Origin of the sequence: Algibacter ulvanivorans, assembly GCF_048381495.1 — a bacterium.
GTDB classification, from domain to species: Bacteria; Bacteroidota; Bacteroidia; order Flavobacteriales; family Flavobacteriaceae; genus Algibacter_B; species Algibacter_B ulvanivorans.
Window position 1 is genome coordinate 576,716 of the sequence record NZ_JBLWGD010000001.1, and the last position, 57,671, is coordinate 634,386.

Here is a 57,671-nt window from a genome sequence, read left to right on the forward strand (position 1 = left end):
TCATTACGAAAAAACTCATAACATAAAAATATGGGCGTAAATGTGCATATTCGTTTTTTATATACAGCATGGGTATGCTTAATATACCTACTATTAACACGTTTAAAAACATGGTGCTATTAAGTAGGTGAAGTAAACCGTGTATTTTAGTTTTTACAGATATATTTTTATTTTTTATTACACGCTTAAGCATTTTACGAAAGTTTTCTGCACCGCCTTTGTTCCACCTAAATTGTTGAGAACGGGCTGCACTTATTACTATTGGTAACTCTGCTGGTGTTTCTACATGTTCTAAATATTTAAATTTCCAGTTTTTAAGCTGTGCACGGTAGCTTAGGTCTAAATCTTCGGTAAGGGTGTCGCCTTCCCAATTGCCAGCATCTATAATACATGCTTTGCGCCATAAACCTGCTGTGCCGTTAAAATTTATAAAATGCCCTTTACTGTTTCGGCCAACTTGCTCTAAAGTAAAATGTGCATCGAGTGCAAAGGCTTGAATTCTGGTAAGTATAGAGTAGTTTCTGTTTATATGCCCCCAACGGGTTTGCACAACTCCAACGGTTTGATCTTTAAAATAAGGAACGGTGCGTTTTAACCAATCTTTTGTAGGAAGAAAATCTGAATCGAAAATAGCAATAATATCGCCTTTTGCTATTTCTAGACCTTCTTTTAGTGCGCCGGCTTTAAAGCCTTTGCGATCTGTTCTGGTTATGTGTTTTATATCTAGACCTGTAGCTTGTAGTTTTTGTATGTGTTTAAGTGTGCTTTCTACAGTTTCGTCTGTAGAATCATCTAAAACTTGAATTTCTAGTTTATTTTTAGGATAGTCTATTTGGGCAATATTATCGAGTAAACGCTCCATAACATACATTTCGTTAAATACTGGAAGTTGTATGGTAATGTATGGAATTTCGTTTGGGTTAGATAAATCGAATTTAGGGCAGTTATCTTTATTTTTTTTTGAGGAAAGATAATTAAATAATAAGTTAAGTTGTGCTAATGCATACATAAATATTAGCAAAAGCGATATGGTGTAAATTAATATAATTGTAGTTTCTAAAATCATTATTTAAAACTGTATTTAAAAATCCAACCTAAGATTTTTATGCCTGCAAATATAGCACCTTTTACTGTACCTGAAACTTTTGATGTTCCTATTCTATTTCGGTAATTTACAGGTACTTCGGTATATGTGAGTTTTTGTTTAATGGCTTTAAGTTGCATTTCTACGGTCCAGCCATAAGTTTTGTCTTCCATATTAAGCTCAAGTAGCTTATTGTATTTTATTGCACGAAAGGGACCAAGGTCTGTAAATTTGGCATTAAAAAATAATTTCATTAAGTTGGTGGCTAGCCAATTTCCAAAAATTTGTGGCATCGTCATAGAGCCTTTTTCGCGTAGTTTTTTTGTGCGAGCACCAATTACAAAATCTATATTTTTATTAATTATTGGGTCTGTAATTTTGGTTAATTCTTGAGGGTAATCGCTATAATCGCCGTCAAGAAATACAATTATATCTGGTTTTTGATTTTGGTTGGCTACATACTGCATGCCTTTTAAACAAGCGTAACCATAACCTTTATTAGGCTCTGTTAAAACAGTTGCTCCTGCATTTTTTGCGTTAACTTCTGTATGGTCTGTAGAGTTGTTACTAACTACAATAACCTCGTTAACAATTTTTGGAATATCGTTAATAACATGAGCAATAGATTCTGCTTCGTTATATGCTGGAATGATGACTTTTATTTTTGTCATTTAAGGTCGCTAAGTTTATTTTCCTTTTTAAAAGATGTAAAGGTAGTCCATTCTTTTATTTTTTTACCTGCTTTGTATTTTGATGCCGAAACTAATTTTTCATTTTTATATAAAAGACAATATCCATTTTTTTTATTGTCTTTTAACTGGCATTTATGCTGTACTTTTTGCATTGAGTCGTAAAATAACCACCAATTGTTTTTTTCCCCTTTTTTATAGTGCCCTTCTTTTTCAAGGTTTCCATTTTTTGTGTAAAATGTCCAGTATTTAGTTTCTTTGTCTTCTAAAAAATGGCCTTGCTTTTTTTAATTTGCCATTTTTGTAATAGAATTTCCAGAATTTAATTTTTTTATTGTTTTCTATCCAGCCTTCAGATTGAATAATACCATTTTCATAATAGTTTCTTGTATATTTTTTTTCCGCGAAAGCGTTAATTGTTAAAAATATTATAATGATGTTTAAGATGCGTATCATGACTTTTTATTTACAAAGTCCATTAAATTAACATCGTTGCCTAATAGTATTTCGGTAGGGTTGATGCGTCCTTTCATGCTATCGTTTTCTAATTTTAAAACCCCTCTAGGGCAAACGGCCGAACAGATACCACAGCCTACGCAACTTGAGCGTACAATATTTTCTCCTTTTTGGGCATAGTGGCGCACATCAATACCCATTTCGCAACTGTTAGAGCAGTTACCACAGGAAATGCATTGGCCGCCGTTGGTTGTAATTCTGAATTTTGAAAATAATCGCTGCTGAAACCCTAGTATAGCAGCCATAGGGCAGCCAAAACGACACCATGAACGATTGCCTAGTATAGGATAAAAACCTGTGCCAATTACACCAGAAAATATAGAACCAATATATAGGCCGTAGGCAGAACGTAAAGTGCTAGATTTTATATAAAAAACATAATCTGTAGTTCCTGTAAAATGCATGATAAGTAGTAAGGCTATAGTAACAAAAAAGCCAATGGCACCAAACTTTGCATCTTTGCCAAGTTCTGTGCTTTTAAATAGCATTACAGTTGTGAAAACAACGGATAAGAAACCTATAACTAACCATATGAACAAATCTCTTGTAAGCCAAAAATTGTTTTTACTGTATCCTAAATATGTGTAAACCATTGCAGTTGTCATAACTACAGAGAATACTAAAACAATATGTATTAACCAGCGTTCTAGTTTCCAAGCCGACATTTTTTTAGATGATAATTGTCTAAAAGAATCGCCAGCAGTTTCAGCTAAACCTCCACAGCCACAAACCCATGAGCAGTACCAGCGTTTACCATATTTATAGGTTAATATAGGAGAGATTACAAAAATGCTAATAATACCAAAGAGTAATAAAATTAAACCAATATTACCGTTAGAGAGGAAGCCTTTTACAGACCATTCGTCGAAAATATAATAGTTTAGTGGCCAGATAGATTTTAAGTCGTAGTACGGCAAATCGTTATTCATTACATACATAAACTCTGGAATTAAAAATGCAAAACCTAATTGAAAAAACATTACAGAAATTGTGCGTATTTGTTGGTAACGGTTGTGCCTGTATTTTAGCATGAATTTATAACCAAAAGCTAAAATGGCAACCGTGTAAAGCGTGCCGTATACAAACCATTGGCTTGCTGGCCTGCCGCTTAATAATTGACTTAAAGGATTGAAAAGGCTTATTAGGCCTGTGTTTTCTGCGCCATTTGTTCCTAAGCCTAAATATTTTGGAAAAAAGTAAAGAACAATGTAAAAAGTTGTTAGTATTACTCCTACTATCCAGCCCCAAACACCTCTTGATGAAATAGATTTAAACCATACACCATCGTTTTTTATACCTTCTAATTTGGTTAAATATGCTTCTCTGGAATATATTATGATTCCTAGAGTTATAAAGCCTAAAGCTAGTGTTAAAAATAGCCCTTGGTTAGGGAAATTAGTGTTAAATAGAGCGAGAGTTAAAATAAATAGCCCAATAATACCTATGGCTAGAGCTATTTTTTGTTTGTTTGAAATATCTGTAGCGTCGGGTTTTGCTAAAGACATACTGTGGTTTATTTTATTACTCATGGTTATGCTATTTGTAATTGTTTGTTGTAAGCTGTTAATATTTCAGCTTCGTAATGCTTATAAAATTCTGGGTCGAAATTTGCCTCGGCAAGGTGATTTAAAACATAATCTACATTGCGTTTTTCGGTAAGCCATTTGTTAAATGTTTCATGGCGCATTCTAATTCCAAAAGTGTTTATTCCTAAAAAAGCTTTAGTGGTTTTGTGGTAAGCTACTGTAATACATTTAGTATCGTCTTGATGTTTCCAATGGAAATGTTTTTCGTATTCTGGGCGCCCACGTTCACTAAAAACCCAACCGTATGTTTGGTATTCTATGTCTAAAAATTTAGCCGAGTTAAACCAATGGCCTGGGTTATATTTTATTCTGTTACCGCAAATGGTTTGGGCTAATGTTTCGCCCATCATACGGCCAGTATACCAAACAGCCTCAATAGGTCTGCGCCCGTTTATACCTTCATGTTGTTCTGCACAATCACCAATGGCATATACATCGGGTATATTGGTTTCTAAGTAACGGTTTACTTTTACACCTTTTTCGGTTTCAATTTCAGAGTTTTTTATAAAATCTATATTGGGCGTTACACCTGCTGTTAATCCTACTACATTACAAGCTATTTCTTCGCCTGTTTCTGCAATAATTACGGATTTTACATTTCCGTTTTCATCTGCTTTAATTTCTTTTAAATTGGAGCTTAAGCGTAAATCTATATGATGGTTTTTTATATGCCTATTTATCATTTCGCTTTCACCATTTGGTAAAACGCCATTCCAAAAACTATCTTCTCTAACTAAAAAAGTAACCGGAATGTTTCTTGAGTTTAGCATTTCTGCAAGTTCTATTCCTATTAATCCGCCGCCAACAATAACTGCTCGTTTGCACACTTTATTGTTAGGAGCGTATTTTTCAAGGTTATCTAAATCTTGCTTATGATACATGCCCATTACGCCTTTTAAATCTTGACCAGGCCAACCAAATTTATTGGGTTTGCTACCTGTGGCAATAATAAGTTTGTCGTATTTTAAAGTGTCGTCTTCAGAAAAATAAAGCGTTTTTGTATTTGTATCTATGTTTTTAACAAATGCTTTTTTTAGTTCTATTCTATTTTTTTTCCAAAACCAATTTTCGTAGGGTTGTGTATGTTCAAATTTCATGTGCCCCATATAGATGTACATAAGGGCAGTACGAGAAAAAAAGTATTCGGTTTCAGCAGATATAATAGTTATTCTTTTGTCAGATAATTTTCTAATATGCCTTGCTGCGGTTACTCCAGAAATTCCATTTCCTATAATAACAATGTGCTCCATTTTTTTGGTGATTATTTGGTTTTAGGTCGTAGCTAAAGATAAGAACTTAAAAACGAGCGTTAATTTAGAATAAGTTTAAATTGCTTGATTGCTGTAAGGTTTACTGGGCTAAATAGACGTTAATTTTTTTTTAAATTCTTGTAATTACCTAAACTTTTGTTCGACCTAATGGCAGTAGTTTTACAAGTTAAATAAAATAAAAGTTATGAAAAAACATATAATAATACTGTTTGTAGTTTTAGTTTCTGTTGAAAGTTTTTCGCAAAATTTAAACAAATTTTTTACCCAAGCTGATGCTTTTTTTAAGGCCAATGTGAACAACGGTAAAGTGGCATATTCTAGAATTCATACTAATAAAAACGAGCTTCATAGTGTTTTAAAATTAGCAGAAGGGATTACGGTTTTAAAAAGCGATACTCAAAATTATCAAGCCTTTTGGATTAACGCTTATAATCTTTCGGTAATTAAAGGAATTATTGATAATTACCCAACAAAATCTCCACTAGATGTTAATGGTTTTTTTGATAAAACAACTTATAGTTTAGCAGGAAAAAACATAACATTAAACGATATAGAACATAAGTTGTTAAGAGGTAATTTTAAAGATGCCCGTTTTCATTTTGTATTAGTTTGTGGCGCTATTGGTTGTCCGCCATTAATTAGTCAGGCTTATTTACCTAATACATTAAATACGCAACTAGACACTCAAACTAAATTAGCTTTAAATGGTTCTTTTTTAAAGGTAAATACAAAGAAAAAACGTGTGCAAGCATCGCAAATAATGGAGTGGTATAAAGACGATTTTACGATGGATGGCTCAAGTGAAATAGATTTTATAAATAAATACAGAACAGAACAATTAGATAGTAAATACAAATTAAGTTACTTTCCTTATAACTGGAATGTAAATAAACAATAACTAAAAAATAATTATCCAAACTATGAAAAAAGTAATAGCAATTTTAGCCTTTGTATCCATTGCATTTAATGGGTTTTCTCAAGAAGAAGAGAATACGCAAAAAAGTAATATTCAAACCTATACACCATCAAAACTTTTAAAGAAAGGACAATGGGATATTAAATGGTTTAATAATTTATATACCGAAACAAAAGGCATTTCAAATGGCGTGAAAAGTGATAAAGCCCGCGAAACCTATTTCACATCTAGCTTCGATATTTTTACTGGAATTTCAGATAATAGTAAGCTTAATATTGGTATTCTTTTCGATATCAGATCAAACGTTATTGGAGATAGAAATGCTTTAGATGTCTTTTCTTTTGATGGCGAAACAGGAACAGCAAGATCTGGTTTCACATCAATAGCCCCAGTAATTAAGTTTAATCCATTAAAAAATGTAAGTAATTTTACGGTGCAATCTGCATTTCATATTCCGTTAATTAGTGAAGAATCTGATGCAAGTGGTGTATTTCTAGATCAAACAGCTTACACATTTCAAAACAGATTTTTTTACGATTATACTTTACCAAGTGGTAATTGGCAACTATTTACAGAGTTAAATACAGAATACAATTTTGGCGACGACCAAAGTTTTGCAAATAATAGTTTTGTTTTATCTCCTGGCGTGTTTATGAGTTATTTTCCTAGTGATAAATCGACTATTTTAGGATTTGTACAACATTTTCAAAGAATGGGAGATTTTAAACAAGATTTCTCTGCCTTAGGGTTTGGTGGTAAATATCAATTGTCAAAAACATTAAATATAGAGGCTTTATACAGTAAATTTGTTAGAGGCGAAAACACAGGTTTAGGACAATCATTTAACTTAGGTTTAAGGGCATTATTTTAATCAATTAGTATTAAATTAGAAGTTTAAAGCTATGTTATGCAAAATATTAAACTTCTAATTCTATTAATAATTTTAATAAATACTCAGTCGTGTAAAACTCAAATCAATAAAATTAACGGGGTAAGTTTTGTGGCTTCAAGAGATGCAGTAAATAATACCCATGTTAAACCTGTAGTAAGTGTAAATGCAAATTATGCAGCCATTATGCCTTTTGGCTTTATTAAAAACTTAAAGCATCCAGAAATTATTCATAACACCAATAAACAATGGTTTGGCGAAACTAGGGCAGGGGCAAAACAATATATAAAAGCTTTACAAAGGCAGCATATAAAAGTGATGGTAAAACCACAGATTTGGGTGTGGCGAGGCGAATTTACGGGTTTAATAGAAATGAATAATGAAGTAGATTGGAAAACTTTAGAAACTTCATATTCAAATTTTATTATTGAATATGCAGAATTAGCTCAAGAAGTAAATGCCGAAATATTTTGTATTGGTACAGAATTAGAAAAATTTGTTGAAAACCGACCGCAATATTGGCAAGACTTAATAAAAAAAATAAAAACAAAATATAAAGGTAAACTAACATATGCAGCAAATTGGGACGAGTTTAAACGCACACCGTTTTGGAGTCATTTAGATTTTATAGGAATAGATGCCTATTTTCCAGTAAGCCAAAGCAAAACCCCAACAGTAAACGAATGTTTAGAAGGTTGGAAGCCGCATAAACAACAAGTGTATAAAATATATAAAAAATATAATAAGCCTATTTTATTTACCGAGTATGGCTACAGAAGTGTAGATTATTCTGGTAAAGCACCTTGGGTAAGCGATATAAGTATGAATCAAGTAAATTTAAAAGCCCAAGTAAATACAACGCAAGCTTTGTTTGAAACGTTTTGGGCAGAAAATTGGTTTGCAGGAGGTTTTATCTGGAAATGGTTTCATAACCATGAGCAGTCTGGCGGAACAAAAAACACACAATTTACACCACAAAATAAGCCTGTAGAAACATTAATACGAAACCATTATAAGTTAACTTATGAATAAAATTTATTACCTACTTTTCTTTTTAACCATTATATCTTGCTATTCTGATGATAATGTTGAAATTTTTTTTGATGAAGAAGCTAAACTGTCTGAATTATTAAAAAACGAAACCTATATAAAAGATGCTGTTATAGCATGTGCGGCAAGTAATAAGGAAAATAATAATATAGTAAATGTTTATTTTTATCCGGAAAATGGGGCAACCAATTTTAGATTGTATGAATCTAATTTGAATATAGGAAACGGAACAGATTTTTCGCATTACATTTTTAATACAGCACCAGCCAAACCTTTTTTTAATGGTGCTTTACAGGTTTTTGAAACCTTTTCTAATGCTACATTTTTTGTGGTTGTTTATAATGTAGGTAACACTATTAAAATAGCTACTCCTATAAAAAACAAAAAAAATCCGCAGCCTACACTATGGACAAACCATCTAGAAATTAACCAAACACAATCAATAATGCCTATATTTACTTGGGATATTAATTCTGAAGAAAATAATGCTATATTTTTTGAAGTGTTAGCTACCCAAAATTTAGATTTATTATCCGGAACTTATACAAACGAAAATAAGTTTCAGTATTATAATTTAGATAATGTTGTATTGAATATTACCCAAGGAACACCTCCTAATTTAGTTAAAGGAAACAACTATGTTTTTACTGTTATGGATGTTAGTTTAGATAATTGGGTAAACGAGGTAATCATGACAACTTTTGTTGCCGAATAATGAAACACATTTTAATTTTTATTTTATTAATGCATAGTTTTTGTGGTTTTTCTCAAAGCCATACAGTTGCCAATTTAAAAATTAAAGGAAATAAAAAATTAAAAACTTCATTTGTAAAAAGTATTTCTAAAATACAAAAAGGTAGCGTTCTAGATAGTCTAATTATAGAGCAAGATATACAGCGTTTAAAACGATTACCATCGGTTTCTCATGCTTATTATCAAGTTTTTCTTTCTGCTAATAACCAGTATAATGTTTTTTATAATATAGAAGAAAATTTTACCTTAATACCTTCGGCAAATTTTTATACAACTAATAACGATGAGTTTGCTTATCGTTTAGGTTTATACGAGTTTAATACCTTAGGACGAAGTATTATTTTTGGAGGTTTTTATCAAAAGGATAACTACAGTTCTTATGCTATAAATTTTAGAGCGCCTTATTTGTTTTCTAATGCATTTGGTTTAGCCATTAATCATCAAGACTTAACAACTTTAGAACCTGTTTTTTTTGATAACACAACGTCTAATTATAAATACAATAACAAATCGTTAGAAATTCTAGGATTGTATGAGTTTAATTTTGAAAATAGGATAGAGCTTGGTGTTAATTATTTTACTGAAGATTACCAGTATAAATTTGGTGCTACAAACATAAATGTGCCTCAAGAGCTAACCGTAGAGAAATGGCTATTAAAAGGGGTGTATGAATATAACAAGCTAGATTATTTTTATCAATATATTTCTGGTTTTAGAAACCAATTTGTGTTTCAATATGTGACCTCTACAAACGATATGTTACCAGACTTTTTTATAAGCTGGAACGATTTCTTTTTATTTAAACGTATAGGAAAAAAAGGAAATTGGGCCAATAGGTTGCGTTTAGGACTTTCTGCTAATGATGAAACACCGTTTGCGCCTTTTTCTGTAGATAATAATTTAAACGTGCGTGGCGTTGGAAATACCATTGATAGAGGTACAGGCGTAATAGTTTTAAATACAGAATATAGGTATACGCTTATTGAAAAAGGGTGGTTTGTTTTGCAAAGTAATGCATTTATTGATGCAGGCTCATGGAGAAACCCTGGAGGAGATTTTGGCGATTTTAGTACAGATGAAAATATAAAAATATACCCAGGTTTAGGGTTGCGCTTTATTCATAAAAAAATATATAATGCTATTTTTAGAGTTGATTATGGGTATGGTATAAGTAAAAATGCAAGTAAGGGATTTGTGTTTGGTATAGGGCAATATTTTTAAAGTCTGCTAAATACAAAAGGATATTTGCCTTTAACAGACTTTTTTTTCTAATTAAATTTTAATCATTTTTATTCTAGAACTATAACCAAATCATCAGAGTTTACCATAAACCCTGTTTTTAAAACAATTTTCTTAACAGTAGCATCGTGCGTTGCTGTTATGGTAGTTTCCATCTTCATAGCTTCAATTATAAATAAGGGTTGGTTTTTTACTACTTTTTCGCCTCGTTTTACTAAAATTGTAGATAACATACCCTGTAATGGTGCTCCAATTTGGTTGGTGTCGCTTTTATCTATTTTTACATTTTCTACCTTGTCAATTTTAATAGATGTATCTTTAATTTCAACACTTCTACCTTGTCCGTTTACTTTAAAATAAACAGTTACCATACCATTTTCGTTAGCTTTTCCTATAGAATCTAAGGTGATAAGGAGTGTTTTTCCTTTGTCTAATTCTACAATAATTTCTTCACCTATTTCCATGCCGTAAAAGAAGTTTTTTGTTGGCAAGTTCATGAGGTTGTCATATTTTAAATGCTTGTTGTAAGCATCTGTAAATACTTTTGGGTAAAGTTGGTATGATAAAAAGTCTGTAAAATCTATAGTTCTACTTAAATCGTGTTCAAATATTTTTTTAAATGCTTTGTATTCTGCTTCAATATCTAAAGGAGGAATATGAGCATTTGGCCTATCTGTGTAAGGTGTTTGGTCTTTTAAAATAAGTTTTTGTAAAGCCTTAGGGAAACCTCCTACGGGTTGCCCTAAATCGCCTTTAAAAAAGTCGACTACAGATTGTGGGAAAGATATGCTGTCTCCACGTTCTTTAACATCTTCAATAGTTAAGTTGTTGCTTACAAGATATTGTGCCATGTCGCCTACAACTTTAGAGCTTGGTGTTACCTTAACAATGTTGCCAAAAAGGTTGTTTACATCGCCATACATTTTAGTAATTTCATGAAAACGATCTTCTAAGCCCAAACCTCGTGCTTGTGGTTTAAGGTTAGAATATTGTCCGCCAGGAATTTCATGTTTAAACACTTCGCCAGAGCCAGATTTTAATCCAGACTCAAAAGGGTAGTAAAATTCTCGAACAGCCTCCCAATAGTTAGAATATTCATTTAAAGAGTTAATATTAATAGAGCTTGCTCTATCTTGAAATTTCATCATTTCAACAACCGAATTAAAGTTAGGTTGCGAGGTTAAACCAGATAATCCTCCAAGAGCAACATCAATAACATCAACTCCAGCTTCAATAGCTTTTATGTAAGTGGCCGACTGAATGGATGAGGTATCGTGCGTGTGCAAATGAATAGGAATTTTTAGCTCGGTTTTTAAAGCCGAAATAAGCTCGTAAGCGGCATAAGGTTTTAGCAACCCAGCCATATCTTTTACGCCAAGAATGTGTGCGCCAGCATTTTCTATTTCTTTTGCAAGATTTATGTAATATTTTAAGTTGTATTTGGTGTTTTCTGGATTTAAAATATCATTGGTATAGCAAATAGAACCTTCGGCTAAGCCGTTTGTTCGAGTTCTAACATGCTCTATGCATGGTCCTAGTGATTGCATCCAGTTTAGAGAATCAAAAATTCTAAAAACATCTACGCCATTTTCCCAAGATTTTTCAACAAATTCGCCTATTAAATTATCAGAATAAGCTTTGTAACCTACACCGTTAGAGCCGCGAATAAGCATTTGCAAAAGTAGGTTAGGCATGGCTTTTCGTAATAATTTTAGCCTTTCCCAAGGGTTTTCTTGAAGGAAACGCAGGCAAACATCAAATGTAGCACCGCCCCAAACTTCCATACTAAAAATGTCTGGATGGTTTTTTGCATAGCCTTCGGCAACTTTTAGCATATCGTAAGTACGCATTCTTGTAGCAAGTAAACTCTGGTGTGCATCGCGCATGGTGGTATCTGTAAAATGAACTTTTTTTTCATTTAATAACCATTGCGAGAATTTTTCGGGGCCTAGTTTTGTTAGTAAATCTTTTGTGCCTTCTGGGTAATTGGCATTTGCATCAAATTTTGGAACTTTGGGTTTTACAAATGTTTTTGTAGGGTCTATTTTTTTTACATCTGGATTGCCGTTTACTATGGTGTCTCCTAAATAGGTAATTAGCTTTGTGGCTCTGTTTCTTGGTGCTTTAAAAACAAATAAATCGGGGTTAGATTTTATAAAGTTTACGGTTACTTTACCTTGCCTAAAGGTTGGGTGTTGTAAAATATTATCTAGAAAAGGCATGTTTGTTTTTACGCCTCTAATTCTAAATTCGGCTAAAGCTCGTCGTATTTTTCTGCTGGCACCATCAAGTGTTCTGCTATTTGCAGTAACTTTTACCAACATAGAATCGAAAAAAGGCGATATTTTTGCACCTTGGTATATGCTTCCAGCATCTAAACGAATACCAAATCCAGAAGCGCTACGGTATGCCGAAACGGTGCCATAATCTGGTTTAAAATCGTTTTGAGGGTCTTCGGTAGTAATACGACATTGTAATGCATAACCATTTATTTTTACAGATTCTTGGCTAGGTATTTTTATTTGCTCGTCGGCAAGTTTGTAACCGCCAGCAATAAATATTTGTGTTTTTATTAAATCTATATTTGTAATAACTTCTGTAACGGTATGTTCTACTTGTACTCTTGGGTTAACTTCAATGAAATAAATAGAATTGTCGTCGTCTACTAAAAACTCTACGGTTCCAATGTTGTTATAGTTTACCGCTTTGCATATTTTAATGGCATAGTTATATAAATCTTGTTTGGTTTCGGCTTTTAAACCGTAGGAAGGAGCAAATTCAATTACTTTTTGGTAGCGTCGTTGTACCGAGCAATCTCTTTCAAACAGGTGTACCATATTGCCATGGCTGTCTGCAACTATTTGTATTTCTATATGTTTAGGGTTTTCTACAAATTTTTCTAAAAAAACAGTATCATCACCAAAAGCATTTAAGGCTTCACGTTTACTTTCGTTAAAGGCACTTTTTAGTTCTTCTTCTTTTCTAATAACACGCATGCCGCGTCCGCCACCACCAGAAGCAGCTTTTAGCATAATAGGATATCCAATTTTATTGGCTTCAGATATGGCAATTTTAATGTCTTTTAACGGGTTTTCATTGCTTCTAATAATTGGTATGTTATTATTAACGGCTACTTGTTTAGCTGTAATTTTGTCTCCTAAAGATTTTAAAACAGATACTTTAGGCCCTATAAAAATAATACCATTGTCCTCGCAGGCTTGAGCAAAATTAGCATTTTCAGATAAAAACCCATACCCAGGATGAATGGCATCTGCCCCGTTTTTAACGGCTACTTTTATAATTTCATCAATATTTAAGTAAGGTTTTAAAGGGTCGTTGTCTTCTCCAATTTGGTATGACTCGTCCGATTTGTATCTGTGTAAAGAGTAGCGGTCTTCATAGGTGTAAATACCTATGGTTTTTACATTAATTTCTGTGCAGGCTCTAAAAATTCTAATAGCAATTTCTCCTCTGTTGGCAACAAGTACTTTTTTAATTTTCAATGTAATAATAGTTTAGATGGCTAAATAAATTCGACTAAATATAATTAAAGTCTTTATATATAATGGTATACTATACATGAAATCTGCCAAACATTTATATTTAATCTAAAATTAATGTTGGTATAATTTACTTTTAAAGGAAACAATTAGTTTTGTTAAAAATAAATTAATATGCGTGTATTAGCAATAGGAGATATTCATGGCGGATTAAAAGCTTTAATCCAGGTTTTAAACAAGGCCGAGATAAAGGACGAAGATACTTTAATTTTTGTAGGCGATTACGTTGATGGCTGGAGTGAGTCGGCTCAAGTTATACAGTTTTTAATTGAACTTTCGCAAAAGGTAAAGTGTGTTTTTGTAAAAGGTAATCATGATGCTTGGTGCGAGACATGGCTTAAAAGTGGCGAGGTAAACCCAACTTGGTATATTCATGGAGGCAAAGAAACGATGGAGAGTTATCAAGGAGTTTCAGTAGAAGATAAAAAGCAACATTTACAATGGTTTGAAAATATGCCATTGTATTATTTAGATGAAAATAACCGATTATTTCTTCATGCTGGTTTTACATCAATGCATGGTGTAGATAAAGAAGTTTTTAAAACTACTTTTTATTTTGATAGAACGCTGTGGGAAATGGCTTTAACTCTAGATAAAAGTATTAAAAAAGAGGCCCTTATTTATCCTAATAGATTAAAGCATTATAAGGAGATTTTTATAGGGCACACGCCAACAACAAATTTTAATTGCGATGTGCCAATGCAAGCTGCTAATGTTTGGAATATTGATACTGGCGCAGCTTTTAAAGGAAAAATATCGGTTGTTAATGTAGATACAAAAGTGTTTTTTCAAAGTGATAATTTACCAGACTTATATCCTAATGAAAAAGGGAGGAATAAGTAAACTTTAGCTAAGTTTATTTTGGTAGTATTTGTAAAGTTGGTTTGCATTTGCGCCCAGCCATTTTTTTATATAAATAGACCAATACACATATTGAAGTTTCCAAACGCCATGTTTATGGTACATTCTAGCCGAAGTTTTTAAAGTTTTATTAATAACAACAAATTGTTTTCTGGCATATAATTCGTTTATTAAAATATTATCTTCATAAACGATGTAGTTTTCGTTAAAGCCGCCAATATTATCGAATAGCCATTTGGTTATAAATTGGCTTTGGTCTCCGCCACGACAGGCTCTCCAGTTAAATTGTGTAAACCATCCAGAAAGTTTTAGCCACCAATGTTTACTGTTAAATTGCATTTTAAAACAACCAGCAAGGTTATTTTTTTTAATCTCGGTTAAAATTAATTCATCAAAATTTTTAGGCGGAAAAGAATCGGCATGTAAAAAATATAAAACATTACCTTTTGCGTGTTTAGCGCCGAAATTCATTTGTTTAGCGCGTCCTTTTTTAGAATTTAAAAGCTGTATTGAAATTTTAGGTGCTTTGTTTTTTGTGCTTAAGTTTAATGAATTGCTAATGTAATTATAGGCTTTTATTTTTGTGGTATTGGTAAAATTAAAAAAATGGTTAGCTATGTTTTTGGTTTGGTCTGTGCTTCCGCCATCAACAACTAAAATTTCTAATATGTTTTTAGAAGAAGCATTGGCAAGTACATGTTCTAATAGTTTGCCTATGTAAGCTTCTTCGTTTAAAGTTGGTATAATAATGGATATTTTATTCATTTAACACCCAATTATAATCTTTAAAACTTTTTTTCGCTTTCGCTGAAATTTTAACGGGCGCATATTGGTTTAAGAAGTTAATTAAGCTGCCATTTTGTTTGAAATCTTTTGAAAACCATTGAAATATTTTTGAAAGTTTTATACGGTTGGTAGAAATTTCGTTTCTATTAGTATCGTTTAAAAAATTTTTGGTAGCATAAGTTAATTGATTATTTATAATTTCAGCTTTATATGCTTTATTTAGTAGTTTCGGACAAGAAAATGATGCGCAAACAATAGCGAAATGAATTCTAGGTTCGTCCATTTTTCTTAAAATTGTATGTTCAATTTCGTTTAAATTATGTGGTATGCCTATGGTTTTCCATAATTTTTTATCCCAAGGTTTTTCTATGTCTTTTATGCTTTGTATGGGGTAATGCTTTAAAATTAAGTCTATCGTCATAGCATTGTAGGCATTTATCCAAAAGGCTAATTTTTTTTCTTTTGAAATGGTTTTAAAATGCTTTTTTTTATAAAAAACACCTAAACTAAAAATGTAATCAAGTAATTTTTTGTGTTCTGTTTTAAATGATTTGTAGTTTACAATACCGTTTTTTGTTACGTGCTGCTTTAAAAGTTCGTCCCATAATTGGTGGAGTTCAGGTTGTTTTGTAGTTGTTTGGTTTTCTGTTAATACTTTTGTTTTAATCGTATCTTTTTTTGTTGTAACAACTCTTTGCGATTGTTTTGTTTGTTTAATATATGCTGGCTTTGCACTATAGCAAGATGAAATAAAAAGAAGAATAAATAGTAATAACGAGTATCTCATTTTGTATGGCAACGTTTTATTTGGTCTTACTTTTTTTCGAGAACATGGGGTAAAGTTCTTGTTTTATAAAATTTTCAGGGAATAACTCATCACCAGAAAAACCTAATTCAATATTTTTTCCGCTACGCGGTATGTAATTGGTTTTAAATAAGTAATCCCAAATACTTAATGTTAGTCCGTAATTAACACCAAAACGAACATGGTTAGGAAGTGTTTTAGCATGATGCCAAATATGCATTTTTGGGTTGTTGAAAATGTACTTTAAAATGCCATAATCCCAGCCTAAATTGGCATGATTTAAATGGCCAATAGCTATAGTAAAAAAGTAAACAATGGCAACATCTTTAGCGTTGTAATTGCCAATAATGGCTAGTGGTATGTATAGTAGCGATTTGTAAACAACAGGTTCCATCCAATGGTAGCGTAAATGTGCAGCAAAGCCCATTTGTTTAACCGAGTGATGTACTTTGTGAAAATTCCACAGCCAAGGAATTCTATGTAGAAGTCTATGGGTGTTCCATTGCACAAAATCTGATACTATAAAGAAAACAAACAGCCCAAACCACTTAGGTAATTCATTAACATTAAAAAGCTGAAAACTTTTGATGGATAGGCCTATGCTTGATAAAATATCATTAAAAAATTGGGTAACTGTGTTTGACAAAGCTATTAAAATAACCAGATTTAAAATAAAGAAATTAAAAAACATGTAAAAAGTATCTAGCCAAAAATCTTTCCTGAAAATAGATTGATTTTTGCGCCAAGGAAATAGAATTTCTAAACCCCAAACAACTAACGATATAGCTATTAAGCCATAAAAATAGTTGTCCCAATGGTTCTGGAAAAGTATCTCGTTTTTAAGATAATTCCAATACCCATAATAGGAATTTTTTATAATGTTTATATATTTTTCCATGAATTATTTTCACATTTTAAGTGATAATAATTAAACGGTAATTATGGTTTTAACAGCACCCGCCACCATCGTAATGATAGGTAGATTCGCTAATAAAAATATCGTCTCTGCCTAAATCTGCTAAAGCATTAGCTGTTTTATCGCAAACGGCTAACGGTTGGTTTTTTACTAGAACGTGTCCTTTTTTATCATCAAAATAATCTTCGTTGCCATAATAAATAGCTGCTTTTCCTGTAAAAATACAAGGGCCATCTTCTGGCATAGGGTCTTTAATGGCTGCCACCTCGATAGACTCTATGTAAATTAACTTGTCTGTTGGGTAATTTTTAGGGTCTAAAATACGGTATGGCTTACGGGCACGAATTTCAATAGTGCCAAAACCAGCATCGGTTAGTGCTTTAACGTATTGGGCAATAGGCAAACTACCACTTAGGCATAAGGCTCGTAAGCGTTCGTCGTTACGTAATGTATCGTTCATGGGTTGCTCGCAAGTAGGGTCGCTCATTACTAAGCGTCCATGAGGTTTTAAAACACGATACATTTCGCTTATAGCTTTTTTTAAATCGTCAGCCTTAAAAATATTAAATAGGCAATTTTGAGCAGCAACATCTATGCTATTGTCTTCTACAGGTAAATGCATAGCATCTCCTTTTTTAAGATCGACAAATTCGCTTTTAAACCATGGGTTTTCTGCTTCGGCTTCTATAAAGTTTTTACGAGACGCTTCTAGCATTTCATCAACAACATCAATACCAATAACGCCTCCCTTATTTCTGTTAAAATAAGCAAATTGTAATAACTCCATGCCGCCTCCAACACCAACATAAAGCATTTTAGGGTTGTTGGTTAAATCGCGAGCATGTACCGTAGAGCCGCATCCATAATTCATTTCTTGCATGATTTTAGGAATTTTTAAACCTGGTAATTCCCAAATTGGGTTTGTGGTACAACATAAACCAACATCTGGTGTTAATGCGGCTTCTTTATATACATTGTGTGTGGTTTCTAAATACGTACTCATGCTATTAAATGGTTATAATGTTTTAATTAATTCTTTAAATAAGGTTACCATATTAGGTTCGGCTTTGCCTGCCATAGCAATTATTTCGGCTATGTTAACAGGAGCTAGGTTATTTGGGTCGCATTCATCTGTTAAAACTGACACGGCAGCGACTTTTAATTTTAAATGATTGGCAACAATAATTTCGGGTACCGTACTCATGCCTACAGCATCGGCGCCAATAATTTTTAACATGCGGTATTCTGCTCTTGTTTCTAGTTGTGGGCCAACTACACTAGCATATACACCTTCGTGCAGTTTTATGTTGTTTGCTTTTGCAATAGTTTTAAATTTTGAATTAATATTGGCATTGTAAGGTGCGCTCATATCTGTAAAGCGTTCGCCTAATTGCTCGACACCTTTAAAGGCTAATGGCGAGCTGCCTTGAAGATTAATATGGTCTTCTATTAGCATTAATTCTCCTTTTTTAAAGTTAAGGTTTATAGCGCCTGCTGCATTAGAAACTAAAAGTGTTTTTATACCTAGTTTTTCCATAATGCGTACTGGGTAAGTAACGTCTTGTAACGTATAGCCTTCGTATAAATGAAAACGCCCTTGCATGACTATTACTTTTTTACCAGCTAATGTGCCATAAATGAGTTTTCCTTTATGAAACTCGACTGTTGCTGTTGGAAAGTTGGGAATATGATTATAACTAACCTCTTTTATAATGTCTATATCGTTAATAAGTTGCCCTAAGCCTGTGCCTAGAATAATGCCTATTTCTGGGTTTTCGAAGCCTTTGCCTATTAAGTAATCAACGGTTTCTTCTATAAATTTAATCATGTAATTGTTTAATTTTTTCTTGTAATTCTGTGTTTGATTGATAAAATTTTGAAGCTATTAAATCTTCGTAAGTATCAATATCGTTTAAAGTATCTAAGGTAGTAAAAGTAATGTTGTTTTCTTTTACTTCTTTTAATGTTTCTTTTAATAAATATGTCTGGCTCCAGGGTTTGTTGTTAAATACAAAATGGTGCATTTTAGATAAACCAATTAAGTAATAGCCACCATCTTCTGCTGGACCAAAAACAATGTCGTTTTGTTTTAAAGCTTCTAGGCCTTTGTTTATATGCGTAGTTGTAATGTCTGGTAAATCGGAGCCTATTAAAACTATACGATTGTAACCGGCTTTAAAACCGTTATGAAATGCATTTTTCATGCGTTCGCCTAAATCTTTACCATCTTGTACTGTTTTAAAGTCGTTTTTCCATTTGGTGTTTACAATAGCATCAGAGAAGTATATGTGTTTGTCTGCTGTAAGCGTTTGTGTGGCTTTCTCGGTAACCTTTACAAGTTCGCTATATACATGAAATGCACCTTGGTTGCCAATGGTTTTTGCTAGTCTGGTTTTTACTTTTCCTAGTTTTATGTTTTTAACAAAAACGATAACTAATGTTTTACTCATATACTTTTATGCCTTTTTTTAACCATTTGCTCCATGCTTTTGAAAATGTATGGACAGAGTCTGTTATTTTTTCTTGCGAGTTTATAATTTCAAAATTATTATTTTTCCATTCAAAAATACCTCCATATAAATTGTAAATATTGGTGTAGCCTGCTTTTTTTAGTTTTTCTGCAATATCTTCGGAACGAATGCCTAACGAGCAATACACTACTATTTTTGCTTTTTTATTTGGTAATTGGGATTGTACAGATTTTATATTAAACGAGTTGTAGCCTACATGAATGGCGTTTTTTAAATGGCTTGTATTAAATTCTTTTGCCTCTCTAGAGTCTAGTAAAATAACATTGTTTTTTTCGTTTTGAAGCGTTTTAACTGTAATGTAGGGAATGCTTTTATTATTGTGTTGTTCGAGTAGTTTAGAAAGCTTTTTTTGGGAGTACCCTAAAAATGAGAGTCCTACAAATATGAATAAAAATAATGTTTTCATGTTGTGTTTTTAAGCGACGCTTCCTTGACAACTGCTACCAGCACCCGCTGTACAACCGTAACAATGTTGAGAGATTACAATGTTTCTGCCTTCTAATAGGTTTTTGTTGTATTCTGAAATGTGTTTAGATTTGCTGTTTACAGGTAGTTGTAGCATTTGGTTAAAATCGCAATCGAATAAATAGCCATCCCAACTTACGGATAGGGTGTTGGTACACATAACGTTTTTTACTGCCTCTGGGTTATAGGCTTCTACTAAGGCATACATATAGTCTTCGTAATTTTCTGAGGCTATTAAATAGTCTAAAAATCTTGATATTGGTAGGTTAGTAATGGCAAATAGATTATGAAACTGGATGTTAAAATCTTCTAGTAGTGCTTTTTTAAAATCTTTTTCCATAGCAGCTTGGTTGCCTGGTAAAAAGGCGCCAGAGGGATTGTATACTAAATCTAGTTTTAAGCTGCTGTTTGGCATACCGTAACCTACTGCATTTAATTCTTGCAGGGCTTTAATTGATGCATCGAAAACACCATTGCCACGTTGTTTATCTGTTTTGCCACGTGTCCAGTGTGGCATTGAGCTTACTACATGTACATTGTGTTTTTTAAAAAATTCTGGCAAATCGTAATATTTTTTGTTGGCTCTAATAATGGTAAGGTTGGAGCGTACTATAAAATCTTTTATGCCTGCTTTTGCAGCTTCTTCAACAAACCAACGGAAGTTTGGATTCATTTCTGGGGCGCCGCCGGTTAAATCTAATGTGTGTGCTTCTGTGTTTTTTATAACATCTAAGCATTGTTGCATGGTTTGGCGTGTCATGATTTCTTGACGGTCTGGACCCGCATCGACATGGCAATGATCGCAAACTTGATTGCACATGTAACCAACATTAATTTGAAGGATTTCAAGCTTTTTTGCTTTAAGGGGGAATTGGTTGGTTTGTGCAATTTTGTTTTTAAAGGTGGGCAATTCTCCGTTTTGAAAAATACCGTTAGATAGTATTTCTAACTGTTTGTTGCTGTTTGCTAAATCGCTTTCGCGTTTGTGTAGTGATTTTGTTGCCATTAATTATTTGTTGCTGCTTAATTAATTGTAAACTTTAATTGTAGTTTTGGTGCTGCGTTAGGGATTGAACGGTGTGTTTGAGCTCCCCGACGTAGGAGGGAGCGAGTAGTGAAAGCCCGACCCTTGTGGTAACGCCCAAATTATTACCCGTCTAGTTTGTTTACTTTGTTCATCATTTGTACGCCGTGTACTAAGGTTGCGCCACTTTTTATGGCTGCGCCTACGTGTATGGCTTCCATCATTTCTTCTTTGGTTACGCCGCGTTGTAAGCCGTCTTTTGTGTAGGCATCTATACAGTATGGGCATTGTTCGGTATGTGCAACGGCTAGGGCTATTAACGATTTTTCGCGAGCGGTTAAAGCGCCTTCTTCGAAAACTTTGCCGTAATAATCGAAAAATTTATTGCCTAATTCTTCATTCCATTCTGTTATTTTACCAAATTTTCTTAGGTCTGCTGGGTCGTAGTATGTTTTGCTCATAAATTATTTTTTGTTTAAAGATAGAAATCTATTTTTTTTAAGTCGGTTGCTTTAACGTAACTTAACAAAAATCGCCAAATAATATGTAGATATTATATGGCGATTTTTTATAAGTAGATATAGTTTATGGAGAAAACTAATTTATTATTCTTTAATAAGGCTTCTAGAAATTACTATTTTTTGAATTTCTGAGGTGCCTTCGTATATCTGCGTAATTTTTGCATCGCGCATTAAACGCTCTACATGGTATTCTTTTACAAAACCATTACCACCATGTATTTGTACGGCTTCAACGGTATGTTCCATAGCTACTTTTGATGCGTATAGTTTTGCCATGGCACTAGATTTATCGTAGTTATTACCTTGGTCTTTATCCCAAGCGGCTTTCATTACTAACATTCTAGCGGCTTCTATATCTGTATACATATCTGCTAGTTTAAAGGCTATAGCTTGGTGGTTGCAAATTTCGGTGCCAAAGGCTTTACGTTCTTTCGAGTATTTAAGTGCAAGTTCGTAAGCGCCCGATGCAATACCTAAAGCTTGAGCAGCAATACCAATTCGGCCGCCAGAAAGTGTTTTCATGGCAAAACGAAACCCAGAACCGTTGGCTCCAATCCTGTTTTCTTTGGGTACTTTTACATCGTTAAATTGTAAGGTGTGTGTGTCGCTACCGCGAATTCCTAATTTGTCTTCTTTTGGACCAATATCAAAACCTGGCGTGCCTTTTTCTACTATAAAAGCGTTAATGCCATGAGAGCCTTTATCTCTGTCTGTTTGGGCAATAACCAAATAAACGTCGGCACGGCCGCCATTTGTTATCCAGTTTTTTGTGCCATTAATTATGTAATGGTCGCCTTTGTCTATAGCTGTTGTTCTTTGCGATGTGGCGTCGCTTCCTGCTTCGGGTTCGCTTAAGCAAAAGGCTCCGATAGATTCTCCTGTGGCTAGTTTGGTTAGGTATTTTTGTTTTTGCTCTTCTGTTCCGTATGCTTCTAGACCATAGCAAACTAACGAGTTGTTTACAGATACCATAACAGAAGCCGAAGCATCAATTTTAGATAACTCTTCCATGATTAGCACATAAGAAATGGCATCCATGCCGCTACCACCATATTTAGGGTCTACCATAATGCCTAAAAAACCTAAATTGCCCATTTTTTTAACAAGTTCTTGTGGGAATTCTTGTTTGTTATCGCGTTCTATAACTCCAGGTAGTAATTCTGTTCTGGCAAAATCGCGAGCAGCATCGCGAATCATAATGTGTTCTTCTGAAAGACTAAAATCCATATTTCGTAATTAAATTGTTGTTTTTAGTAAAAAATGTGTACAAATATAGCTTTTAATTGTGAATTCTTAAAAAATAAGAATGAACTTCAATTTTTAGATTCTTTTTAAATATTTATATTAAGATGATTACTTTTACTATCTATGATTAAAAATGAATATAGTGTTATTGGAGTAATGTCTGGAACATCTTTAGATGGGATAGATTTAGTATATGCCAAGTTTTATCTTGAAGAGAAGTGGCGTTTTAAAATTTTGTATACCCAAACAGTTAGTTATTCTTCTAGTTGGTATAAAACACTTAAGGGTTTGGTTGATAGCTCTATGGAGCAGTTAAAAATAATAGATGTTAATTATACTAAATATTTAAGCGAAGTTATTAAGCAATTTATAAAAACGCATAATATTACAAATATTGATGCTGTTTGCTCTCATGGCCATACGGCATTGCATGAGCCAGAAAAAAATATAACCTATCAGATAGGTAATATGCCGTTACTAGCCAAAATTTTACAGCAAACAGTTGTGTGCGATTTTAGAGTTCAGGATGTTGAATTAGGTGGGCAAGGCGCTCCGTTAGTCCCTATAGGCGATAAGTTGTTGTTTTCAGAATTCGATTTTTGTTTGAACTTAGGAGGCTTTGCTAACATATCGATGGATGTTGAAGGCGAACGTATAGCGTACGATATTTGTCCTGTTAATATTGTACTTAATAAATATGCAAAATACTTGGGGTTTAATTATGATGATGCGGGGCAAATTGCTGCATCTGGAAATAGCATACAGTATTTATTTGAAGGTTTAAATAATCTTGGCTATTATAAAGAAAGCCCTCCAAAATCGTTAGGGTTAGAATGGGTAAATAAAAATGTTTTTCCGCTTATAGATTCTTTTAAGCTGCAAGAAAAGGATGTACTTAAAACATTTTCAAACCATATAGCAAAACAAATAGCAAGTGTGATAAAAAAAGACTCAAAAGTTTTAGTTACAGGTGGTGGCGCATATAATTTGTATCTTATTTCTAAGATAAAATCTCTAATAAATGCAGAAATTATAATTCCAGAAAAAGATTTAATAGAGTTTAAAGAAGCGCTAATTTTTGGGTTTTTAGGAGTGCAAAAACTTAGAAATGAGGTAAATTGTTTAAAAAGTGTTACCGGTGCTATTAAAAATCATAGCTCGGGTAAAATATTTCTTCCTTAAAATTCACAAAAAATTAATCCTAAAGGTTTTTTAGTTTTTTATATTTGTTACTTTAATAATTAAATTTTTTTAAAATGACTCAATTATAGCTACGCTTAGACTTACCTCCAGACAGACTGCATAATGCTATATAAATGAATCAAAAAAAATATAAAATGAAAGAATTATTAAAAAAATACGAAAATAAATCACCAGAAATAATATTTAATTGGAAAGACTCTGAAACCGAAGCAGAAGGTTGGGTAGTAATAAATTCGTTACGCGGAGGTGCTGCAGGCGGCGGAACAAGAATGCGAAAAGGACTTGATATGAACGAAGTTTTATCGTTAGCAAAAACCATGGAAATTAAATTTACGGTTTCTGGCCCTGCTATTGGTGGCGCTAAATCTGGAATTAATTTTGATCCTAGCGATCCAAGAAAAAAAGGCGTTTTAGAGCGATGGTATGCTGCTGTTTCTCCATTGTTAAAAAGTTATTACGGTACAGGGGGCGATTTAAATGTTGATGAGATTCATGAAGTAATTCCAATTACCGAAGAAAGTGGTGTTTGGCATCCGCAAGAAGGCGTTTTTAATGGGCACTTTAAACCTACCGAAGCCGATAAAATAAATAGAATTGGTCAGTTACGCCAAGGCGTAATAAAGGTTATCGAAAATTCAGATTACTCACCAAGCGTAGCTAAAAAATATACCGTTGCCGATATGATTACAGGTTTTGGTGTTGCCGAAGCTGTAAAACAATATTATAACATTTACGGAGGCTCTGTTAAGGGTAAAAGAGCAGTAGTGCAAGGGTTTGGAAATGTAGGAGCTGCCGCGGCGTTTTATTTGTCTCAAATGGGAGCAAAAATAGTAGGAATTATTGATATAGCAGGCGGGCTAATTAATGAAGATGGATTTACATTTGAAGAAATTACAAATTTATTTCTAGCAAAAACAGGGAATACTTTAATCGCAGATAATTTAATTCCTTTTGAAGAGATAAATAAAAAAATATGGTCTTTAAAAACAGAAATTTTTGCGCCTTGTGCAGCATCACGTCTTATAACAATACATCAAATAGATGAAATGATTGATAGCGGACTAGAAGTTATTTCTTGCGGAGCCAATGTGCCTTTTGCAGATAAAGAAATTTTCTTTGGCCCAATAATGGAGCATACAGACCATAAAGTGAGTTTAATACCCGACTTTATTTCAAATTGCGGTATGGCAAGAGTATTTGCGTATTTTATGGAACGTAAAGTGCAAATGACAGATGAAGCCATTTTTAATGATACATCAAATAGAATAAAAGAAGCTTTAGAGAAAGTACATATTAATAATAAATCAAAAACGGAAATTAGTGCTACCGCATTCGAAATTGCACTTAAACAATTAATTTAATTAAATAATTATATGGAAGCAGCAATCATTTTAGTGTTTGTAATGGGGTATTTAGCCATTACTTTAGAGCATAGTATAAAAATAGATAAACTAATTCCGGCATTAGTCATGATGGCTATTTGTTGGGCGCTTATTGCTTTAGGGTTAGATGGGTTTACGCAATGGTTTGATTCTGCTAACCATTCGTTAATGGAAAATTTTGGAGGAATTGCCTCTGAAGAGAAGATGCATTTAATGGAAGAAACCTTATTGCATCATTTAGGTAAAACTTCAGAAATTTTAGTGTTTCTTCTAGGAGCCATGACAATTGTAGAAATTATCGATTATTTTGATGGTTTTTCAACAATTAAAGACTTTATTAAAACGAAGAAAAAAAGCAAAATATTATGGATTTTTGCCATTTTAGCCTTTATATTATCAGCAATTATAGATAACCTTACGGCAACTATAGTTTTAATTTCAATCTTACAAAAAATTGTAAAAGATAGAGAAGTACGTATCTGGTATGCTGGTTTAATAATTATAGCTGCAAATGCAGGTGGCGCATGGTCTCCAATTGGCGATGTTACTACAACCATGCTTTGGATTGGTAAAAAAGTAACCACAGGACATTTAATTGGGTATTTATTATTTCCATCATTTTTATGTATGGCTGTACCAACATTTATTGCATCATTTTTACCAGCGTTTAAAGGCGATTTAGAGGTTGAAGAGGTAGTAGAACAGAAAAAATCTAAATTTAGTGGAACCATGCTTTACTTAGGTTTAGGTGCCATAATATTTGTGCCAATATTTAAAGTCATAACGCATTTACCACCTTATGTAGGTATGATGTTGTCTTTAGGAGTTGTTGCTATTTTTGCCGAAATATACAGTAGCTCTAAATTTAGTATGACCGATCACGATTCTGAAGAAAGTGATGCTCACGCTCATCATAGCCCTGTACATCACTCCTTATCTAAAATCGAATTACCAAGTATTTTATTCTTTTTAGGTATATTAATGGCAGTTGCGGCCTTAGAGTCTTTAGGTATACTGTTTAATTTTGCAGGATCGCTTCAAGATACAATGCCAATGTTAGGAACAGAGTTACATCAAGAAGGACATACTGGAGTTTCAGACTTAGTAGTGCTTTTATTGGGTGTAGGTTCTGCTATTATTGATAATGTACCATTAGTAGCCGCAAGTTTAGGAATGTTTCACGAGCCGGTAGATAATGAGTTATGGCATTTCATTGCTTACTCTGCAGGAACAGGTGGAAGTATGTTAATTATTGGGTCTGCTGCTGGTGTAGTTGCTATGGGAATGGAAAAAATTGATTTTTTCTGGTATCTTAAAAAAATAGCATGGTTAGCATTAGTTGGTTTCTTAGTAGGAGCAGTAGCATTTATGTTTACAAGAACACTATTCTAGAATAAGAGTTATAAATATTTCGCTTTCGCTGAAATTAAAGTAAAATGTAACATACTATACTTTAATTTAAAAACATGCGTTATAGAGTTGCAATAAATTGATATTATATGCTAAGTACATTATTACAAAACACACAAGAGGAAGCAGAAGTGCTAACTGATGGTGAATCTGTTGAAAAAACACTTTCAATAATAGAATTAATAAGTAGCGGCGGTCTTGCAGGGCAACTTATAATTGCTGTTTTATTTTTACTTTTAGTTAGTGCTATTTATATCTATTTTGAACGGATTTTTGCTATAAAAGCAGCATCAAAAGTAGATGCCAATTTTATGAACCAAATTAAAGACCATGTAAGCAATGGTAAAATAGATTCTGCTCAAATGCTTTGTGCGCAACAAAATTCGCCAGTTTCTAGATTAATAGGTAAAGGTATTTCTAGAATAGGAAAACCTCTGGCCGATATTAATACTGCTATAGAAAACGCAGGCCGATTAGAAATTTATGGTCTAGAAAAAAATGTAAGCATCCTAGCAACTATTTCTGGTGCCGCTCCTATGATTGGCTTTCTTGGTACAGTAATTGGTATGATATTAGCAATATTCGAATTAGCTAATGCAGGAGGAACAATTCAAATGGATGTTTTGGCAAGCGGTTTATATACAGCAATGACAACTACAGTAGCCGGGTTAATAGTTGGTATTGTGGCTTATATGGCTTATAACCATTTGGTTGTTAGAACAGATAAGGTGGTGTATCAAATGGAAGCAAATTCATTAGAATTTTTAGATCACTTAAACGAACCTACATAGTATGAACTTTAGAGGAAGAAATAAGGTTACTCCAGAATTCAATATGTCTTCAATGACAGATATTGTTTTTCTGCTACTTATCTTTTTTATGATTGCTTCTACTTTAGTAACCACAAATGCTATAGATATTTTGTTGCCAAAAGCTAGCGGAAAAACAGAAAATAAAAAATCGGTTGCAGTTAGTATAAAAAAAGATTTAACCTACTATATAGATCAAAAAAGAGTAGGAGAAAGTGTTTTAGAAAACGAATTGCTTGCAGCATTATCTTCCCAAGAGCAACCCACAATTGTACTTAGAGCAGAAGAGTCTGTTCCTGTAAAAAATGTGGTTAAAGTTATGGATATTGCTAATAGAAATAAATTTAAAGTCGTTTTAGCAGTAAAACCTTAAAATAATGAAGTACCTTAAAACGAAACACGAAAAAAATTCAGCAAAATTAACAGCATTAATTACTGTTATATTACTGTTGTTACTTTTTGTTGTTGGTACAACATATATGGATCCGCCAGAAGAATATGGAGTAGCTGTAAATTTTGGGAATTCAAGTGTGGGAAAAGGTAAGGTACAACCTTTAAAGCCTGTAAAGTCTGAGCCACGAGAGGTTGTTAACCCTCCTCAACCAGATGCTTCTAAGGCAGAGCCAGAACCTACAAAAGCATCAGAAGTTAAAGAAGAAGTTCTTACTCAAGAAAACGCCGAAGAAATAGCTATTAAAAAGCAGAAAGCAGCAGAAGCAAAAGCCAAAGCTATTGCAGACGCAAAGGCAAAGGCAGAAGCCGAAAGAATAGCTAAAGAAAAACGTGAACAAGAAGAAAAAAAGCGAAAATTAGATGCTTTAATTGGAGGGGTAAGTAAATCTGAAGGTACAGAAACAGGAAGTGAAGGCAATGATAATAAAGCAGGAGATAAAGGGCAACTAGATGGTAACCCTTATGCACCAAGTTATTTTGGTGGTCAAGGCGCAGGAAGTGGCGGTGTTGGTTATGGTTTAAATGGTAGAGGTAAAGCATCTTTTAAAAGATTAAAACAAGATTGTAATGAATCTGGAATGGTTATTGTAAAAATAATTGTAAACCAAAGTGGCAATGTTATTTCTGCAGAACCAGGGCAAAAAGGAACAACAAATACGGCACCATGTTTATTAGAGCCAGCAAAAAAAATAGCGATGTCTCATAAGTGGCCATCAGATTCTAAAGCTCCTTCTAGACAAATAGGATTTGTTAGTGTTAACTTCAAATTAAGTCAATAGTCAATGACATATCAAGATACGCTCAATTGGATGTTTTCGCAACTACCAATGTATCAACAGCAAGGTAAAACAGCCTATAAAAAAGATTTAGCAAACACCATAAAACTTGCTAAACACTTAAATAACCCAGAAAAAAAGTTTAAATCGGTTCATGTTGCGGGAACTAACGGAAAAGGTTCTACAAGCCATATGATGGCTTCAATTTTACATGAAGCTGGGTATAAAGTGGGTTTGTATACGTCACCACATTTAAAAGATTTTAGAGAGCGAATAAAGATAAACGGAAAAGAAATAAGCAAGCAGTTTGTTATTAGCTTTATAAAGCAGCATAAAGCTTTTTTTGAAGCAAATAGCTTGTCTTTTTTTGAAATGACCGTTGGTATGGCGTTTGATTATTTTTCGAAACAAAAAGTAGATATAGTGGTGTTAGAAGTTGGAATGGGAGGGCGACTAGACTCAACAAACATTGTTTCTCCAGAGGTATCGGTAATAACAAATATTGGCTTAGATCATACCCAGTTTTTAGGAAATACACTTAAAGCCATTGCTTTTGAGAAAGGCGGCATAATTAAACCAAATACTCCTGTGGTTGTTGGAGAAACACAAAAGGAAACACAGCCTGTTTTTAACGAGTTGGCTAAGAAAAATAACTGTAAAATTACCTATGCAGATTGTGTAGTTAAAGAAAATTATAAATCAGATTTAATAGGAAGCTATCAGGCAAAAAATATAAAAACAGTTATACAAGCAATTTATGAGCTTAATAAAAAAGGCTTTATAATTTCAAAAAATCACATAAAGGAAGGTTTGTTAAATGTAGTAGGTAATACAGGCTTGTTGGGGCGTTGGCAAATACTTAACCAGAAACCCAAAGTAGTATGCGATACAGGACATAACCGAGAAGGTTTAATACATGTAATGAATCAGCTTAAAAATGAAAATTTTGAAACATTACATATTGTTTTTGGAGTAGTAAACGATAAAGATTTAAGTTTGATAGTGGATATTTTACCTAAAAAGGCAAAATATTATTTTAGTAAACCAGATATTCCTAGGGGTATGCCAGAAAATAAATTAAAGAAAGAATTGGCAAAGTTTAATATAGAAGGAATGGCTTATAAATCTGTTAATGAGGCTTATAAAACAGCTATTAATAATGCAAAAAACGAAGATTTTGTTTTTATTGGCGGTAGTACATTTGTAGTGGCAGAAATAATTTGAAAATTTTTTAAAAAAAGTTTTTGCAGTTTTAAAAACTAGGTTATATTTGCAATCCAATTACGAGGGCGCGTAGCTCAGTTGGTTCAGAGCACTTGGTTTACACCCAAGGGGTCAGGGGTTCGAATCCCTTCGCGCCCACAAAAACCCAAGATTTTTCTTGGGTTTTTTTATACCCTAAAACCAATATATTTTCAGGGCTTATTTTTTTGATAATTTTTCTTATTTTTAAAAAAATCTCTCATTTATGATTAATGGCAAAATTAAGGAGGCTTATGCTAGGATATTTAAATCTCATGATAACCCATCGTTAGAAAAGCATATTGAAAAAATTATTGAATTAGATGCTTATTTGCCATATAACTCTACTTTTTTTTGCATTACTAATACTCAAGATTTGTCTTTTGAGTATATAAGTAAAAATATGAATGCTTGTTTAGGCATAAGAGCTGATGAGCTTAAATTAAAAGGTATGCGTTACTTTTGGAGTAGAATACATCCTGACGATTTGCAAGTATGGCTTAATGCATTGAATGATTTAATGAATTTTACTTTAGCCGAAATATCTGTTGAAGATAGAAATAAAGCAAGCTATACTTGGAACTATAGGTTGAAAAATGGCAATGGTAATTATGTGAATATTATTCAGAATACAACGCCCCTAGAATTTGATAGTGAGAATAAACCTATTATAGGATTGGCTCATTATACAGTATTACCATCGGAAATTGAAATGCAGATATGCGCTTCGGCAAAGTTGTTGAACGTTAATAATGAGTATGAAACGATTTATTTTAATAATTTTTCTCAAAAATTACTTTCAGATGGTATTAGTAATAGAGAGCGGGATATTATAAGATTGTTGGTTTTAAATTATTCCAGTAGAAAAATAGCCGAAAGCCTTGGTATTACATCAAATACTGTAGATACGCACAGAAGAAATATTTTGAAGAAACTAAATATTTCTTCAACAGGAGAGCTAATAGGAATGTTAAAAATGAATAAAAACCTTATTTAATTGCCTCTAATACTCAATTTGAGTATTGTGTAGGTAAATTAAATTACGCATCTTTACAGTGCTATTAATTAGTTCTTAGGGAGAATTATATTAAATGAAGTGTCAGTTTGAAATTTTCAAACTGGCATTTTTATTTTAAATTCTTTTTAAAGTAATTCTAATACGCGTTCTAAGGCCATGCCTCTAGAGCCTTTTATAAGTATAGAACTTTTTTTATTAATTAAAGTAGTATTGTAGTTGTTTTTAAATGCTTCAAAAGAATTAAATTTTTTAATTTTTTCATCATTCAATTTTAACTCATTAAAGTTTTCGCCAATTAAAATAACTTGATTTATTTTTAAAGATGAGGCTAGGTTGGCAATGTTTTGGTGTTCAATTAAGGCTTCTTTTCCTAGTTCAAACATATCTCCAAGTATTGCTGTTTTATAGCCTGTTTGCTTCTCGAAATTTAAAAGAGCAGCTTGCATGCTTGTTGGGTTTGCGTTGTAAGCATCTAAAATTATTTTAGCATTGCCTTTTTTTATAATTTGCGAGCGGTTATTAGTTGGGGTGTAGTTTTCTATAGCTTGTTTTATAGCTGTATCGTTAACTTTAAAGTAGCTTCCAATGGTTATGGCTGCGGCAATATTATTAAAATTGTAATCGCCTATAAGTAGGCTTTTAATTTCGTTGTTTTTATAAGTGCAATTAACAAATGGTGTGGCGCTAACAAACTTAATTGTTACATTATTAGTGTTAAGGTTGCTGCCAAAAGTATATGTGTTTGCTTTAGTTGTTTTTTCTACTTGAATAGGGTCGTTGGTATTTACAAAAATATGTTTGTTGTTTTTAATTAAATAACTATACATTTCGCTTTTCCCTTTTATAACACCTCCTATACTACCAAAACCTTCTAAATGAGCTTTGCCAAAGTTTGTAATGTAGCCGTAGTCTGGTTTGGCTATTTTACATAGAAAATCTATTTCTTTTTGGTGGTTGGCTCCCATTTCAACAATACCAATTTGTGTTTTATTGGTCATAGATAATAATGTTAATGGTACACCAATGTGGTTGTTTAAGTTGCCTATAGTGGCAGTTGTTTTAAACTTTTTAGCTAATACAGCATTAATTAGTTCTTTGGTTGTTGTTTTTCCATTACTTCCTGTAAGTGCTATAATTGGTATGTTTAAATAACTTCTGTGGTAAGATGCTAATTCTTGAAGTGTTTTTAAAACATTATGTACTAATATGGTGTTGTTATTTGTGTTAAACTCTATTTCGTCAACTATGGCATATTTGGCGCCACTTTTTAGCGCATTTTCGGCATATGTGTTGCCATTAAAATTATCGCCTTTTAAGGCAAAAAATAGGTCTCCTTTTTTTATTTTTCTAGTATCAGTACAAACAGTATTGCATTCTAAAAATAAGGTGTGTAAATCTTCTATTAGCACAAAAGTGTTTTTTTAAAATTTGAAAATAAATGTAAATAAAAAAGTCCTAACATATGCTAGGACTTTTTTATTATTTTAAAACTAAAATTTAGTTTTTCTTTTTGTTTTTACCTTTGCTTTTAGATCCAACTCTAGACATTGCACATCTAAAACCAATGTAATCTGTAGCCATATCTTGCGGGAAATAACGTCTTTGAGCAGGGTCTAGCCAGTACTCTCTATCTTTCCAAGAACCTCCTTTGTATACTCTAACTTCATCGTTAATTAAAGATGTTCTTCTGTCCGATTTGTCATATTCTTTGATAATGTTTCCTAGTGAATCTCTAGTGATACTTGGTTTTGGGGCATTGTACATTCTGCTTGTGTTAGAACTTGTTTTTCCGTTTTCTTCAGCTTCATCATCAAATCCTTGATAATTACGAGACGATCGTCTGTCACCATCTCTAAAGTTTCTAACATCACTTTTATCAAAATTAGTTCTTTGGAATGTTTCGTTATCATCAACAGGAACTTGAAGTATTTCGCCAGGTAAATTTCTAGCTACAACTTTCCCGTTTGATAGGGTGTCGTAAACAATATTATCAGAAGTAACAACTTTAACTGTTCCGTCTTCGTTTAATGCGTTTTTGGTGTAAACATTTCCACGGTAGTAGTTAAAATCGTTAAACTCGTCGTCTACTATAGGTCTGTATACATCTGCAACCCATTCAGCAACGTTTCCTGCCATATCGTATAAACCAAAATCGTTTGGGGCATACGATTTAACTTCGTTTGTTATATCGGCGCCATCATCAGACCATCCTGCAATTCCGCCATAGTCACCTTTACCTTGTTTAAAATTAGCCAATTGGTCGCCACGAATTTTACGTTTTCCAGAACGTGTGTATTGTCCATCCCATGGGTATTTTTTTCGACCACGATATAAGTTGTAACTTCTTAATTCGCTTAATCCTAATGCTGCATATTCCCATTCTGTTTCTGTTGGTAATCTGTATTTAGGTGAAATAATACCTGTTTCGCGAGTTGCATAAATACCTGTTTCATTTCCATCTGCATCGGTTCTAACGTTTCTTTTCTTACGTCCGTCACCGCCCAAAATTTCTTCATTACCTCCATAAGTTAGAGTTGGAGCATTAATGTAAGTGTCTGTATTAAAGGTTTGTTCAGAGTCAACATCTGTAATTTTAGCACCACGTTTTATATATCCAGCTTTTTCTAAGTTATATTCGTTAACACGATCTGATCGCCAATTAGCAAACTCAACCGCTTGAATCCAGCTCACACCAACCACAGGATATTCTCCATAACCTGGGTGACGTAAATAGTTTTCGGTCATAACTTCATTAAACCCTAAGCGGTTTCTCCAAACTAATGTATCTGGTAATGCACCATGATAAATGGCTCTGAAATTTTCGTCAGATGGTGGGTAAACACGCTTAATCCAATCTAGGTATTCCATATACATAGCGTTTGTTACCTCGGTTTCGTCCATGTAAAAAGACTGTACGTGTTGTTGGTTAGGGCTATTATTCCAATCGTGCATAACATCATCTTGAACGCGTCCTTTTGTAAAGGTGCCACCTTCAACAAAAACCAATCCTGGTGATGTTTCTTGCTCTTTGAAGTCTGTATTGTACTGGAAACCACCGTCTCTGTCGTTAATGTTCCATCCAGTAGCTCTAGAGCTATTTTTTGAACTCGAAGATTTTTTGCAACTTGTAGAAGTTACTACTAGTGCTAAAACTAATAAAATCTTGAATGCTACTACTTTTTTCATATCCATACTTTTAAGTAAGCTAATAATAAATTTTGGTGCTGCAATATAAGAATTAAACCTAATAACACAAGTTGTTTTTTGCATTTAAACTAAAAAAAGAAGCATTTCGTCTTGTTTTTGTGCATTACAACGATGTTTTTAGTGTTTTAAACTACAGTTTTGTGTTGTATTAACGTGCAATATCATAATTTATTATTGTATTTTTGAAACAGTTTTTAAAATTGTTGTTTTTTTAATAATAACAATGCACTAACTACGTTATTTTACCAATGAAGAAGAAAATTTTATTTTTACTGCTGCTTATTTCGGCAGGTGTGTTTGCGCAACAAAGGCAATATAATATTGTTTGGGAAGGGTTTCAAAAATTGTCTGGTGATAGTTTTTCGTTTGAAGTGCCTACTTTTAATCAGGAACATTTTAATTATAGCTTAGAAAAGGGACTACTGTTTGTAGACCAATGGGAAACTAAGGTTAATGTTAATGAATCTTCAGTATCATTAAGCCATGTTGTTTACAAAACAATTTCAAGTGCAGAATTAAAAGATGTAGATATAAATACAATACCTAGAACGTTAGTTTTTAGTTTAAAAAATTCTACAGCAAGAAATAAAAAATATGCCTTTTTCGAGTTGTCTCCAATAATTAAAGATGCTAATGGGAATATCAAAAAAGTAACATCGTTTAAGTTAAATTACAAAAACGGTGCTAATTTAAGTAGGTCTTTGGCATTTGCTAAAAATAGTAGTTCTAAAATTATTTCTAACTCTATATTGAGTTCTGGCGAGTGGTATAGGTTTTATATAGATACTACTGGGGTATTTAAATTAACTAAAAGTTTTTTACAGCGTTTAGGTGTAGATGTTAAAAACGTAGATCCAAGAAACATAAAATTGTATGGGCACGGAGGGAGTATGATACCTTATTCTAACGCCGAATTTTACCCGTACGATGTTCCTGAAAATGCTATAAAATTTGTTGGCGAAACCGATGGGGTTTTTAATGATGACGATTATATTTTATTTTATGGTCAAGGACCAAAAGGATATAATGACGAAAGTAGAACACACATAAATTGCTATACAGATAAAACATATTATTATATAAATGTAAGTTCTGGTAATGGAAAAAGAATACAAGCGTTTAACCAACCAGTTGGAACTGTAGATATGGTTATTGATACATACGACGATTACCAATATCATGAAATAGATAACTATAATTTGGTGTCGTTAGGAAGGCGCTGGTTTGGCGAAAAATTTGATGTAGATAGTAAGAAAGAATTTAAGTTCGATTTTTCCGATTTAGTAACATCAAAACCGGTAAGTTTAATGGTTTTAGTGGCTACGGCAACTAAAAATGATAGCCGAATGCATGTTGGAGTTAATGGTTCTAGTGTAAAAACGATAAGTATTTCTGGGGTTTCAACACCTTCATTAGCAAACGGTGCATCGTTTTTTGGTGAGATAAATGTGAATTCGCCAACAATTTCTGTCGAGCTAGATTTTGATAATATGGGTAATCCAAGTACTATTGGGTATTTAGATTACATTGCCATTGAAGGTAGAAGGACTTTAAAATTTAACGGTAATCAATTTCTTTTCAAAAATAAAGATGTAGCATCGGTTTCAGGAGTCGCTCAATATAATATTGCTAATGCATCAAACTTAAGCGAAGTGTGGGATGTTACAGATATTTATAATGTTTTAAATTATGAAAATACAGATAGTAGCTCAACGCTAAGCTATACATCTCAATTAGGGACATTAAAATCTTATGTTGCTGTATCCGAATCAGATTATTTTTCAGCTAAAATAGATTCTAAAACTACAATAGCCAATCAAAATATTAAAGGAACTATTTTTCAAAATAATTTAGGCGAATTTCAAGATGTAGATTATATAATAGTAGCTCCTAACAATATGCTAAATCAAGCAGAACGTTTAGCTCAAATTAACAGAAATCAATACGCATTAAATGTAAAGGTTGTTGGTTTAGATGAAATATATAATGAGTTTAGTTCTGGAAATCAAGATATCGGAGCCATAAGAAATATGGTTAAATATGTATACGATAATGCAAGTACAGCAGAAAATAGAATAAAGTACTTATGCTTGTTTGGAGATGGCTCTTATGATTATAAGGATAGAATTGAAAAAAATACAAATATAGTTCCTTCTTGGTACTCGTATAATAGTTTTAGTTTAGCAACATCATTTGTTTCAGACGATTTTTATGGTATGATGGATGATAATGAAGGTACAATGGTGTCTAGCGATAAATTGGATATTGCAGTAGGAAGAATTTTAGCCGATACACCTCAACGAGGTAAAGAAATGGTTGATAAAATGGAATCTTACTACATTAAAGAGGCTTATGGAAGCTGGCGTAATAATTTTGTTGTTATATCTGATGATAATGATGATAAGCTGAAGGGAGATTTACAATCAACCACAAACGATATTGGAGATTTAGTAGCGCAAGAAAAACCATTTCTTAACGTTATTAAAATTCATGCCGATGCTTTCCAGCAAGAGTCTTCGGCAGGCGGAGATAGATATCCAGAAGTTACAAATGAAATAGTTAGTGCTATGGATAACGGTGCTCTGGTGGTTAATTACTTCGGGCATGGTGGAGAAGAAGGTTTGGCACAAGAGAGAATTTTGTTAAAACCAGATATTACAGAGTTGCGTAATTTTTGCAAACTTAATTGTTTTGTTACAGTAACCTGTGAGTTTACAAGGTTTGATAACCCTTTTAGAGAAACTGCTGGCGAGTTTACATTTTGGAATACAGAAACAGGAGCAGTTGGTTTAATTACAACAACACGACAAGTATTTGTTAATTTTGGAATTACTTTTAATGAAGAGTTAGGGCAATATTTATTCTCGTATAGCGATGACGATACATATGGAGATAACGAGTATCCTTCAATGGCAGAAGCCTTAAGGCTAGCAAAAAACGATCCTTTAATTTCAGGTAATAGCCAAAAGAATTTAGTGTTTTTTATAGGAGATCCAGCAATGAAACTAGCGTTTCCAAAACCTAATGTTAAGCTTACTAAAATTAACGATGTTCCAATAGCTACAGCTACAGATACGCTTAAAGCCCTAAGCTATGTTAAACTAGCAGGCGAAGTTACAGACGAGGCAGGTAATTTGTTAAATGATTATAATGGAACTTTATCTACAACAATTTACGATAAGAATATTAATAGAAAAACTCTGGCTAACGATGGTATAAGAGATTCAAGAGGTGTTATAATATTAGATTTTACAACCTTAGGCGAAATTATATTTAGAGGGCAAGCCTCAGTTAAAAATGGGCAATTTGAGTTTGATTTTGTTGTGCCAAAAGATGTCGGTATTCCAGTTGGCTATGGTAAGGTAAGTTTTTATTCAAAAAACGAAGCATCAACCCAAGACCAAGCAGGAGCAAATTTAAACACCGTAAAAATTGGAGGTTTAAATGAAGATGCTCCAGAAGATAATATTGGGCCTGTGGTAACGCTTTATATGAATGATGAAAATTTTGTTACAGGCGGAATAACCAATGAGTCGCCAACCCTATTGGCAAAAATGGAAGATGCCAACGGTATTAATACAGCAAGTGGTATTGGGCACGATATAGTTGCCATTTTAGATGGAGACGAAACAAACCCTGTTGTTTTAAACGATTACTATCAAACAGAAGTAGACGATTATACAAAAGGTACTGTAAGTTTTCCTTTTAGAGATTTAGAGCCTGGGCTACATACGTTAACTTTAAAAGTATGGGATGTATATAACAATTCATCAATAGCCGAAATACAATTTGTTGTTTACGATAAAGACCAAAGTTTGGTAATTAATAACGTACTTAATTATCCAAACCCCTTTGTTAATTACACAGAATTTTGGTTTAATCACAATAGTTCAGAGCCTTTAGACGTTTCAATACAAATATTTACGGTGTCTGGTAAGTTAGTTAGAACACTAAATGGGCAAACCTCTGGAGGAATAAAAGCAACAAGCTCGTTGTCTAGAGATATAATTTGGGATGGAAGAGACGATTTTGGAGATAAAATAGGCAAAGGTGTATATGTTTATAAATTAAAAGTACACTCAAACCTATTAAACAAAACGGTCGAAAAAATTGAGAAACTTGTAATACTGTAATAAAAATTTATATTTGTTAAATAAAATAGAATTCATGAAGAATCGAATATTGCTACTAATAGCATTGGCTTTTATATTTAAAAGCTACGCGCAAGAACCAACAATTTTTCCTAATCAAGATAGAAGAGTTATAACAACAGGTATTCCTTTTTTATTGATAGCGTCCGATGCTCGAGCAGCCGGAATGGGAGATATGGGAGTTGCAACCTCAGTTGATGCTTTTTCACAACAATGGAATTCATCAAAATATGCATTTTCCGAAAGTAAATCGGGTATTGGGGTAAGTTACACACCATATTTAAGCAAACTAGTAAACGATATCTTTTTAGGGAATTTTACTTACTATAATAGATTAGACGAACGTAGTGCATTTGCCGCAAGCTTAAGATACTTCTCTTTAGGCGAAATAGAATTTGTTGATGGCCCAGACGATACCCCTAGGCAGCAAAAACCAAACGAGTTTTCTCTTGATGCATCATACGCGCTTAAGTTAACCGATCAGTTTTCAATGTCTGTATTAATGCGTTATTTACGTTCAGATTTAAGAATTCAAGGCGTTGGAGGCGATATAAAACCAGCAAGTACATTTGGAGTAGATTTATCAGGATATTATCAAAGTGAAGAAGAGGCTTACTCAGATTTTAACGGTCGTTGGAGAGCCGGATTTGCAATTCAAAATATAGGGCCTAAATTTAAGTACGACGAAGGCGGAGAAGAAAATTTTCAACCAACAAATTTACGTTTAGGTACAGGTTTCGATTTTATATTTGATGATTACAATAAAATATCTGTAACCGCAGAAGTTGCTAAGTTACTAGTGCCAACACCACCAGTTTATGGTTATGTAGATGCAGATGACGACGGAACGCAAGATAACGATGGAAGCGAACCAACAATTATAGTAAGAGGTAAAGACCCAGATGTAAGTTTTCTTTCAGGAATGTTTCAATCTTTTGGCGATGCACCAGATGGTTTTAGCGAAGAGTTAAAAGAATTTACTTGGGCTTTAGGAGCAGAATACTTATATCAAGACTCTTTTGCTTTTAGAGCAGGTTATTTTAATGAAAGTGAAGATAAAGGCGCAAGAAAATTTTTAGCTTTAGGAGCAGGTTTTAAAGCTAATGTGGTAAATATAGATTTATCTTACCTTTTCTCGGCATCTAAAGTACAAAGCCCACTAGAAAACACATTACGCTTCTCTTTAACATTTAATTTTGGCTCAGGAACATATTTAGAATATTAAAAAAATATAAATTAAATTACAAACAAAAAACTATTGCTTTTTGGGCAATAGTTTTTTGTTTGCATGAATATCTTTAAATTGTTAAATATATTTGATTATGAAAGAGTTAAGAGTAGAATCTACATTGTATGTTTATGATAATTTATCTGAGCTTCCTGAAGATGTTGTATATCTAATGGAAAAAGCCGTTGAAGCTAGAAAAAAAGCCTATGCACCATATTCAAATTTTAATGTAGGCGCAGCCATACTTTTAGACAATAAAGAAATTGTTTTAGGAAACAACCAAGAAAATGCATCGTACCCATCGGGTTTATGTGCAGAACGAACAGCTATATATTATGCTGGCTCTCAATTTCCTAAAGCAAAAATAATACGAATGGCTATAACCGCAGGCTCAAAAAGGCAAAAAACAACAAAACCTATACCGCCTTGTGGTTCTTGTAGACAAGCCATTGCAGAATACGAGATAAAGCAAAATACACCAATAGAAATTTATTTTATGGGAGAAACTGGCCAAATTATAAAAGCAAATTCTTTGTCAAGTTTGTTGCCTTTAAGTTTCGATAAATCGGTATTATAAAATTATGATGTAAAATATTTAAGGTTTTGCCAAAAAAAGTAGCAAAAAATAAATTAATAGGGTATACATTTCATTTTTTAATTTTTTTTTTACTTTAGGCATATAGTGTTTTCGCAATACAACGCAAAGTGTTACTTTTGTATTCCGCTTTTTAATAAAAAATAGTACTCAAATAGGATTCAATGAAAAAAATCACAAAAGAGGTTTACCTTAATTGGTATGAAGAAATGTTATTCTGGAGAAAGTTTGAAGATAAACTAGCAGCAGTATACATTCAACAAAAAGTAAGAGGATTTCTTCATTTGTATAATGGTCAAGAAGCTGTTTTAGCTGGGGCTTTACATGCCATGGATTTGACTAAAGATAAAATGATTACAGCTTACCGTAACCACGTTCAACCCATTGGAATGGGAGTAGATCCAAAACGTGTTATGGCAGAATTATATGGTAAAGCAACAGGAACATCTCATGGTATGGGAGGTTCTATGCATATCTTTTCTAAAGAATTTAGATTTTATGGCGGTCATGGTATTGTTGGAGGGCAAATTCCTTTAGGAGCAGGTATAGCTTTTGGCGATAAATACCACGGAGTAGATGGTGTAACAATATGTTGTTTTGGTGATGGTGCAGCACGTCAAGGGTCGTTACACGAAACATTTAATTTAGCCATGCTCTGGAATTTACCTGTTGTATTTGTATGCGAAAATAATGGATATGCTATGGGTACTTCTGTTGAAAGAACAGCAAATCATTCAGATATATGGAAATTAGGTTTGGGGTACGATATGCCTTGCGGACCAGTTGATGGGATGAACCCTATAAAAGTAGCCGAAGCTTTTGATGAGGCTATTACAAGAGCACGTAAAGGAGGCGGTCCAACATTTTTAGAGTTAAAAACATATCGTTATAGAGGGCATTCAATGAGTGATGCGCAGCATTACAGAACCAAAGATGAGGTTGAAGAATACAAGAAAATAGACCCAATTACGCAAGTAAAAGATGTTATTCTTGAAAAGAAATATGCAACCGAAGATGAAATTGCTGTTATAGATAAACGTGTAAAATCACGTGTTGCCGAATGTGAGAAGTTTGCAGAAGAATCTCCATTCCCAGAAAAGCAGCAATTATACGATATGGTTTACGAACAAGAAGATTACCCATTCATTCAACACAAATTATAAGTTATGGCAATAGTTGTAAATATGCCGCGTTTAAGCGACACCATGGAAGAAGGAACCGTTGCTGCTTGGTTAAAAAAAGTAGGAGATAAAATAGAAGAAGGCGATATTTTAGCAGAGATTGAAACAGACAAAGCCACGATGGAATTTGAATCTTTCAATGAAGGTACTTTGCTTCATATAGGAGTTCAAGAAGGCGAAACTACTAAAGTAGACGAGCTTTTAGCTATAATTGGTGATGAGGGTGAAGATATTTCAAGTATTTTAAGCGGAGCCGAAAGTACTTCGGTAGAAGCAAAAGAAGAAACAACTGAAGCAGAAACAAGTACGGAAACAACAGAGGCTCCAGCCACAAACGCAACATTACCAGAAGGTGTTATAGTTGTAACTATGCCACGTTTAAGTGATACCATGGAAGAAGGAACTGTTGCTACTTGGTTAAAAAAAGTTGGAGATACTGTTGAAGAAGGCGATATATTAGCAGAAATCGAAACCGATAAAGCAACCATGGAATTTGAATCATTCCAATCGGGAACTTTATTAGAAATAGGATTGCAAGAAGGCGAATCTGCAAAGGTAGATGCATTATTAGCTATTATTGGTCCAGCAGGAACAGATGTGTCTGGTGTAGCAGCTAATTTTTCGGCGGTAGCACCAGAAAAACAAGAAACTCCAAAAGCAGAAGCAAAACAAGAAGCGCCTAAAACAACAGCAGCTATAGCACAAGCTCCAAAAAAGGCTAGTGCTCCTGCGCCAACTCCTGTTACAGAAAACGGGCGCGTTTATGTATCTCCTCTAGCTAAAAAGTTAGCAGAAGACAAAGGAATAAACTTAACAAAAATTCAAGGATCTGGAGAAAACGGACGTATAGTTAAGCGCGATATAGAAAACTACGAACCAGCAGCATCTGCAGCATCAGCAGGAAAATTTGTGCCAACTGGCCAAGAAGATTTTGATGATGTAGATAACTCGCAAATGCGTAAAGCAATTGCTAAGGCGTTAACAAACTCTAAGTTTACCGCACCGCATTACTATTTAAGTGTAGAGTTTGATATGGAAAACGCTATGGCATTCCGTACGCAATTTAACTCTATTCCAGATACTAAAATTTCGTATAACGATATTGTTGTTAAGGCTTGTGCTTTAGCATTAAAACAGCACCCACAAGTAAACTCACAATGGTTTGCAGATAAAATGCGATTAAATAACCACGTGCATATTGGTGTAGCCGTAGCCGTACCAGACGGTTTAGTTGTACCTGTAGTACGTTTTGCAAACGAGCAAACATTACCCCAAATTGGAGCTGCAGTTAGAGATTTAGCAGGAAAAGCCAGAAATAAAAAACTTACTCCAGACGAAATGCAAGGTAGTACATTTACCGTTTCTAATTTAGGTATGTTTGGTATAGATACATTTACATCTATCATTAATCAACCAAACTCAGCAATACTTTCTGTGGGAAATATTGTAGAAAAGCCAGTTGTTAAAAATGGTCAAATTGTTGTTGGTCATACCATGAAGCTGTCCTTAGCTTGCGATCACAGAACAGTTGATGGTGCAACTGGAGCTCAATTCCTTCAAACATTAAAAGGATATATTGAAAACCCTGTTACTATGCTAGTGTAAAAATATCTGCTTAGTCAGGAATCTTAATAATATAAAACCTGTTTCATATTAATTGAAATAGGTTTTTTTTATCTTTAGATTTTAATACAAGAACTCATGAAAAAAACACTCACACTTTTAGTTTTGGCTTTTATATTAAGTTGTAACTCACAAAAACAAATTATAACAACCCATCCAGATTCGGTTAAACCTGTTAATGAAAATACAGAAAATAATACTGCAACATCTAATAATAAAGCTGCTTATAGTTTTAAAAAAAATGCGCTATTAAAAGATGTAAAATCTAGCTTGGAATACTTAGCTTCTGATGAATTAGAAGGGAGGAATACGGGAAGTAAAGGTATAGAGAAAGCAGCTGTTTTTATAGAAACGTTTTTTAAAAGTAACAACGTAAAACCTTATTTTAAAACATATAGAGATAGTTTTAATATTAAAGAAATTATAGGCTATAACGTTGTTGGTTATGTTGAAGGTAACGACCCCAAATTAAAAAATGAATTTGTAATTCTTGGTGCGCATTACGATCATATAGGTACAGGAAAAGAAGTAAATGGCGATATTATAGCAAATGGAGCAAATGATGATGCTTCTGGAACAGTAGCTGTTTTAGAATGGGCTAAATATTTTTCTAAAACAAAAAGTAATAAACGTAGTGTGTTGTTTACGCTTTTTGCTGCCGAAGAAATGGGGTTAAAAGGGTCTGAACATTTAGCAGAAAGACTTAAAAAAAGTAACCTAGATATGTACACCATGATTAATTTTGAAATGATAGGTGTGCCAAGAGCCCAAAATGAAATTATGGCCTATATTACAGGTTTTGAAAAATCTAATATGGCAAAAAAATTAAATACTTACCGAGGCTCAGAAATTATAGGTTTCTTTCCTAAAGCAAAATCTTTTAATTTATTTATGCGCTCAGATAATTATCCGTTTTATGAGGCTTTTAAAGCTCCTGCTCATGCCATATCAACTTTCGATTTTACAAACTTCGATTTCTATCATCACGTAGATGACGAGGCCGATAAAATGGATTATAACCACATGACTAACTTTATAAATAAAATGATTCCAGCTTTAGAAGGCATGATAAATGCATCAACTAAAGAAATAAAAATGAATAATGAGTAAAAATATAATAATTACAGGAACAAGTCGTGGTATAGGTTTTGAGCTTGTACAAATATTAGCAAAATCAGGACACAATATTTTAGCGCTTTCGCGGAATGAAAAACCTATTCAGCATTTAAAACTCGATAATGTATCGTCTTTTTCTTTTGATTTAAATGAGGTTAATGCCTATAAAAAGGTTGAAGATTTTATAAATAGTAAGTGGAACCATGTCGATATTTTGATAAATAATGCAGGAGCTCTATTAAACAAACCATTTTTAGAAATAACAATGGCAGAATTTGAAAAAGTTTATAAAACAAATGTTTTTGGTGTGGCAGAGTTAACCCGTGTGGTTTTACCTTATATGAAAAAGAATAGCCATGTTGTAACCATAAGTTCAATGGGCGGTGTGCAAGGTAGTATGAAGTTTCCTGGTTTAGCTGCTTACAGCTCAAGCAAGGCTGCAGTTATAACCTTAACAGAGTTACTGGCAGAAGAGTATAAAGAATCTGGAGTGTCATTTAATGTTTTAGCATTAGGAGCCGTACAAACCGAAATGCTAGCAGAAGCTTTTCCAGGATATCAAGCCCCAACAACAGCATTAGAAATGGCCGAGTATATAAAAGACTTTGCGCTTAACGGAAATAAGTATTATAATGGTAAGCTGTTACAGGTTTCTAACTCTACGCCTTAGTTTATGAGTAAATATAAATGTGTTATTTTCGATTGCGACGGTGTTTTAATCGATAGCGAATCTATTGCCATAGGTGTTTTAGTAGATATGGCTAACCATTTAGGAGCTAATCTAGATTTTAAAGAATCTCTTAAAAATTTAAAAGGAAAATCTTTTAATCATTGTTGTACAATTATTTCAAATAGAATAAAAGCACCACTTCCAATCCATTTTGAAACCGATTATCGTATAAATACTTTTGAAGCTTTTAGGCAAAATATTAAACCCATTAAAGGCATTAAAAATGTACTTGAAAATTTAACTATGCCATTTTGTGTGGCATCAAGTGGTCCAGAAAATAAAATTCGGCTTAATTTAGAACTTACAAAGTTATTACCTTTTTTTGAAGGAAATATTTTTAGCTGTTACGCCATACAGAAATGGAAGCCAGAACCCGATATTTTTCTTTGGGCAGCCCAAACTATGGGGTATAAACCTAATGAATGTTTAGTAATTGAAGATAGTCTTGCAGGTGTAAAAGCAGCAAAATCTGGCGGATTTGATGTTTTTGCCTATACCGAACACGATTATAACAATGAGTTAGCAATAGAAGCAAATACAACTTTTAATAGTATGGATAAGTTGTTGGGCTTGCTTGAATCTTAATGAGATAATAAAAATTGTTTTTTTTTCTTACAAATTATTAACTTGCTAAATGTGTAATTGATGAATTTCTTATTATTTTAGCAGTAATGCAAAAACAGCTTCAAGAATATTTACCTACAAATGCGTTAGCAGGAGTTTTAAAACTTTTAGAACACGATAACTTGTTTGTTAAAATTAAAAACGAAAGAAAAACACGGCATGGCGATTATAGACATTTACCAAGTGGGAAACATCAAATTACAATAAATTCGAATTTAAATATCTATCGGTTTTTAATTACATTAATACATGAAATTGCACATTTTGAAGCCTATAAAACTTATGGAATATTCATAAAACCACATGGTAAAGAATGGAAGCATACATTCCAATATTTAATGTTACCTTTTTTAAACCCCGAAGTTTTTCCAAAAGATATTTTGCCCTTACTAGCCAAACATTTTAAAAACCCAAAAGCCTCTAGCGATACAGATACGCAATTAGCTTTAGCTTTAAAACAATTTGATAAGCCCAACGATAAAACTTTTATTTTTGAAATACCTTTTGGTGAGTATTTTAAATTGTATAACGGAAAAGTATTTAAAATGGGACAAAAAAGAACTAAACGTTTCGAGTGTTTAGATATAAAAACAGGAAGAATTTATCTTTTTAATCCTAATGCAGAAGTAGAATTAATAAACCAAATTAACCATATAAAATGAATAAAAACTATTATGCCATATTAATGGCCGGAGGAGTAGGATCAAGATTTTGGCCAGTTAGCACACAAGATTTTCCAAAACAATTTCATGATATGCTTGGAACTGGTGATACCTTAATTCAAAAAACGTTTCATCGTTTGTCAGATTTAATTCCAAAAGAAAATATATTTATTTTAACCAACGAGCGTTATAACGATTTGGTTTTAGAGCAATTGCCAGAAGTAACCCAGCGCCAGGTTGTATTAGAACCAGCCATGCGAAATACAGCACCCTGCATATTGTACGCCTCGTTAAAAATACAAAAAGAAAACCCAGATGCTGTAATGATTGTGGCACCAAGCGACCATTGGATTGAAGATGAAAAAACGTTCTCTAAAAATGTACAAGAAGCTTTCCATTTTTGTTCAGAAAATAATGCTTTAATGACATTAGGTATACAACCAACATTTCCAAATACAGGTTATGGCTATATTGAGTTTGATAAATCTTCAACAGAAGTAATAAAAACTGTAAACCAATTTAGAGAAAAACCCGATTATAATACGGCAAAAAGTTTTATAGAACAAGGTAACTTTTTATGGAATGCGGGAATTTTTATGTGGAGCGCCAAAAGTGTTATAGAGGCTTTTAAAAATAACCAACCAGAATTATATAGTCTATTTGAAACAGGAATACCCGTATATAATACCAATGCCGAAAATGAATTTATAAAAGAAAACTACCCTAAGGCCGAAAATATATCTGTAGATTATGCCATTATGGAAAAGTCTAACCATGTAAAAGTAATTGCTGCCGAATTTGATTGGAACGATTTAGGTACATGGGGAAGTTTATACGATAAGTTAGATAAAGACGAGTCTAATAACGCAGTTGTAAATGCAAGAACCTTAACTAACGATGCTTCTGGGAATATGATTAGAACTAAAAACAATAAAATTGTTGTTGTTGATGGCATCAAAGATTACATTATTGTTGATAAAGAGGAAGTTTTGCTTATCTTTCCTAAGTTAAAAGAACAAGATATTAAGAAAACCCTCCAGCAAGTTAAAGACAAGTTTGGAGAGCAATATGGTTAATTATGAGCGAAGAGAGTAAATTTAATTTTTCAGAAGAAGAGGCTAATACAGAAGCTTTAAAAAAAGCGCAAAATGTCGAGAAATCTAAAGAAAATGTCAAAAAAGATGCTCAAGGCCTTCTGGCAAGTATAAAAAAGTTTTTAAAAGAACTTTTAGATTTTAGGGACGAGACCGATAGAGATGCCACCATTCAAGCTATAAAAGGCGATATTCCTTTTAAAGGTGCAACAGCATGGATTTTAGTGTGTTCTATATTTGTAGCTTCTATTGGGTTAAATGCTAACTCTACAGCAGTTGTTATTGGCGCCATGTTAATTTCGCCGCTAATGGGACCTATTTTAGGCGTAGGTTTGTCTATTGCTATTAACGATATAGATACACTTAAAAGATCGTTAATTAATCTAGCAACCATGATTGTTTTAAGTTTATTAACTGCGTTTTTGTTTTTTAAATTTTTTCCGCTTAGCGAAGATACTAACGAGCTTTTAGGGCGTGTAAAACCAGATATTAGAGATGTACTTATTGCATTTTTTGGTGGTTTAGCCCTAATTATTGCGCGAACAAAAAAAGGTACTATTGCTTCGGTAATTTTTGGTGTAGCAATTGCTACAGCATTAATGCCGCCACTTTGTACAGCTGGTTATGGTTTAGCAAAAGGTAACTTTATTTACTTTGGCGGTGCCATGTATCTGTTTACTATCAATACTATTTTTATAGCTTTAGCTACCTTTTTAGTGTTGAAACTTTTAAGGTTTCCTATGTTAAAGTATGCTAACTCTAAAAGAAGATTATTTATATCTAGAATGGCAACACTATTAGCTATTATAGTTATGATTCCTGCAGGTTTTACCTTTTGGGACGTTTTAAAAGAAAGTAATTTTAGAAAAGATGCAAGAGATTTTATTGAAAACGAATTAAACGAATTGCCGCATGCAGAGTATATAAAAAACAATACCATTTATAATTACACAGATAATGAAGGTAGTAAAATAGAGTTAAATACTTTCGGGTTAGATGAAATACCAGAATCTACAGTAGCGCTTTTACAAAGCAGAATGAGAAATTATAGTGCTTTGTATAATAGCGAGTTGGTAATTAACCAAAACCGTTCTAAGAATCTAGATAACTTTAAATATATGGAACAGCTTAGAACACGAGATTCTTTAGATTTATTATCTCAAACTCAAAAAATTGCCTATTTAGAAAATAAAGTGCAACAGCTTTCAAAACTTGAGAAAAATTATGTGGCTTTTGATGAGTTGGCAAAAGAAGTTAAAATTAATTACGAAACTATAGAGCAATTGTCTTATGCTAATGTTATAAATTCAAACTTTACAAAAATGGATACCATATCTGTTTTTTCGGTAAAATGGGTTGATTCTTTAGCTAAAGAAGATTTAAGAGTTAAGGATAAGCAAAAACTAGAAAAATGGCTTAAATTAAAGCTTAAATTAGATACTCTAGTTATTAAGCGTGTAAATTAAAATTTACATAAAAAGTAAAAGGTTTTGTTTTAACAAGTTGTGTTTAATTGAAAAAAATGAATGATTCGAAAAAAATTGAGCTAATAAAACTGCAATTATCAAAACTTGATAATGGAAATTTTGAATATAGGCAATGGTATACTAATACGACTAATATATTCAAAAAATCATTCGAAGATTCTGATGATAAAATTGCACAAGTCAGAGCGTGTATGAACAGTCCTGCATATATGTTTTCTGGAATTGATGTTGCTAAATTAAAAGAGGATTGGCGAAACCTTTTGACTGACTACATTGAGGAAATAGAACTCTTTGCCGAAATGGAAGAAGAACCTGTAGAAGAATTTAATGATGAATTCGTTCATAATGGTCGGTTAGCAGAAATCGGAAAATTAGAAAGCAAAGATTTTGACTTTATAAAATTGCATCAGCTCTGTAAAGAAATTGACTCTAATTACCGAAATAATAACTTTTTGAGCGTCGTTATGAATGGTCGAGCAATAATTGACCACGTATCACCAATCTTTGGATTTGACAATTTTAATCAAGTTGCTAATAATTACGCTGGTGGAGGAAAAAGTTTTAAAAAGAATATGGAAAGATTAAATACAACTATGCGAAATCTGGCTGATATGTATTTACACAGTCCAATTAGAAAAAAAGAAGCTCTTCCAAATGATGTTCAAGTAAATTTTAAGAGTGAACTCGATTTGTTATTATCCGAAATTATTAGAATTGTTAACGAAAACAACTAATCATACACAAATACGTTGGTAAACATTAGGAAAAACTAGTTTCTGAACTAGATAACTATTTTAAAATTTAAAGAAAATAACATTAAACTTAAGAAATAATCACTTTAAGAATATGAAAAAAAGCTTTATACTTTTTCTAATACCTGCCATCCTTTTATCATGTGGAAAACCAACAAAAGAGGATAATTATAAGAAACAGATTAAAACGTACTTCGAAGAATCAATGCACGACCCTGATAGTTATGAATTAGAGTCTTTTAGTTTGTTAAGTGACGAAACTACAATACCTGTAAAAATTCTATGGCCAGCCAAAAAGAAGCTAGTAAAAGAAAACTTGAGCAACGAGATTTATGAAAAAAAACTTGACAGCATAATAAAACTATATTCTGAAATTTACGAACAAGCTTTTATCAAAGTTAGAGGAAAAAATGCCTTTGGGGCTAAAACAATGAATAGGTATACTGCCAAATTTGAAAATGGGGTTTTGATTTCAGTAGAAGATTAAATCATTTAAAATTAAAAACAGAATGATATTTATTCATTCGATGGAATAAAAAAATAACATTTGCCAACAAACCATACACAAACACGTTGTTTTTAAGAGCCAGTAGGTTTTATTTAAACTTATTCGTTTTCTTCTAAGTACATTTTACGTACTTTTTTAAATAAGTTGGACGAGTAAACAAAATCGGTAACCACTTCGTTATCGGTTTTAAATATAGTTTTGTTAGAACCTTCCCAAGCCTTTAAGCCATTACGTAAGAAAACAATTTTTTCGCCAATTTCCATTACCGAGTTCATATCGTGCGAATTTATTACAGTTGTAATTTGATATTCGTCTGTTATTTCTTGAATTAAATTATCTATAACTATTGCTGTTTTGGGGTCTAGGCCAGAGTTTGGTTCATCACAAAATAAATATTTAGGATTATTTACAATAGCGCGTGCAATGGCAACACGTTTTTGCATACCTCCAGAAGCTTCGCTAGGCATTTTTTTATGCGCATTATCTAGATTAACACGTTTTAAAACAAAATCTACACGATCTTCCATTTCACTTTTACTTTGTTTAGTAAACATTTGCAACGGAAACATAACATTTTGCGCTATAGTCATAGAATCGAATAAGGCACTTCCTTGAAATACCATACCTATTTCGGCTCTAATATTACGTTTTTCGTCTTCAGAAAGCTGCGCAAACACTTTACCATCATAAGCAATAGAGCCAGCTTCATAATCAAACAAGCCTAATAAGCATTTTAAAAAAACAGTTTTACCCGAGCCACTTTGTCCAATTATTAAGTTGGTTTTTCCTTTTTCAAAAGTGGTGCTAATACCTTTTAAAACTTCAACTTCTCCAAACGATTTATGTAAATTATTAACTTCTATCATTAGCTTAATAACATTTGGGTTAAGAAATAGTTTAAAATAATAATAACAACGCTAGTCCAAACAAACGATGTTGTACTGGCTTTTCCAACTTCTAATGCGCCACCTTTCATATAAAACCCATGAAAAGAAGGAATTGTAGCTAAAATAAATGCGAAAACAAAAGTTTTAATAAAGGCATAAATTACATGAAAGGTTTCAAAATCGTTTTGAATACCAACAATATAATCTTCAAGGGTGCTAAAACCTCCATAAACGCAAGCAGCCATACCTCCTAATATACCTAAAAACATAGCAATAGAAATTATAAAAGGGTATAACAACATGGATATAAATTTAGGAAAAACTAAATAGTTTAATGCGTTTATTCCCATAACTTCTAAGGCATCTATTTGTTCTGTAACACGCATGGTGCCTATACTTGATGTGATAAACGAACCTACTTTTCCAGCCATAATAATAGACATAAATGTAGGTGCAAATTCTAAAATAATAGATTGTCTAGTAGCAAAACCAACTAAGTATTTTGGAATTAATGGGTTGTCAATGTTTAAGGCCGTTTGTATGGTTACAACACCTCCAACAAAAAAGGAGATAAATGCTACAATACCAAGAGAGCCAATTATTAAATCGTCAATATCTTTTAATATTAATTGTTTCATAACAGCCCATTTGGTAGGTTTACGAAACATCTCAACTATCATTAAAAAATACGCGCCTATATTGTGTAGGTAATTCATATACAAATTTGTAAATGCTAAAGTAAAAAAAACTTATCCAATTTAACCTAAATTTTAAATTATGATGTTTTTAAAAACGTATTTTTGAACTCGATTTAAATTTAAAATTAAGATGAAGTATTTTTTAGCTTTTTTATTTGTTTTTACATGTTCAGTATCAATTTCAGCACAAAATGAAAACCCTAAATTAGTAGTAGGAATTGTTGTAGATCAAATGCGTTACGATTATTTAACTCGTTTTTACGATAAATACGATGAAGGAGGCTTTAAGCGTATGATGCAAGAGGGGTTTAATTGCAAAAACAATCATTACAACTATGTGCCTACTTATACTGGACCTGGGCATGCATCAATTTATACAGGTACAACACCTAAATATCATGGTGTTATAAGTAATAATTGGTACGATAAGGAAACTCAAAAAATGGTGTATTGTGCAGAAGATAATTCGGTTAACGCAGTAGGGTCTAATACTGATAAAGAACGTATGTCTCCGCAACGTATGTTAACAACAACTTTTGCAGACGAAAATAGGTTGTTTACCCAGTTAAGAGGAAAAACTATAGGAATTTCTATAAAAGATAGAGGCGCTATTTTACCAGCTGGCCATACTGCAAATGCAGCTTATTGGTTTAGAGGAAAAGATGAAGGCAACTTTATAACAAGTACATACTATATGGATAAACTACCTAAATGGGTAAATGATTTTAATGCATCAAAAATAGCTAAGTCGTATTTAAAAGAGTGGAATACTTTATACGATATTTCAACTTATACAGAAAGTGGGGCAGATTTAAATACGTTTGAAGGCGGTTTTAAAGGGAAAGAAACTGCAACTTTTCCATACGATTTAAAACAATTATCAAAACAAAATGCTGGCTTCGATATTTTAAAAGCAACACCTTATGGTAATAGTATAGTTGCAGATTTTGCAATAGCAGCTGTAAAAGCCGAGCAACTTGGTAAAGATAATATTACCGATGTTTTAACTGTAAGCTTTTCTAGTACCGATTACGTGGGGCATAATTTTGGTGTTAATTCTAAAGAGGTAGAAGATACTTATATTCGTTTAGATAAAGATTTAAAGCGTTTTTTTGAAACCTTAGATGCCGAGGTTGGCGTAGGCGAGTATACCGTATTTTTAACATCAGACCACGGAGCTATAGATGTTCCTGCATATTTACAATCTTTAAAAATTCCAGCAGGGTATTTAGATAGAAATGAACGAAAAGAAAAATTTAATGCGTTTTTAACTAACACTTACGGGACTACAGATGTTGTAGAAAATATTAGCAATAATCAAATTTTTCTAAATAAGAATAAGCTAAAAGAACTTAATTTAGATCTAGACGATGTGCAAGAAACTATTGTAAATGAACAAATAAACTATGCCAATATTTCAAAAGCTTATACAGCCATTACCATGAGTTCTGTTAATTTTACAGAAGGTATAGAGGCTTTATTACAAAAAGGATACAATCAAAAACGGTCTGGCGATGTAATTTTATTAGACGATCCTGCTTATATATCTTACGGAAAAACAGGGTCTACACATGGTAGCGGCTTAAATTACGATACCCATGTGCCTTTACTATTTTTTGGAAAAGGCATAAAGCAAGGCTATACCTTTAAAAAAACTGAAATAACAGATATTGCGCCAACCATATCGGCACTTTTAGGAATTAGTTTCCCTAATTTTGCAATAGGGCAACCTTTAGATTTTGTATTAAATTAATGAGCAGAAAAACCTTAACATCTATAATAGTTTTAATTCTTGTTCTCTGTGTTTATGGTTACGAGTTTTTTTTAGATGAAGAAGAAAAGACTCAAATAATAACTAAAGGTCAAGCGACTAAAAGCAATACAAACGAGTATTTTTTGCCAACAAGTACAACAGGGCAAATTGTGCACCATGAAGGCTATTCGTTGTCTTATAGTGAAAATCATGAACAGGCCGAGTGGGTTGCTTACGAGTTAAAAAAATCACACCTATCAAGTACGCATTATAAACGGCCTTATTTTGAAATTGATAAGGCTGTAAAAACAGGTGCTGCAAGTTGGCGTAATTATAAAAATTCTGGTTTCGATAGAGGTCATCTTTGCCCTGCTGGAGATAGACGTTATACAAAAACTGCCCATGATGAAACTTTTTTAACCAGTAATATTAGCCCGCAAGAACACCAGTTTAATGCTGGAATTTGGAATACTTTAGAACAGAAAGTACGCTATTGGGCAAGAAAGTACGATGGCGTTTTTGTTATTACAGGCGGGGTTTTAAAAGGAAATTTAAACACTATTGGTACAGAGCAGGTATCGGTGCCAAAGCAGTTTTATAAAGTGCTTATTGATAATAATTCGGGCAACACTAAAATGATTGCGTTTTTAATGCCTCATGAAAATTCTAATAAACCATTATACGAATTTGTAGTATCTGTTGATGAGGTTGAAAACCTTACAGGAATAGATTTTTTTCCTGAGTTGGATGATGATACTGAAAATAGGTTGGAAGCTTCAAGTAGCTATAAAGGCTGGAGTTTTAAATAATTAATTAGTATTATAGTATCAATCTTAAAAGGGAGTGTTTCTTTATTTTAAGAATTTATTTAGCATACCATTCCACCTTAATTTTCTTATAAATATGCCTTCTTCAACAGACACTAAATAGTCTATTTTTTCTTTTTTTGCTTTAAAATATCCTGACATATAATCTTTAAATAAAGAAAGGCTTCTTTTTTTATAAGCTAGTTTAATTGCCGAAATAAGTGTAATTGTAAAGCCGTAACGCATTTTATACATGGCTTTGCCTTGCATGTATTTTGATGCTTTATTGTAACTAATTCCTGTGGGTTTTAGATGCTTTACGTGTAAAGATTTGTCTGTTAAAATTTGCCAATTGTAATATTTTGCAAGTAGCTCATCAACGGTATCCCATCCCATAGATGGTTTTAGTTTACCTATTTCTAGAAAACAGTCTTTTCTGTATGCTTTTAAAGCACCACGAATATGGTCTTTATTGGTTAGGTTTTCTAAAACCCATTTTTTGTTTTTTTCAATATAGCAAAAGCCAGAGGCCATACCTAGTTTTTTATTATTTTTAAAATGAAAGGCCAATTGCTCTAAATAGTTATCAGGAAAAATTAAATCGGCATCAAACTTACAAATAACATCATAGTTATTGTCTAAAATTTCGTAACCTTTATAGAAAGCATTTATAATTTTTGAGCCTGGTAAATGCTGGTTTGATGATTTTGAATTTATTAATGAAGCCCAAGTGTGCTTTTCTGCAAACGCATTAACGATATCTTGAGTTTTATCGGTAGAATTATCATTAACAACAACAACTTGTTTTGGTTTTAAGGTTTGCCTAGCCAAAGACTGAAGCGTAAGACTAATAGAATTAGCTTCGTTATGCGCAGGAATAATAATGTAAAAGTTCAATTTAATAAAGTTTAAAACGTAAAGTTAAACTCTTTCTGCATAAACTATATAATATCTAGGTGTAAACCATCTTAAAATAGGCCTAACACCTATTTTTTTAGTAGGGTTAGTCCATTTTTGTTTGTCTATAATTTTCCATCCAGTTTTTTCTAGCAACCAATCAAATTGCCAGTCTTCAAATTCGTGGTAGTGCCTGTCTAACATGTCGGTTTTACTTCGGTAAGCAGAAGAAAACCATAGTTTAAGTGGGACACTGGCTACTAATTTATTAGATTTAATAGATTTTAAAACAGTAAACGGTGATAGTAAATGTTCAAAAATTTCAAAAGCGGTTACAACATCTGCTTCCGATTTTTCAATGGTAGAGATGTCTATGTCTAAATCTTCACCTTTAGTGTTTTCAACATGATATCCATGATTTGTCATAATTTTAGAAAACGGATTTACAACGCCTAAGTCTAATATAGATTCCGATTTTTCGACATGGTTTTCTAAAAAATTAATAGTATGTTTAAAACGCTTATTAGGAAAGGTTTTTTCGTACATATAATGTGGTTTGCTTTTATATTTGCAAAGATGAAAATTATAATTAATTTTTACTATTGTTTGTAAATAATAGCATTAATATTCATACCAGCACCAACACTTGCAAAAATAATGACATCACCTTTGTTTATACTTTGGTTTGCCATTTCTCCATTTAAAATAATATCGTAAAGAGTAGGTACGGTTGCAACACTAGAGTTGCCTAATTTACCTATGCTCATGGGCATAATGTCTTCTGGCATTTCCATGTTATATAGCTGGTAAAATCGTTTAACTATAGCTTCATCCATTTTTTCGTTGGCCTGATGGATTAGTATCTTTTTTACTTCTGCAATATCAATACCGCTTTTGTCAAGACAAGATTTCATGGCTAGTGGTACGTTGGTTAGCGCAAATTCGTAAATTTTTCGGCCATACATTTTTATATAGCGTCTATTGTCGTTTATTTTTGGGTTATTGGTTTCGCCAAAATAAATGTAATGTGCTTCATCTAAAGAAAATGTAGCGGTATCATGGGCTAAAATTCCACCTTTTTTGTTTGTGTTTTCTACAATAACAGCTCCAGCGCCATCGCTATAAATCATTGAGTCTCTATCGTGGGGATCAATAATACGAGATAACGTTTCAGAGCCTATAACGAGACATTTTTTAGCAATGCCAGCTTTAATAAATGCATGGGCTTGAATAACACCTTCTACCCAGCCAGGGCATCCAAATAGTAAATCGTAACCAACACATTTAGGGTTTTTAATACGAAGTAAATGCTTTACTCTTGAAGCGATACTTGGTACGGTATCGCTTTGTATACTATCATGTCTTACATCTCCGTAATTATGGGCAACTATAATATAGTCTAAATCTTCTCTATTTATTTTGGCTTTTTCTATGGCTTTTTCGGCCGCAAAAGAAGCGATATCTGAAGTGTTTAAATGTTTTTTTGCATAGCGTCGTTCATCAATACCTGTAATGGCTTTAAACTTTTTTACAATAACCTTGCTAGGAGCTTTAATAGCCGAGCCATCGCTATTTAAAAATTCATGATTATGAAAGTTTTCGTTTTTTTCAACATTTGCAGGAATATAACTTCCTGTTCCAGTAATTTTAATATTCATAAAATGGAAATTTACTATTGTTGCTATGCACGCATACTAAATTACGCGTTTTAGGTTTAATAGCAATTTCCATTTTTTTATAAATTACGATGTTCAACAGATTATTTTAAGCTTCAGCATAGGCTTCAATAGGTGTGCAAGAGCATATTAGGTTTCTGTCTCCATAGGCATCATCAACACGTCTTACACTAGGCCAAAATTTATTATCTCTTACATAATCTAATGGGAATGCGGCTTCTTCACGAGAATAAGGCATATACCATTCATTAGCTGTAATCATTTCTAGGGTATGAGGTGCATTCTTTAATATGTTATTTTCATCGTCTTTAGTTACGCTGTCTATTTCTTTTTTAATGGCAATCATGGCATCGCAAAAACGATCTATTTCAGCTTTACTTTCGCTTTCTGTTGGTTCTATCATTAAGGTTCCAGCAACAGGGAATGATACTGTAGGCGCATGAAAACCATAATCCATTAAACGTTTTGCAATATCTGTAACTTCAATACCGTTGGCTTTAAATGGTCTGCAGTCTACAATCATTTCATGAGCAGCACGACCACGCTCGCCAGAATATAAAGTGTCAAAACTACCATGTAGGCGATGCTTTATATAATTAGCATTTAAAATAGCAATTTTGGTAGATTGTGTTAAGCCTTCTGCGCCAAGCATTTTTATGTAACCATAAGATATTAAGCATGCTAATGCAGAGCCAAAAGGTGCTGCCGATATTGCTGTAATGGCTTTGTCGCCTCCGGTTTTTACTAAAGGGTTTCCTGGTAAAAACGGTACAAGTTGTTTGGCTACGCAAATAGGGCCAACACCAGGACCACCTCCACCATGTGGTATAGCAAAGGTTTTGTGTAGGTTTAAGTGGCATACATCGGCGCCAATATTACCTGGGTTAGTTAAACCAACTTGGGCATTCATGTTTGCGCCATCCATATAAACTTGGCCTCCGTTATCGTGAATAATTTTAGTAATTTCTTTTATGGCAGACTCATAAACCCCATGAG

Annotated in this window: 54 protein-coding genes and 1 tRNA gene (2 of these 55 running past the window's edge); 30 read left to right on the forward strand and 25 right to left on the reverse strand. The window is 32.9% G+C overall.

Annotation, left to right across the window (positions count from 1 at the left end):
- The 6 genes from ACNG5D_RS02665 to ACNG5D_RS02690 all read right to left on the reverse strand — a co-directional run.
- Positions 1 to 1,066, reverse strand: the 5' portion of a protein-coding gene (locus tag ACNG5D_RS02665) for a cellulose synthase family protein (RefSeq protein ID WP_418181950.1). Its footprint begins 425 nt before the window's first position; only the first 1,066 of its 1,491 coding nucleotides appear in the window; the start codon lies at positions 1,064 to 1,066; the stop codon falls past the left edge of the window.
- Entirely contained in the window at positions 1,066 to 1,755 is a 690-nt protein-coding gene (locus ACNG5D_RS02670) for a glycosyltransferase family 2 protein (RefSeq protein WP_418181951.1), read from the reverse strand. The genes ACNG5D_RS02665 and ACNG5D_RS02670 overlap by 1 nt, the downstream gene beginning before the upstream one ends.
- On the reverse strand, positions 1,752 to 1,928 hold the full coding sequence (locus ACNG5D_RS02675; protein WP_418181952.1) for a hypothetical protein: 177 nt from the start codon (positions 1,926 to 1,928) through the stop codon (positions 1,752 to 1,754). Before ACNG5D_RS02675 ends, ACNG5D_RS02670 begins: the two co-directional genes overlap by 4 nt.
- A gap of 94 nt (positions 1,929 to 2,022) precedes the next feature.
- Complete coding sequence (locus tag ACNG5D_RS02680; protein ID WP_418181953.1) at positions 2,023 to 2,229, reverse strand: hypothetical protein; 207 nt, start codon at positions 2,227 to 2,229, stop codon at positions 2,023 to 2,025.
- The gene (locus ACNG5D_RS02685; protein WP_418181954.1) at positions 2,226 to 3,818 is read right to left on the reverse strand and encodes a 4Fe-4S binding protein; all 1,593 of its coding nucleotides are present in this window, start codon (positions 3,816 to 3,818) and stop codon (positions 2,226 to 2,228) included. The genes ACNG5D_RS02680 and ACNG5D_RS02685 overlap by 4 nt, the downstream gene beginning before the upstream one ends.
- A gap of 2 nt (positions 3,819 to 3,820) precedes the next feature.
- Positions 3,821 to 5,125 carry an NAD(P)/FAD-dependent oxidoreductase gene (locus ACNG5D_RS02690; RefSeq protein ID WP_418181955.1) on the reverse strand — a complete coding sequence of 435 codons (1,305 nt, stop codon included), beginning with the start codon at positions 5,123 to 5,125 and terminating at the stop codon, positions 3,821 to 3,823.
- 205 nt (positions 5,126 to 5,330) lie between these two features.
- On the opposite strand from ACNG5D_RS02690, the gene ACNG5D_RS02695 reads away from it, so the two are divergent.
- Genes ACNG5D_RS02695 through ACNG5D_RS02715 form a run of 5 tightly spaced genes read left to right on the forward strand, consistent with a single transcriptional unit; the run spans position 5,331 to position 9,975 of the window.
- On the forward strand, positions 5,331 to 6,044 hold the full coding sequence (locus tag ACNG5D_RS02695; protein WP_418181956.1) for a DUF547 domain-containing protein: 714 nt from the start codon (positions 5,331 to 5,333) through the stop codon (positions 6,042 to 6,044).
- A 22-nt stretch (positions 6,045 to 6,066) separates the two neighbouring features.
- Positions 6,067 to 6,933 carry a transporter gene (locus tag ACNG5D_RS02700; protein WP_418181957.1) on the forward strand — a complete coding sequence of 289 codons (867 nt, stop codon included), beginning with the start codon at positions 6,067 to 6,069 and terminating at the stop codon, positions 6,931 to 6,933.
- A gap of 36 nt (positions 6,934 to 6,969) precedes the next feature.
- Positions 6,970 to 7,983, forward strand: a complete 1,014-nt coding sequence (locus ACNG5D_RS02705) for a glycoside hydrolase family 113 (protein ID WP_418181958.1) — start codon at positions 6,970 to 6,972, stop codon at positions 7,981 to 7,983.
- The gene (locus tag ACNG5D_RS02710; RefSeq protein WP_418181959.1) at positions 7,976 to 8,716 is read left to right on the forward strand and encodes a hypothetical protein; all 741 of its coding nucleotides are present in this window, start codon (positions 7,976 to 7,978) and stop codon (positions 8,714 to 8,716) included. Before ACNG5D_RS02705 ends, ACNG5D_RS02710 begins: the two co-directional genes overlap by 8 nt.
- Entirely contained in the window at positions 8,716 to 9,975 is a 1,260-nt protein-coding gene (locus tag ACNG5D_RS02715) for a POTRA domain-containing protein (RefSeq protein WP_418181960.1), read from the forward strand. The genes ACNG5D_RS02710 and ACNG5D_RS02715 overlap by 1 nt, the downstream gene beginning before the upstream one ends.
- A gap of 68 nt (positions 9,976 to 10,043) precedes the next feature.
- On the opposite strand, the gene ACNG5D_RS02720 is transcribed toward ACNG5D_RS02715, so the two are convergent.
- Positions 10,044 to 13,496, reverse strand: coding sequence for a pyruvate carboxylase (locus ACNG5D_RS02720; RefSeq protein WP_418181961.1), 3,453 nt, complete (start codon positions 13,494 to 13,496; stop codon positions 10,044 to 10,046).
- A gap of 171 nt (positions 13,497 to 13,667) precedes the next feature.
- On the opposite strand from ACNG5D_RS02720, the gene ACNG5D_RS02725 reads away from it, so the two are divergent.
- Complete coding sequence (locus tag ACNG5D_RS02725) at positions 13,668 to 14,396, forward strand: metallophosphoesterase family protein (RefSeq protein WP_418181962.1); 729 nt, start codon at positions 13,668 to 13,670, stop codon at positions 14,394 to 14,396.
- 3 nt (positions 14,397 to 14,399) lie between these two features.
- On the opposite strand, the gene ACNG5D_RS02730 is transcribed toward ACNG5D_RS02725, so the two are convergent.
- From ACNG5D_RS02730 to ACNG5D_RS02775, 10 genes are all read right to left on the reverse strand, one after another.
- Positions 14,400 to 15,179, reverse strand: coding sequence for a TIGR04283 family arsenosugar biosynthesis glycosyltransferase (locus ACNG5D_RS02730; RefSeq protein ID WP_418181963.1), 780 nt, complete (start codon positions 15,177 to 15,179; stop codon positions 14,400 to 14,402).
- Positions 15,172 to 15,987 carry a DUF547 domain-containing protein gene (locus ACNG5D_RS02735; protein WP_418181964.1) on the reverse strand — a complete coding sequence of 272 codons (816 nt, stop codon included), beginning with the start codon at positions 15,985 to 15,987 and terminating at the stop codon, positions 15,172 to 15,174. The genes ACNG5D_RS02730 and ACNG5D_RS02735 overlap by 8 nt, the downstream gene beginning before the upstream one ends.
- 16 nt (positions 15,988 to 16,003) lie before the next feature.
- Positions 16,004 to 16,903, reverse strand: a complete 900-nt coding sequence (locus ACNG5D_RS02740; protein WP_418181965.1) for a sterol desaturase family protein — start codon at positions 16,901 to 16,903, stop codon at positions 16,004 to 16,006.
- Between the two features lie 49 nt (positions 16,904 to 16,952).
- Positions 16,953 to 17,924, reverse strand: coding sequence for an arsenosugar biosynthesis arsenite methyltransferase ArsM (arsM, locus tag ACNG5D_RS02745; protein WP_418181966.1), 972 nt, complete (start codon positions 17,922 to 17,924; stop codon positions 16,953 to 16,955).
- Positions 17,925 to 17,936: 12 nt separating this feature from the next.
- Positions 17,937 to 18,749 (reverse strand): purine-nucleoside phosphorylase, encoded by an 813-nt coding sequence (locus tag ACNG5D_RS02750; RefSeq protein ID WP_418181967.1) that lies wholly within the window; start codon positions 18,747 to 18,749, stop codon positions 17,937 to 17,939.
- Positions 18,742 to 19,371 carry a TIGR04282 family arsenosugar biosynthesis glycosyltransferase gene (locus ACNG5D_RS02755; protein WP_418181968.1) on the reverse strand — a complete coding sequence of 210 codons (630 nt, stop codon included), beginning with the start codon at positions 19,369 to 19,371 and terminating at the stop codon, positions 18,742 to 18,744. The genes ACNG5D_RS02750 and ACNG5D_RS02755 overlap by 8 nt, the downstream gene beginning before the upstream one ends.
- Positions 19,364 to 19,858 (reverse strand): rhodanese-like domain-containing protein, encoded by a 495-nt coding sequence (locus tag ACNG5D_RS02760; protein WP_418181969.1) that lies wholly within the window; start codon positions 19,856 to 19,858, stop codon positions 19,364 to 19,366. Before ACNG5D_RS02760 ends, ACNG5D_RS02755 begins: the two co-directional genes overlap by 8 nt.
- 9 nt (positions 19,859 to 19,867) lie before the next feature.
- On the reverse strand, positions 19,868 to 20,923 hold the full coding sequence (arsS, locus tag ACNG5D_RS02765; protein WP_418181970.1) for an arsenosugar biosynthesis radical SAM (seleno)protein ArsS: 1,056 nt from the start codon (positions 20,921 to 20,923) through the stop codon (positions 19,868 to 19,870).
- A 143-nt stretch (positions 20,924 to 21,066) separates the two neighbouring features.
- Positions 21,067 to 21,402: an arsenosugar biosynthesis-associated peroxidase-like protein gene (locus ACNG5D_RS02770; protein WP_344789111.1), complete on the reverse strand. Its 336-nt coding sequence runs from the start codon at positions 21,400 to 21,402 to the stop codon at positions 21,067 to 21,069.
- Positions 21,403 to 21,546: 144 nt separating this feature from the next.
- The gene (locus ACNG5D_RS02775) at positions 21,547 to 22,689 is read right to left on the reverse strand and encodes an acyl-CoA dehydrogenase (protein ID WP_418181971.1); all 1,143 of its coding nucleotides are present in this window, start codon (positions 22,687 to 22,689) and stop codon (positions 21,547 to 21,549) included.
- Positions 22,690 to 22,830: 141 nt separating this feature from the next.
- Between ACNG5D_RS02775 and ACNG5D_RS02780 the strand changes: the two genes are divergently transcribed.
- The 9 genes from ACNG5D_RS02780 (at position 22,831) to ACNG5D_RS02820 (ending at position 30,979) form a co-directional block, all read left to right on the forward strand.
- Complete coding sequence (locus ACNG5D_RS02780; protein ID WP_418181972.1) at positions 22,831 to 23,889, forward strand: anhydro-N-acetylmuramic acid kinase; 1,059 nt, start codon at positions 22,831 to 22,833, stop codon at positions 23,887 to 23,889.
- Positions 23,890 to 24,044: 155 nt separating this feature from the next.
- On the forward strand, positions 24,045 to 25,271 hold the full coding sequence (locus ACNG5D_RS02785; RefSeq protein ID WP_418181973.1) for a Glu/Leu/Phe/Val dehydrogenase dimerization domain-containing protein: 1,227 nt from the start codon (positions 24,045 to 24,047) through the stop codon (positions 25,269 to 25,271).
- A gap of 12 nt (positions 25,272 to 25,283) precedes the next feature.
- The gene (gene nhaD, locus ACNG5D_RS02790; protein ID WP_418181974.1) at positions 25,284 to 26,684 is read left to right on the forward strand and encodes a sodium:proton antiporter NhaD; all 1,401 of its coding nucleotides are present in this window, start codon (positions 25,284 to 25,286) and stop codon (positions 26,682 to 26,684) included.
- 107 nt (positions 26,685 to 26,791) lie between these two features.
- The gene (locus ACNG5D_RS02795; protein ID WP_418181975.1) at positions 26,792 to 27,493 is read left to right on the forward strand and encodes a MotA/TolQ/ExbB proton channel family protein; all 702 of its coding nucleotides are present in this window, start codon (positions 26,792 to 26,794) and stop codon (positions 27,491 to 27,493) included.
- Position 27,494: 1 nt separating this feature from the next.
- Positions 27,495 to 27,884 carry an ExbD/TolR family protein gene (locus tag ACNG5D_RS02800; RefSeq protein ID WP_396603068.1) on the forward strand — a complete coding sequence of 130 codons (390 nt, stop codon included), beginning with the start codon at positions 27,495 to 27,497 and terminating at the stop codon, positions 27,882 to 27,884.
- A 4-nt stretch (positions 27,885 to 27,888) separates the two neighbouring features.
- Positions 27,889 to 28,743 (forward strand): energy transducer TonB, encoded by an 855-nt coding sequence (locus ACNG5D_RS02805; RefSeq protein WP_418181976.1) that lies wholly within the window; start codon positions 27,889 to 27,891, stop codon positions 28,741 to 28,743.
- A gap of 3 nt (positions 28,744 to 28,746) precedes the next feature.
- The gene (locus tag ACNG5D_RS02810; protein WP_418181977.1) at positions 28,747 to 29,964 is read left to right on the forward strand and encodes a bifunctional folylpolyglutamate synthase/dihydrofolate synthase; all 1,218 of its coding nucleotides are present in this window, start codon (positions 28,747 to 28,749) and stop codon (positions 29,962 to 29,964) included.
- Between the two features lie 63 nt (positions 29,965 to 30,027).
- Positions 30,028 to 30,102 (forward strand) — tRNA-Val (locus tag ACNG5D_RS02815).
- Positions 30,103 to 30,208: 106 nt separating this feature from the next.
- The gene (locus ACNG5D_RS02820; RefSeq protein WP_418181978.1) at positions 30,209 to 30,979 is read left to right on the forward strand and encodes a LuxR C-terminal-related transcriptional regulator; all 771 of its coding nucleotides are present in this window, start codon (positions 30,209 to 30,211) and stop codon (positions 30,977 to 30,979) included.
- Positions 30,980 to 31,125: 146 nt separating this feature from the next.
- On the opposite strand, the gene ACNG5D_RS02825 is transcribed toward ACNG5D_RS02820, so the two are convergent.
- Positions 31,126 to 32,409, reverse strand: a complete 1,284-nt coding sequence (locus ACNG5D_RS02825; protein WP_418181979.1) for a UDP-N-acetylmuramoyl-tripeptide--D-alanyl-D-alanine ligase — start codon at positions 32,407 to 32,409, stop codon at positions 31,126 to 31,128.
- A gap of 88 nt (positions 32,410 to 32,497) precedes the next feature.
- A complete protein-coding gene (gldJ, locus tag ACNG5D_RS02830; RefSeq protein ID WP_418181980.1) occupies positions 32,498 to 34,192 on the reverse strand; it encodes a gliding motility lipoprotein GldJ in 1,695 nt (564 codons plus the stop codon).
- A gap of 263 nt (positions 34,193 to 34,455) precedes the next feature.
- Here gldJ and porU point away from each other — a divergent pair, with 263 nt between their 5' ends.
- From porU to ACNG5D_RS02895, 13 genes are all read left to right on the forward strand, one after another.
- Positions 34,456 to 38,340, forward strand: coding sequence for a type IX secretion system sortase PorU (porU, locus tag ACNG5D_RS02835; protein ID WP_418181981.1), 3,885 nt, complete (start codon positions 34,456 to 34,458; stop codon positions 38,338 to 38,340).
- Between the two features lie 34 nt (positions 38,341 to 38,374).
- Entirely contained in the window at positions 38,375 to 39,583 is a 1,209-nt protein-coding gene (gene porV / locus ACNG5D_RS02840) for a type IX secretion system outer membrane channel protein PorV (RefSeq protein WP_418181982.1), read from the forward strand.
- 97 nt (positions 39,584 to 39,680) lie between these two features.
- Positions 39,681 to 40,163: a cytidine deaminase gene (gene cdd / locus ACNG5D_RS02845; protein ID WP_418181983.1), complete on the forward strand. Its 483-nt coding sequence runs from the start codon at positions 39,681 to 39,683 to the stop codon at positions 40,161 to 40,163.
- Between the two features lie 182 nt (positions 40,164 to 40,345).
- Positions 40,346 to 41,344: a pyruvate dehydrogenase (acetyl-transferring) E1 component subunit alpha gene (gene pdhA / locus ACNG5D_RS02850; protein WP_418181984.1), complete on the forward strand. Its 999-nt coding sequence runs from the start codon at positions 40,346 to 40,348 to the stop codon at positions 41,342 to 41,344.
- A 3-nt stretch (positions 41,345 to 41,347) separates the two neighbouring features.
- Positions 41,348 to 42,967, forward strand: a complete 1,620-nt coding sequence (locus tag ACNG5D_RS02855; protein WP_418181985.1) for a pyruvate dehydrogenase complex dihydrolipoamide acetyltransferase — start codon at positions 41,348 to 41,350, stop codon at positions 42,965 to 42,967.
- Positions 42,968 to 43,063: 96 nt separating this feature from the next.
- Positions 43,064 to 44,095: a M28 family metallopeptidase gene (locus ACNG5D_RS02860; protein ID WP_418181986.1), complete on the forward strand. Its 1,032-nt coding sequence runs from the start codon at positions 43,064 to 43,066 to the stop codon at positions 44,093 to 44,095.
- The gene (locus ACNG5D_RS02865) at positions 44,088 to 44,771 is read left to right on the forward strand and encodes an SDR family NAD(P)-dependent oxidoreductase (protein WP_418181987.1); all 684 of its coding nucleotides are present in this window, start codon (positions 44,088 to 44,090) and stop codon (positions 44,769 to 44,771) included. Before ACNG5D_RS02860 ends, ACNG5D_RS02865 begins: the two co-directional genes overlap by 8 nt.
- Before the next feature lie 3 nt (positions 44,772 to 44,774).
- Positions 44,775 to 45,416 (forward strand): HAD family hydrolase, encoded by a 642-nt coding sequence (locus ACNG5D_RS02870; protein WP_418181988.1) that lies wholly within the window; start codon positions 44,775 to 44,777, stop codon positions 45,414 to 45,416.
- Between the two features lie 86 nt (positions 45,417 to 45,502).
- Positions 45,503 to 46,117 (forward strand): SprT-like domain-containing protein, encoded by a 615-nt coding sequence (locus ACNG5D_RS02875; RefSeq protein WP_418181989.1) that lies wholly within the window; start codon positions 45,503 to 45,505, stop codon positions 46,115 to 46,117.
- Positions 46,114 to 47,193, forward strand: coding sequence for a mannose-1-phosphate guanylyltransferase (locus ACNG5D_RS02880; protein ID WP_418181990.1), 1,080 nt, complete (start codon positions 46,114 to 46,116; stop codon positions 47,191 to 47,193). The genes ACNG5D_RS02875 and ACNG5D_RS02880 overlap by 4 nt, the downstream gene beginning before the upstream one ends.
- 2 nt (positions 47,194 to 47,195) lie before the next feature.
- Entirely contained in the window at positions 47,196 to 48,677 is a 1,482-nt protein-coding gene (locus ACNG5D_RS02885; RefSeq protein WP_418181991.1) for a DUF389 domain-containing protein, read from the forward strand.
- Positions 48,678 to 48,733: 56 nt separating this feature from the next.
- A complete protein-coding gene (locus ACNG5D_RS02890; protein ID WP_418181992.1) occupies positions 48,734 to 49,432 on the forward strand; it encodes a hypothetical protein in 699 nt (232 codons plus the stop codon).
- A 112-nt stretch (positions 49,433 to 49,544) separates the two neighbouring features.
- On the forward strand, positions 49,545 to 49,937 hold the full coding sequence (locus ACNG5D_RS02895; RefSeq protein ID WP_418181993.1) for a hypothetical protein: 393 nt from the start codon (positions 49,545 to 49,547) through the stop codon (positions 49,935 to 49,937).
- Positions 49,938 to 50,056: 119 nt separating this feature from the next.
- Here ACNG5D_RS02895 and ACNG5D_RS02900 read toward each other — a convergent pair whose 3' ends face one another.
- Positions 50,057 to 50,824, reverse strand: a complete 768-nt coding sequence (locus ACNG5D_RS02900; RefSeq protein WP_418181994.1) for an ABC transporter ATP-binding protein — start codon at positions 50,822 to 50,824, stop codon at positions 50,057 to 50,059.
- The gene (locus ACNG5D_RS02905) at positions 50,824 to 51,561 is read right to left on the reverse strand and encodes an MlaE family ABC transporter permease (protein ID WP_418181995.1); all 738 of its coding nucleotides are present in this window, start codon (positions 51,559 to 51,561) and stop codon (positions 50,824 to 50,826) included. The genes ACNG5D_RS02900 and ACNG5D_RS02905 overlap by 1 nt, the downstream gene beginning before the upstream one ends.
- A gap of 112 nt (positions 51,562 to 51,673) precedes the next feature.
- On the opposite strand from ACNG5D_RS02905, the gene pafA reads away from it, so the two are divergent.
- Positions 51,674 to 53,296 (forward strand): alkaline phosphatase PafA, encoded by a 1,623-nt coding sequence (gene pafA, locus ACNG5D_RS02910; RefSeq protein WP_418181996.1) that lies wholly within the window; start codon positions 51,674 to 51,676, stop codon positions 53,294 to 53,296.
- Positions 53,296 to 54,105 carry a DNA/RNA non-specific endonuclease gene (locus ACNG5D_RS02915; RefSeq protein ID WP_418181997.1) on the forward strand — a complete coding sequence of 270 codons (810 nt, stop codon included), beginning with the start codon at positions 53,296 to 53,298 and terminating at the stop codon, positions 54,103 to 54,105. The genes pafA and ACNG5D_RS02915 overlap by 1 nt, the downstream gene beginning before the upstream one ends.
- Before the next feature lie 42 nt (positions 54,106 to 54,147).
- Here the strand turns inward: ACNG5D_RS02915 and ACNG5D_RS02920 are convergent, their stop codons facing one another.
- The 4 genes from ACNG5D_RS02920 to gcvP all read right to left on the reverse strand — a co-directional run.
- On the reverse strand, positions 54,148 to 54,999 hold the full coding sequence (locus tag ACNG5D_RS02920) for a glycosyltransferase family 2 protein (RefSeq protein ID WP_418181998.1): 852 nt from the start codon (positions 54,997 to 54,999) through the stop codon (positions 54,148 to 54,150).
- 24 nt (positions 55,000 to 55,023) lie between these two features.
- On the reverse strand, positions 55,024 to 55,545 hold the full coding sequence (locus ACNG5D_RS02925; RefSeq protein WP_418181999.1) for a methyltransferase domain-containing protein: 522 nt from the start codon (positions 55,543 to 55,545) through the stop codon (positions 55,024 to 55,026).
- Positions 55,546 to 55,598: 53 nt separating this feature from the next.
- On the reverse strand, positions 55,599 to 56,657 hold the full coding sequence (locus tag ACNG5D_RS02930) for a 3-oxoacyl-ACP synthase III family protein (RefSeq protein ID WP_418182000.1): 1,059 nt from the start codon (positions 56,655 to 56,657) through the stop codon (positions 55,599 to 55,601).
- 106 nt (positions 56,658 to 56,763) lie between these two features.
- A protein-coding gene (gene gcvP / locus ACNG5D_RS02935; RefSeq protein ID WP_418182001.1) for an aminomethyl-transferring glycine dehydrogenase crosses the window boundary here: on the reverse strand, positions 56,764 to 57,671 show its 3' portion. 1,942 nt of this gene lie beyond the right edge of the window; only the last 908 of its 2,850 coding nucleotides appear in the window; its start codon lies off the right edge, out of view; it ends in the stop codon at positions 56,764 to 56,766.

What these genes read in the sequence shown, in the direction of transcription:
- ACNG5D_RS02670 (WP_418181951.1), bottom strand. Translation starts at nt 1,755, where the DNA reads ATGACAAAAATAAAAGTCATCATTCCAGCATATAACGAAGCAGAATCT.
- ACNG5D_RS02675 (WP_418181952.1), bottom strand. Translation starts at nt 1,928, where the DNA reads ATGCAAAAAGTACAGCATAAATGCCAGTTAAAAGACAATAAAAAAAAT.
- ACNG5D_RS02680 (WP_418181953.1), bottom strand. Translation starts at nt 2,229, where the DNA reads ATGATACGCATCTTAAACATCATTATAATATTTTTAACAATTAACGCT.
- ACNG5D_RS02685 (WP_418181954.1), bottom strand. Translation starts at nt 3,818, where the DNA reads ATGAGTAATAAAATAAACCACAGTATGTCTTTAGCAAAACCCGACGCT.
- ACNG5D_RS02690 (WP_418181955.1), bottom strand. Translation starts at nt 5,125, where the DNA reads ATGGAGCACATTGTTATTATAGGAAATGGAATTTCTGGAGTAACCGCA.
- ACNG5D_RS02695 (WP_418181956.1), top strand. Translation starts at nt 5,331, where the DNA reads ATGAAAAAACATATAATAATACTGTTTGTAGTTTTAGTTTCTGTTGAA.
- ACNG5D_RS02700 (WP_418181957.1), top strand. Translation starts at nt 6,067, where the DNA reads ATGAAAAAAGTAATAGCAATTTTAGCCTTTGTATCCATTGCATTTAAT.
- ACNG5D_RS02705 (WP_418181958.1), top strand. Translation starts at nt 6,970, where the DNA reads ATGCAAAATATTAAACTTCTAATTCTATTAATAATTTTAATAAATACT.
- ACNG5D_RS02710 (WP_418181959.1), top strand. Translation starts at nt 7,976, where the DNA reads ATGAATAAAATTTATTACCTACTTTTCTTTTTAACCATTATATCTTGC.
- ACNG5D_RS02715 (WP_418181960.1), top strand. Translation starts at nt 8,716, where the DNA reads ATGAAACACATTTTAATTTTTATTTTATTAATGCATAGTTTTTGTGGT.
- ACNG5D_RS02725 (WP_418181962.1), top strand. Translation starts at nt 13,668, where the DNA reads ATGCGTGTATTAGCAATAGGAGATATTCATGGCGGATTAAAAGCTTTA.
- ACNG5D_RS02730 (WP_418181963.1), bottom strand. Translation starts at nt 15,179, where the DNA reads ATGAATAAAATATCCATTATTATACCAACTTTAAACGAAGAAGCTTAC.
- ACNG5D_RS02735 (WP_418181964.1), bottom strand. Translation starts at nt 15,987, where the DNA reads ATGAGATACTCGTTATTACTATTTATTCTTCTTTTTATTTCATCTTGC.
- ACNG5D_RS02740 (WP_418181965.1), bottom strand. Translation starts at nt 16,903, where the DNA reads ATGGAAAAATATATAAACATTATAAAAAATTCCTATTATGGGTATTGG.
- arsM (WP_418181966.1), bottom strand. Translation starts at nt 17,924, where the DNA reads ATGAGTACGTATTTAGAAACCACACACAATGTATATAAAGAAGCCGCA.
- ACNG5D_RS02750 (WP_418181967.1), bottom strand. Translation starts at nt 18,749, where the DNA reads ATGATTAAATTTATAGAAGAAACCGTTGATTACTTAATAGGCAAAGGC.
- ACNG5D_RS02755 (WP_418181968.1), bottom strand. Translation starts at nt 19,371, where the DNA reads ATGAGTAAAACATTAGTTATCGTTTTTGTTAAAAACATAAAACTAGGA.
- ACNG5D_RS02760 (WP_418181969.1), bottom strand. Translation starts at nt 19,858, where the DNA reads ATGAAAACATTATTTTTATTCATATTTGTAGGACTCTCATTTTTAGGG.
- arsS (WP_418181970.1), bottom strand. Translation starts at nt 20,923, where the DNA reads ATGGCAACAAAATCACTACACAAACGCGAAAGCGATTTAGCAAACAGC.
- ACNG5D_RS02770 (WP_344789111.1), bottom strand. Translation starts at nt 21,402, where the DNA reads ATGAGCAAAACATACTACGACCCAGCAGACCTAAGAAAATTTGGTAAA.
- ACNG5D_RS02775 (WP_418181971.1), bottom strand. Translation starts at nt 22,689, where the DNA reads ATGGATTTTAGTCTTTCAGAAGAACACATTATGATTCGCGATGCTGCT.
- ACNG5D_RS02780 (WP_418181972.1), top strand. Translation starts at nt 22,831, where the DNA reads ATGATTAAAAATGAATATAGTGTTATTGGAGTAATGTCTGGAACATCT.
- ACNG5D_RS02785 (WP_418181973.1), top strand. Translation starts at nt 24,045, where the DNA reads ATGAAAGAATTATTAAAAAAATACGAAAATAAATCACCAGAAATAATA.
- nhaD (WP_418181974.1), top strand. Translation starts at nt 25,284, where the DNA reads ATGGAAGCAGCAATCATTTTAGTGTTTGTAATGGGGTATTTAGCCATT.
- ACNG5D_RS02795 (WP_418181975.1), top strand. Translation starts at nt 26,792, where the DNA reads ATGCTAAGTACATTATTACAAAACACACAAGAGGAAGCAGAAGTGCTA.
- ACNG5D_RS02800 (WP_396603068.1), top strand. Translation starts at nt 27,495, where the DNA reads ATGAACTTTAGAGGAAGAAATAAGGTTACTCCAGAATTCAATATGTCT.
- ACNG5D_RS02805 (WP_418181976.1), top strand. Translation starts at nt 27,889, where the DNA reads ATGAAGTACCTTAAAACGAAACACGAAAAAAATTCAGCAAAATTAACA.
- ACNG5D_RS02810 (WP_418181977.1), top strand. Translation starts at nt 28,747, where the DNA reads ATGACATATCAAGATACGCTCAATTGGATGTTTTCGCAACTACCAATG.
- ACNG5D_RS02820 (WP_418181978.1), top strand. Translation starts at nt 30,209, where the DNA reads ATGATTAATGGCAAAATTAAGGAGGCTTATGCTAGGATATTTAAATCT.
- gldJ (WP_418181980.1), bottom strand. Translation starts at nt 34,192, where the DNA reads ATGGATATGAAAAAAGTAGTAGCATTCAAGATTTTATTAGTTTTAGCA.
- porU (WP_418181981.1), top strand. Translation starts at nt 34,456, where the DNA reads ATGAAGAAGAAAATTTTATTTTTACTGCTGCTTATTTCGGCAGGTGTG.
- porV (WP_418181982.1), top strand. Translation starts at nt 38,375, where the DNA reads ATGAAGAATCGAATATTGCTACTAATAGCATTGGCTTTTATATTTAAA.
- cdd (WP_418181983.1), top strand. Translation starts at nt 39,681, where the DNA reads ATGAAAGAGTTAAGAGTAGAATCTACATTGTATGTTTATGATAATTTA.
- pdhA (WP_418181984.1), top strand. Translation starts at nt 40,346, where the DNA reads ATGAAAAAAATCACAAAAGAGGTTTACCTTAATTGGTATGAAGAAATG.
- ACNG5D_RS02855 (WP_418181985.1), top strand. Translation starts at nt 41,348, where the DNA reads ATGGCAATAGTTGTAAATATGCCGCGTTTAAGCGACACCATGGAAGAA.
- ACNG5D_RS02860 (WP_418181986.1), top strand. Translation starts at nt 43,064, where the DNA reads ATGAAAAAAACACTCACACTTTTAGTTTTGGCTTTTATATTAAGTTGT.
- ACNG5D_RS02865 (WP_418181987.1), top strand. Translation starts at nt 44,088, where the DNA reads ATGAGTAAAAATATAATAATTACAGGAACAAGTCGTGGTATAGGTTTT.
- ACNG5D_RS02870 (WP_418181988.1), top strand. Translation starts at nt 44,775, where the DNA reads ATGAGTAAATATAAATGTGTTATTTTCGATTGCGACGGTGTTTTAATC.
- ACNG5D_RS02875 (WP_418181989.1), top strand. Translation starts at nt 45,503, where the DNA reads ATGCAAAAACAGCTTCAAGAATATTTACCTACAAATGCGTTAGCAGGA.
- ACNG5D_RS02880 (WP_418181990.1), top strand. Translation starts at nt 46,114, where the DNA reads ATGAATAAAAACTATTATGCCATATTAATGGCCGGAGGAGTAGGATCA.
- ACNG5D_RS02885 (WP_418181991.1), top strand. Translation starts at nt 47,196, where the DNA reads ATGAGCGAAGAGAGTAAATTTAATTTTTCAGAAGAAGAGGCTAATACA.
- ACNG5D_RS02890 (WP_418181992.1), top strand. Translation starts at nt 48,734, where the DNA reads ATGAATGATTCGAAAAAAATTGAGCTAATAAAACTGCAATTATCAAAA.
- ACNG5D_RS02895 (WP_418181993.1), top strand. Translation starts at nt 49,545, where the DNA reads ATGAAAAAAAGCTTTATACTTTTTCTAATACCTGCCATCCTTTTATCA.
- ACNG5D_RS02900 (WP_418181994.1), bottom strand. Translation starts at nt 50,824, where the DNA reads ATGATAGAAGTTAATAATTTACATAAATCGTTTGGAGAAGTTGAAGTT.
- ACNG5D_RS02905 (WP_418181995.1), bottom strand. Translation starts at nt 51,561, where the DNA reads ATGAATTACCTACACAATATAGGCGCGTATTTTTTAATGATAGTTGAG.
- pafA (WP_418181996.1), top strand. Translation starts at nt 51,674, where the DNA reads ATGAAGTATTTTTTAGCTTTTTTATTTGTTTTTACATGTTCAGTATCA.
- ACNG5D_RS02915 (WP_418181997.1), top strand. Translation starts at nt 53,296, where the DNA reads ATGAGCAGAAAAACCTTAACATCTATAATAGTTTTAATTCTTGTTCTC.
- ACNG5D_RS02925 (WP_418181999.1), bottom strand. Translation starts at nt 55,545, where the DNA reads ATGTACGAAAAAACCTTTCCTAATAAGCGTTTTAAACATACTATTAAT.
- ACNG5D_RS02930 (WP_418182000.1), bottom strand. Translation starts at nt 56,657, where the DNA reads ATGAATATTAAAATTACTGGAACAGGAAGTTATATTCCTGCAAATGTT.